This window comes from Streptomyces sp. NPDC014889 (assembly GCF_043081205.1).
Taxonomy (GTDB): domain Bacteria; phylum Actinomycetota; class Actinomycetes; order Streptomycetales; family Streptomycetaceae; genus Streptomyces.
Map to the genome: position 1 here is coordinate 1 of NZ_JBIBWH010000013.1, position 57,464 is coordinate 57,464.

General features: G+C 69.3%; 46 protein-coding genes and 10 pseudogenes (1 of these 56 running past the window's edge). 31 read left to right on the forward strand and 25 right to left on the reverse strand.

Features of this window, described 5'->3' with window-relative positions; all coding sequences use genetic code 11:
* Window positions 1-574: 574 nt before the first annotated feature.
* Window positions 575-949, reverse strand: coding sequence for a VOC family protein (locus tag ACF09J_RS25210; RefSeq protein ID WP_392307713.1), 375 nt, complete (start codon window positions 947-949; stop codon window positions 575-577).
* Window positions 950-1,137: 188 nt separating this feature from the next.
* Window positions 1,138-1,514: pseudogene (locus tag ACF09J_RS25215) on the reverse strand (LysR substrate-binding domain-containing protein); the annotation flags it as partial.
* Here ACF09J_RS25215 and ACF09J_RS25220 point away from each other — a divergent pair.
* A pseudogene (locus ACF09J_RS25220) lies at window positions 1,494-1,858 on the forward strand (DoxX family protein). The pseudogenes ACF09J_RS25215 and ACF09J_RS25220 sit on opposite strands and share 21 nt — an antisense overlap.
* Before the next feature lie 173 nt (window positions 1,859-2,031).
* Here the strand turns inward: ACF09J_RS25220 and ACF09J_RS25225 are convergent.
* The 7 genes and pseudogenes from ACF09J_RS25225 to ACF09J_RS25255 all read right to left on the reverse strand — a co-directional run bounded on the left by ACF09J_RS25225 (window position 2,032) and on the right by ACF09J_RS25255 (window position 9,807).
* Entirely contained in the window at window positions 2,032-2,832 is an 801-nt protein-coding gene (locus ACF09J_RS25225) for an alpha/beta fold hydrolase (RefSeq protein WP_392307920.1), read from the reverse strand.
* Window positions 2,833-2,861: 29 nt separating this feature from the next.
* Window positions 2,862-3,349, reverse strand: a pseudogene (locus ACF09J_RS25230) (transposase); the annotation flags it as partial.
* Between the two features lie 462 nt (window positions 3,350-3,811).
* Window positions 3,812-4,347, reverse strand: a pseudogene (locus ACF09J_RS25235) (hypothetical protein).
* Between the two features lie 1,092 nt (window positions 4,348-5,439).
* Window positions 5,440-6,072 carry a class I SAM-dependent methyltransferase gene (locus tag ACF09J_RS25240; protein WP_392307714.1) on the reverse strand — a complete coding sequence of 211 codons (633 nt, stop codon included), beginning with the start codon at window positions 6,070-6,072 and terminating at the stop codon, window positions 5,440-5,442.
* Window positions 6,073-6,300: 228 nt separating this feature from the next.
* Window positions 6,301-6,495 carry a CHAT domain-containing protein gene (locus ACF09J_RS25245; protein ID WP_392307921.1) on the reverse strand — a complete coding sequence of 65 codons (195 nt, stop codon included), beginning with the start codon at window positions 6,493-6,495 and terminating at the stop codon, window positions 6,301-6,303.
* 13 nt (window positions 6,496-6,508) lie between these two features.
* A pseudogene (locus ACF09J_RS25250) lies at window positions 6,509-9,031 on the reverse strand (tetratricopeptide repeat protein); the annotation flags it as partial.
* Between the two features lie 32 nt (window positions 9,032-9,063).
* On the reverse strand, window positions 9,064-9,807 hold the full coding sequence (locus ACF09J_RS25255; protein WP_392307715.1) for a TetR/AcrR family transcriptional regulator: 744 nt from the start codon (window positions 9,805-9,807) through the stop codon (window positions 9,064-9,066).
* Between the two features lie 203 nt (window positions 9,808-10,010).
* Here ACF09J_RS25255 and ACF09J_RS25260 point away from each other — a divergent pair, with 203 nt between their 5' ends.
* Complete coding sequence (locus tag ACF09J_RS25260) at window positions 10,011-11,345, forward strand: flavin monoamine oxidase family protein (RefSeq protein ID WP_392307716.1); 1,335 nt, start codon at window positions 10,011-10,013, stop codon at window positions 11,343-11,345.
* A gap of 253 nt (window positions 11,346-11,598) precedes the next feature.
* On the opposite strand, the gene ACF09J_RS25265 is transcribed toward ACF09J_RS25260, so the two are convergent.
* Window positions 11,599-12,624: a DUF5937 family protein gene (locus tag ACF09J_RS25265; RefSeq protein ID WP_392307717.1), complete on the reverse strand. Its 1,026-nt coding sequence runs from the start codon at window positions 12,622-12,624 to the stop codon at window positions 11,599-11,601.
* Between the two features lie 8 nt (window positions 12,625-12,632).
* Between ACF09J_RS25265 and ACF09J_RS25270 the strand changes: the two are divergent.
* A pseudogene (locus tag ACF09J_RS25270) lies at window positions 12,633-12,731 on the forward strand (DNA-binding response regulator); the annotation flags it as partial.
* 404 nt (window positions 12,732-13,135) lie between these two features.
* Entirely contained in the window at window positions 13,136-13,978 is an 843-nt protein-coding gene (locus ACF09J_RS25275) for a hypothetical protein (protein WP_392307718.1), read from the forward strand.
* 104 nt (window positions 13,979-14,082) lie between these two features.
* Here ACF09J_RS25275 and ACF09J_RS25280 read toward each other — a convergent pair.
* Window positions 14,083-14,529: pseudogene (locus ACF09J_RS25280) on the reverse strand (MFS transporter); the annotation flags it as partial.
* A 413-nt stretch (window positions 14,530-14,942) separates the two neighbouring features.
* Between ACF09J_RS25280 and ACF09J_RS25285 the strand changes: the two are divergent.
* The gene (locus ACF09J_RS25285; RefSeq protein WP_392307719.1) at window positions 14,943-15,383 is read left to right on the forward strand and encodes an Lrp/AsnC family transcriptional regulator; all 441 of its coding nucleotides are present in this window, start codon (window positions 14,943-14,945) and stop codon (window positions 15,381-15,383) included.
* A gap of 63 nt (window positions 15,384-15,446) precedes the next feature.
* On the forward strand, window positions 15,447-18,404 hold the full coding sequence (locus ACF09J_RS25290) for an aminotransferase (protein WP_392307720.1): 2,958 nt from the start codon (window positions 15,447-15,449) through the stop codon (window positions 18,402-18,404).
* A gap of 302 nt (window positions 18,405-18,706) precedes the next feature.
* Here the strand turns inward: ACF09J_RS25290 and ACF09J_RS25295 are convergent, their stop codons facing one another.
* Window positions 18,707-19,369: a class I SAM-dependent methyltransferase gene (locus ACF09J_RS25295; protein ID WP_392307721.1), complete on the reverse strand. Its 663-nt coding sequence runs from the start codon at window positions 19,367-19,369 to the stop codon at window positions 18,707-18,709.
* Between the two features lie 353 nt (window positions 19,370-19,722).
* Between ACF09J_RS25295 and ACF09J_RS25300 the strand changes: the two genes are divergently transcribed.
* From ACF09J_RS25300 to ACF09J_RS25315, 4 genes are all read left to right on the forward strand, one after another.
* The gene (locus ACF09J_RS25300; protein WP_392307722.1) at window positions 19,723-21,846 is read left to right on the forward strand and encodes a SpoIIE family protein phosphatase; all 2,124 of its coding nucleotides are present in this window, start codon (window positions 19,723-19,725) and stop codon (window positions 21,844-21,846) included.
* A 28-nt stretch (window positions 21,847-21,874) separates the two neighbouring features.
* Window positions 21,875-22,030: a hypothetical protein gene (locus ACF09J_RS25305; RefSeq protein WP_392307723.1), complete on the forward strand. Its 156-nt coding sequence runs from the start codon at window positions 21,875-21,877 to the stop codon at window positions 22,028-22,030.
* A 319-nt stretch (window positions 22,031-22,349) separates the two neighbouring features.
* Window positions 22,350-22,721 (forward strand): DUF6223 family protein, encoded by a 372-nt coding sequence (locus ACF09J_RS25310; protein ID WP_392307724.1) that lies wholly within the window; start codon window positions 22,350-22,352, stop codon window positions 22,719-22,721.
* A gap of 493 nt (window positions 22,722-23,214) precedes the next feature.
* A complete protein-coding gene (locus ACF09J_RS25315) occupies window positions 23,215-23,916 on the forward strand; it encodes a metal-dependent hydrolase (RefSeq protein ID WP_392307725.1) in 702 nt (233 codons plus the stop codon).
* Window positions 23,917-24,116: 200 nt separating this feature from the next.
* Here ACF09J_RS25315 and ACF09J_RS25320 read toward each other — a convergent pair whose 3' ends face one another.
* Window positions 24,117-25,241 carry a M20 family metallopeptidase gene (locus tag ACF09J_RS25320; protein ID WP_392307726.1) on the reverse strand — a complete coding sequence of 375 codons (1,125 nt, stop codon included), beginning with the start codon at window positions 25,239-25,241 and terminating at the stop codon, window positions 24,117-24,119.
* A 32-nt stretch (window positions 25,242-25,273) separates the two neighbouring features.
* Complete coding sequence (locus ACF09J_RS25325) at window positions 25,274-26,311, reverse strand: LacI family DNA-binding transcriptional regulator (protein ID WP_392307727.1); 1,038 nt, start codon at window positions 26,309-26,311, stop codon at window positions 25,274-25,276.
* Between the two features lie 144 nt (window positions 26,312-26,455).
* Between ACF09J_RS25325 and ACF09J_RS25330 the strand changes: the two genes are divergently transcribed.
* Genes ACF09J_RS25330 through ACF09J_RS25365 form a run of 8 tightly spaced genes read left to right on the forward strand, consistent with a single transcriptional unit; the run spans window position 26,456 to window position 33,558 of the window.
* A complete protein-coding gene (locus ACF09J_RS25330) occupies window positions 26,456-27,340 on the forward strand; it encodes a BtpA/SgcQ family protein (RefSeq protein WP_392307728.1) in 885 nt (294 codons plus the stop codon).
* A complete protein-coding gene (locus ACF09J_RS25335; protein WP_392307729.1) occupies window positions 27,337-28,275 on the forward strand; it encodes a carbohydrate kinase family protein in 939 nt (312 codons plus the stop codon). Before ACF09J_RS25330 ends, ACF09J_RS25335 begins: the two co-directional genes overlap by 4 nt.
* Before the next feature lie 13 nt (window positions 28,276-28,288).
* A complete protein-coding gene (locus ACF09J_RS25340; RefSeq protein ID WP_392307730.1) occupies window positions 28,289-29,299 on the forward strand; it encodes a substrate-binding domain-containing protein in 1,011 nt (336 codons plus the stop codon).
* On the forward strand, window positions 29,299-30,066 hold the full coding sequence (locus ACF09J_RS25345; protein ID WP_392307731.1) for an ATP-binding cassette domain-containing protein: 768 nt from the start codon (window positions 29,299-29,301) through the stop codon (window positions 30,064-30,066). The genes ACF09J_RS25340 and ACF09J_RS25345 overlap by 1 nt, the downstream gene beginning before the upstream one ends.
* Window position 30,067: 1 nt before the next feature.
* Window positions 30,068-31,087, forward strand: coding sequence for an ABC transporter permease (locus ACF09J_RS25350; protein ID WP_392307732.1), 1,020 nt, complete (start codon window positions 30,068-30,070; stop codon window positions 31,085-31,087).
* On the forward strand, window positions 31,084-32,142 hold the full coding sequence (locus ACF09J_RS25355; RefSeq protein WP_392307733.1) for a phosphotriesterase: 1,059 nt from the start codon (window positions 31,084-31,086) through the stop codon (window positions 32,140-32,142). The genes ACF09J_RS25350 and ACF09J_RS25355 overlap by 4 nt, the downstream gene beginning before the upstream one ends.
* Before the next feature lie 46 nt (window positions 32,143-32,188).
* Complete coding sequence (locus ACF09J_RS25360) at window positions 32,189-32,935, forward strand: glutamine amidotransferase (protein ID WP_392307734.1); 747 nt, start codon at window positions 32,189-32,191, stop codon at window positions 32,933-32,935.
* Complete coding sequence (locus ACF09J_RS25365) at window positions 32,932-33,558, forward strand: TenA family protein (protein WP_392307735.1); 627 nt, start codon at window positions 32,932-32,934, stop codon at window positions 33,556-33,558. Before ACF09J_RS25360 ends, ACF09J_RS25365 begins: the two co-directional genes overlap by 4 nt.
* A 174-nt stretch (window positions 33,559-33,732) precedes the next feature.
* Here ACF09J_RS25365 and ACF09J_RS25370 read toward each other — a convergent pair whose 3' ends face one another.
* Window positions 33,733-35,181, reverse strand: a complete 1,449-nt coding sequence (locus ACF09J_RS25370) for an MFS transporter (RefSeq protein ID WP_392307736.1) — start codon at window positions 35,179-35,181, stop codon at window positions 33,733-33,735.
* Between the two features lie 154 nt (window positions 35,182-35,335).
* On the opposite strand from ACF09J_RS25370, the gene ACF09J_RS25375 reads away from it, so the two are divergent.
* Entirely contained in the window at window positions 35,336-36,211 is an 876-nt protein-coding gene (locus ACF09J_RS25375) for a helix-turn-helix transcriptional regulator (RefSeq protein ID WP_392307737.1), read from the forward strand.
* A gap of 87 nt (window positions 36,212-36,298) precedes the next feature.
* Here the strand turns inward: ACF09J_RS25375 and ACF09J_RS25380 are convergent, their stop codons facing one another.
* The 4 genes from ACF09J_RS25380 to ACF09J_RS25395 form a co-directional block, all read right to left on the reverse strand.
* Window positions 36,299-36,619: a carboxymuconolactone decarboxylase family protein gene (locus ACF09J_RS25380; protein WP_392307738.1), complete on the reverse strand. Its 321-nt coding sequence runs from the start codon at window positions 36,617-36,619 to the stop codon at window positions 36,299-36,301.
* Window positions 36,620-36,677: 58 nt separating this feature from the next.
* Window positions 36,678-37,445 (reverse strand): SDR family NAD(P)-dependent oxidoreductase, encoded by a 768-nt coding sequence (locus ACF09J_RS25385; protein WP_392307739.1) that lies wholly within the window; start codon window positions 37,443-37,445, stop codon window positions 36,678-36,680.
* Window positions 37,446-37,482: 37 nt separating this feature from the next.
* Window positions 37,483-38,739, reverse strand: coding sequence for an MFS transporter (locus tag ACF09J_RS25390; RefSeq protein WP_392307740.1), 1,257 nt, complete (start codon window positions 38,737-38,739; stop codon window positions 37,483-37,485).
* A 95-nt stretch (window positions 38,740-38,834) separates the two neighbouring features.
* Complete coding sequence (locus ACF09J_RS25395; RefSeq protein WP_392307741.1) at window positions 38,835-39,851, reverse strand: zinc-dependent alcohol dehydrogenase family protein; 1,017 nt, start codon at window positions 39,849-39,851, stop codon at window positions 38,835-38,837.
* Window positions 39,852-40,075: 224 nt separating this feature from the next.
* On the opposite strand from ACF09J_RS25395, the gene ACF09J_RS25400 reads away from it, so the two are divergent.
* The 5 genes and pseudogenes from ACF09J_RS25400 to ACF09J_RS25420 all read left to right on the forward strand — a co-directional run bounded on the left by ACF09J_RS25400 (window position 40,076) and on the right by ACF09J_RS25420 (window position 45,033).
* Entirely contained in the window at window positions 40,076-40,966 is an 891-nt protein-coding gene (locus ACF09J_RS25400; RefSeq protein WP_392307742.1) for a helix-turn-helix transcriptional regulator, read from the forward strand.
* Window positions 40,967-41,040: 74 nt separating this feature from the next.
* Window positions 41,041-41,358 (forward strand): annotated as a pseudogene (locus ACF09J_RS25405) (alpha/beta fold hydrolase); the annotation flags it as partial.
* Window positions 41,359-41,690: 332 nt separating this feature from the next.
* Complete coding sequence (locus ACF09J_RS25410; protein WP_392307743.1) at window positions 41,691-42,221, forward strand: MarR family winged helix-turn-helix transcriptional regulator; 531 nt, start codon at window positions 41,691-41,693, stop codon at window positions 42,219-42,221.
* An 88-nt stretch (window positions 42,222-42,309) separates the two neighbouring features.
* Window positions 42,310-44,010: an MDR family MFS transporter gene (locus tag ACF09J_RS25415; RefSeq protein WP_392307744.1), complete on the forward strand. Its 1,701-nt coding sequence runs from the start codon at window positions 42,310-42,312 to the stop codon at window positions 44,008-44,010.
* 285 nt (window positions 44,011-44,295) lie between these two features.
* On the forward strand, window positions 44,296-45,033 hold the full coding sequence (locus ACF09J_RS25420) for a translation initiation factor IF-2 (RefSeq protein ID WP_392307745.1): 738 nt from the start codon (window positions 44,296-44,298) through the stop codon (window positions 45,031-45,033).
* A 367-nt stretch (window positions 45,034-45,400) separates the two neighbouring features.
* Here ACF09J_RS25420 and ACF09J_RS25425 read toward each other — a convergent pair whose 3' ends face one another.
* Window positions 45,401-46,585 carry a cellulose-binding domain-containing protein gene (locus tag ACF09J_RS25425; protein WP_392307746.1) on the reverse strand — a complete coding sequence of 395 codons (1,185 nt, stop codon included), beginning with the start codon at window positions 46,583-46,585 and terminating at the stop codon, window positions 45,401-45,403.
* 232 nt (window positions 46,586-46,817) lie between these two features.
* Between ACF09J_RS25425 and ACF09J_RS25430 the strand changes: the two genes are divergently transcribed.
* Window positions 46,818-47,408: a malonic semialdehyde reductase gene (locus tag ACF09J_RS25430; protein WP_392307747.1), complete on the forward strand. Its 591-nt coding sequence runs from the start codon at window positions 46,818-46,820 to the stop codon at window positions 47,406-47,408.
* A gap of 299 nt (window positions 47,409-47,707) precedes the next feature.
* On the opposite strand, the gene ACF09J_RS25435 is transcribed toward ACF09J_RS25430, so the two are convergent.
* Window positions 47,708-49,111 carry a DHA2 family efflux MFS transporter permease subunit gene (locus tag ACF09J_RS25435; RefSeq protein ID WP_392307748.1) on the reverse strand — a complete coding sequence of 468 codons (1,404 nt, stop codon included), beginning with the start codon at window positions 49,109-49,111 and terminating at the stop codon, window positions 47,708-47,710.
* 327 nt (window positions 49,112-49,438) lie between these two features.
* Here ACF09J_RS25435 and ACF09J_RS25440 point away from each other — a divergent pair, with 327 nt between their 5' ends.
* Window positions 49,439-50,047 carry a TetR/AcrR family transcriptional regulator gene (locus tag ACF09J_RS25440; protein ID WP_392307749.1) on the forward strand — a complete coding sequence of 203 codons (609 nt, stop codon included), beginning with the start codon at window positions 49,439-49,441 and terminating at the stop codon, window positions 50,045-50,047.
* Between the two features lie 93 nt (window positions 50,048-50,140).
* On the opposite strand, the gene ACF09J_RS25445 is transcribed toward ACF09J_RS25440, so the two are convergent.
* Both ACF09J_RS25445 and ACF09J_RS25450 read right to left on the reverse strand, forming a co-directional pair.
* On the reverse strand, window positions 50,141-51,958 hold the full coding sequence (locus ACF09J_RS25445) for a thiamine pyrophosphate-dependent enzyme (protein ID WP_392307750.1): 1,818 nt from the start codon (window positions 51,956-51,958) through the stop codon (window positions 50,141-50,143).
* 354 nt (window positions 51,959-52,312) lie between these two features.
* Window positions 52,313-52,816, reverse strand: a pseudogene (locus ACF09J_RS25450) (SMI1/KNR4 family protein); the annotation flags it as partial.
* Window positions 52,817-53,277: 461 nt separating this feature from the next.
* Between ACF09J_RS25450 and ACF09J_RS25455 the strand changes: the two are divergent.
* Both ACF09J_RS25455 and ACF09J_RS25460 read left to right on the forward strand, forming a co-directional pair.
* Window positions 53,278-53,688 (forward strand): RidA family protein, encoded by a 411-nt coding sequence (locus ACF09J_RS25455; RefSeq protein ID WP_392307751.1) that lies wholly within the window; start codon window positions 53,278-53,280, stop codon window positions 53,686-53,688.
* A 676-nt stretch (window positions 53,689-54,364) separates the two neighbouring features.
* On the forward strand, window positions 54,365-54,991 hold the full coding sequence (locus tag ACF09J_RS25460; protein ID WP_392307922.1) for a GyrI-like domain-containing protein: 627 nt from the start codon (window positions 54,365-54,367) through the stop codon (window positions 54,989-54,991).
* A gap of 53 nt (window positions 54,992-55,044) precedes the next feature.
* Here the strand turns inward: ACF09J_RS25460 and ACF09J_RS25465 are convergent, their stop codons facing one another.
* Together ACF09J_RS25465 and ACF09J_RS25470 are read right to left on the reverse strand one after the other, a co-directional pair.
* Window positions 55,045-55,521: a GNAT family N-acetyltransferase gene (locus ACF09J_RS25465; RefSeq protein WP_392307752.1), complete on the reverse strand. Its 477-nt coding sequence runs from the start codon at window positions 55,519-55,521 to the stop codon at window positions 55,045-55,047.
* A gap of 80 nt (window positions 55,522-55,601) precedes the next feature.
* Entirely contained in the window at window positions 55,602-55,883 is a 282-nt protein-coding gene (locus ACF09J_RS25470; protein WP_392307753.1) for a hypothetical protein, read from the reverse strand.
* A 29-nt stretch (window positions 55,884-55,912) separates the two neighbouring features.
* On the opposite strand from ACF09J_RS25470, the pseudogene ACF09J_RS25475 reads away from it, so the two are divergent.
* The 3 genes and pseudogenes from ACF09J_RS25475 to ACF09J_RS25485 form a co-directional block, all read left to right on the forward strand.
* Window positions 55,913-56,296: pseudogene (locus ACF09J_RS25475) on the forward strand (MFS transporter); the annotation flags it as partial.
* Window positions 56,297-56,333: 37 nt separating this feature from the next.
* Window positions 56,334-56,903: an MFS transporter gene (locus tag ACF09J_RS25480; RefSeq protein ID WP_392307754.1), complete on the forward strand. Its 570-nt coding sequence runs from the start codon at window positions 56,334-56,336 to the stop codon at window positions 56,901-56,903.
* 112 nt (window positions 56,904-57,015) lie between these two features.
* On the forward strand, window positions 57,016-57,464 hold the 5' end (the start) of the coding sequence (locus tag ACF09J_RS25485; protein ID WP_392307755.1) for a SpoIIE family protein phosphatase. The gene runs 2,371 nt beyond the window's last position; 449 of the gene's 2,820 nt are visible here — the first part of the coding sequence; the start codon lies at window positions 57,016-57,018; the stop codon falls past the right edge of the window.

Consider the following 57,464-nt stretch of genomic DNA (forward strand, 5'->3'; position numbering starts at 1 on the left):
GGCATCCTGCTCGCCCTCACCCCGCCCCCGTACCTGAACAACCTCATCGGAGCGTGCGCCCTGCTGCAGGCACTCACCCTGCTCCTCACCTTCCTGCGACTGCGCAACGACCCCGCCCTCCGAGCCAGAAAATCGCCACCACGCCACGAGGCCTGACGTGCCCATTCAGCCATTGCGGTCCAGCAGACAACATGGCCTGGCTCAAAGTGCGGGCCAAGCGCTCGCCGTGGGCGGTCTCGCCGCTGGTACGGGCGCCGGAGATTGCGTCGATGCGGCGTCCATTCGCCCAAGAGGCCCGGGTGACGAGACCGTCGGCCACCGCGGACACTCACGGCTGATGACACACGGGAGCGGGCAACGGAGTTCCGGCGTCACGGATGTCTTGGCGGACAAGCCAAAGCACTTGGCGATGTACCGGCTCGACAACGTCAACCTCTTGTGGAGCGGTCCTCCCGGTACAGCTCGGCCAGTGCGGCGTGCGGCAGGCCTCCCGAATCCGCCGCCGGGCCTCCATGGGTCCCGCTCCCCGGTCGGTCCTGACGCCGCCTCAGGGGCTGCGACGGGCCCGATGGGCTCAGTGAAGGCAGAGGCAGAACGGATGGCCGGCCGGATCCGCGTAGACCCGCCAATTGGCCCCCGGGCGGAGCTGGTCCGTCCGCTCCAGCACGGTCGCGCCGAGGGTGAGCGCCCGCTTCTCCTCCCCGTCGAGGTCGTCCACGTCGAAGTCCAGGTGGAGCTGCTGCGGGCGCTGCTGACCAGGCCATTCGGGTGGTCGGTAGTCGTCCACCCGCTGGCAGGCCAGTGGCGTCCCTTCGAACCCGTGCACCTCGACCCAGTCGTGATCCTCCGGGTCCGCGACCACCCGGCCGCCGAGCAAATCCGCGTAGAACTCCGCGAGCCGTACCGGATCGGCGCAGTCCAGCGCGACCGCCTGCAGCTTTCGAATCACTTGCGACACCCCTCGTTCTTCGGCCACTTCCGCGACGCCCCGTACCACAGGGGTGGTACCCGCCGCCGCGGCGGGCATGCGCGGGCCGAACCGCCGCCGGGCTTCACCCGGGAGGGAGGTGGCAGCGGGGCTTCCGTAGCATCCACACAGGCCTGCCGGTTTTCATCTGGATGAGCCGATTGCCGGACTCAACACGGAACTGGAATGGCCAAGGATCGGATCAACGGGTTGGTGTCACCTTCGCTCCACACCACCACCACTCGGCTCGGCGGCATGTCGATCAGCGGCACCACGGCCAGCTCCGCGGGCAGGTCGTGTCCGAGCGGGGCGACGCCGACCGTGCCGTTCCACAGCACGACCTGCTGGCATTCCTGGACGGCGCGCACCACTGGGCCTTGCGCGGCCTGCCGCCGTTCCAGTACGACTGCCAGATGGGGTCGGTGCCCTGCGGGAACTGGAACCAGCAGCGGTCGCTCAGCTCGGCCAGCCGCAGTCCGTCGCGGCGGCCCAGCGGATCGTCGGCGCGCAGGACCACGCCGACCGGATCGGTCCGCAGTGCACGGATTGGATCGTCGCGGGACTGCTCGCGCTCTTCTATTTCTACGCAGGCACGCTCAAGGTGCTCCGCAGCCGCGATCAACTCCGACCGATGATGGCATGGGTCGACCGCATACCGTTGCCGGCCCTCAGGGCGCTGGGAGCGGTCGAAATACTCGGCGCGACCGGCCTGATCCTGCCGCCACTGACCGGCGTCGCTCCCTCGCTGGCACCGGCCGCGGCATCGGCTTCGTCCTCCTGCAGGCCAGCGCGATCACCGTCCACCTGATTGGCGAAGACCGCCGGATCGCACTCAATGCCGGGCTCGCCGTCGCCGCGGTCGTGACCATCTGGCCGGCTACCCGGCTGTGATCGAGCACAGTCCCCGACCGGTGGATGCGACTACAGGGCCGGCCCGCCCCACGGCCGCAACGCTGAGTGAAGTTGCGGCGACTACCTGAGCTCAGTGAGTAAGTGTCAAGACCAGTGGATCGATGGCTATGTGCGTGGTCTGACTTTGGTGTCGTTGTGACCGCGCAGGAGTTTCAGGCGAGGCCCCCGAGGAAGTCCGAGAGCGCGGTGTGCAGGATCTCGGGCTGTTCCAGGTGCAGGTCGTGGCCAGTTCCGGGGATGCTCATGGCCATGGTGGCGGGTCGCTGCCGGAGCATCTCATCGGCTTCCTGCGCAGGGATGAAGCTGGATTGGGCCAGGACGACCAGGGTGGGGCACGCAACCTGCCCCCACTCGTGCCGGAAGGAACGCCGGGCGTTCTCCGCCAGCGAGCGGACCATCACGTCCGGGTCGAAGCGAGGCCACCATCCGCCCTCGCGTTCCTCCAGCCCGGCCGCCCAGCCTGCGCCGACCGGTCCGCCGCCGAGGAACGCGGCTGCCGCTTCGCGTGAGGGAAACGGTGTCGGCCATGAGTCGAGCCAGCCGCCGATGTCCGCGGGGCCGTTCGGGTTTGGACCGCCGGGGCCGGCCTCGACGAGCACGAGCGCGCGGACGCGCCCGGGATGTGCGGCGGCGGCGAGCATGGCCGTGTGCCCGCCCAGCGACTGGCCGACCAGGACGGGCCACTGTAGCGCCAGCTGATCAACAACGGCGATGACGTCGGCGACGTAGGCGGCGCGGGAGACGTCCCGCGGGTGGCGCTCGCTGGCGCCGTGCCCGCGCTGGTCGACCGCGACGACCCGATACCGAGAGCTCAAGTTCCGTGCCACCATGTCCCATTCACCCGCGTGACCGGCCAGGCCGTGCAGTAACACGATGGGCTGTCCCGGCCCGCCCCAGTCCCGGCAGGCAAGCCGGACGCCGTCTCGCACCACCACGTGTTCAGACCATGCCACGTCAACCCCAGGGAATCGGCCGGCCTCGATCATGCCGCAACCGCCTCGGGGCGTTCGACGAGCCGGCCGCGTTCGAAGCGGGCTCCGGCACGGACGAGGGAGACGAGGTGGGGTGCGTTCACCGCCCGCCACCGCTGCTGGGAGCCTTGGGGAACTTCGCGCCGTAGAGTTGGGCGAACGTCTTGCTCCCTGCCTCGACGTGGTCGCGGTCCTCGGTGTTGTAGGTGTCCTGGATGGCCTTCTTCGCGCTGGCCTGTGCGAACTTGGGCAGGGAGTCGAGCACGTTGGCCGTTTTGTGAACCCAGCACCTCTGCTCGCGGGTGGCGGGGAACACCTCGGCCAGCGCCGTCCAGAAGCCCAGGGCGCCGTCGCCGACCGCCAGGACCGGGGCGCGCATGCCCCGGCGGGCGCAGTCGCGCAGCAGGTCGGCCCAGGACTCGCCGGACTCACGGTAGCCGTCCTGGAGCGCGACCAGCTCCTTGCTGCCGCCGGCACGCACTCCCACCAGCACGATCACGTCACGGTGCGACGTGTCCGATACCTGGTCGGCGAGATACGACGCCATGTCGTCGATGCCCGCCACCGGTCGCCCCGCCTGCGCACTCACGGCCCGCGCGAGTACCGCCGTGTCCACTCCCTGACAGGGCTCCACGGTCCGCCCGCCGGGCGCCAAAACCTCTCCGTCGCATCGCGATGTCACCGCGTCCACACCAGTCCCCCGCCGTCCGCCAGCACATGGGTCACCTGCTCAACCGTCCCGGCAGCTTCGGCGCCGGGGCAAAGCACTGCTGTGTGAAGCGCTGCTGCGTGACTATGCGAGCCGGACGATGTCCACGAAGTACAGGCATCCGGTTGACGGTTGACACCAGCAGACAGTGGCCATGACTCCGTCGTCCGCAGCCAGGCCAACGGGTGAGCCTCGCCGCTCCCTGCCGACCCCGGCCCCGAGCCTCCCCACACCAGGTGCCAACGCGTCAGCTCAGTCTCCGTCCACATTGGACAGGGCTTCGGTGATCAAGCGGGTGGCGAAGTCGCGGTCGTCCGTGAGGCGGTTGATGTGCTCCGCGAGCAGGAAGGCCGTGGCTTCCAGAGGAGTCATCTCAGCCTCGGTCCAGTACCCGTACTGCTTGCGCCACAAGCTGGGGCTCAGGTCAGTGCCCGCGGCAATGACCAGACCGGCCATGGTCGGGATGGCCTCGGGACGAATGCTCTTGGGCATCATCCGCATCGTGGCCACCAGGTTGGGCACCACGTACTCGATGACATCCCTGTCGTGGTCCTCGTAGGCCATCCGCAGCCAGTTCTGAACATGAAGATGAGCGTGCACGCCCCATCCAGCATGTCATCCACTCCCCCGGGCCCCAAAGAAGCGGTGAACTGCTCCATCAGCACCTGCTGTTCGGGGTCGGCCCCGGACTTTCCGTCGTAGATGCCCTTCAGCCTGGAGTCGACCATCATGAGCGCTGCGCTCACATCGCCGACGGGGGCGTACTGGGGGTCACACGGCGACGACACAGAGATCCTCCTCAGATGGCCACGATACGTAACGCGGCCTATCCGTACCGTAGACGGACTCTGAGACGAAATCCGGCGAAATCCCACTTCCGAGTGCAGGCCACTCGTCGATGGGCCCGAGGGTCAACTCCCGTCGGCTGGTCGAGATCGCCAAGCTCGCCGGGGCCCTCGTCGAGCAGGTCGGCTGGCACGAACCGCGTGCCGGGGATCGCGAAGCTGGTCCAGGCCGACGAGGACACGTGGAAGTGGCGCCGACGACTTCCTGCGGAGGCGCTGAGGTGTTTCTGACCCGTTCTGGGGCCCAGAGTCGGGCCCCAGAACGGGATGAGTAGCGGTACTCATGCCGCCGTACCGACGCCACGCCAGGATGAGGACTCCTTCACGCTCCTGCGTCAAGGAGCGCCCTACGGCGAGGAGTCCGCCCATGTCCGCCTCACCCTGTCCGCTCGTTCCCGATCTGTCGGGGCCGGGTGCGACCGGTCAGCGCCGGGCGTCCCTCAGCGTCCGCCGAGGTGGGTGAGGGCGGAAATGGCGGTACTCGACACCTGGCCGCGAGTGCGGCCGCGCAGCAGGCGTGGCAGGAGCCGGGCGACTCCCGGCGTCCCAGTAGACCGTCTCCAGCACGAAGCCCGGAACCGCCGCCCGATGCATGACGACAGCGTGGCGCCGTCGTTGAACGGCACGACTCCATACACCGGGCCCCGGGGATGCTTTCACTCCCCGGGGCGCCCATGGTGTGTCCGAGAGGCCAGTTCTCTCCGGCCACCGTGGCGGTGAGCCAGTCGGCGGCTTCGGCGTCGGTCATGAGCAGCGCCTTCGTCGGGGGGGCGTCGCCGTCCTGGACAACGTGGACACGGCCCGGGAGCGGGCTGCTCCTCGGGGCGGGGCGTCTATCGGGGCGAGCCGCTGCCACATGCCGGCGCTGAACCGGGCGAGGATGACGGTGGCGAACTGCTCGCGGGCGCCGGGGCGAAGCCACCGGCTATGGCGGGTCCGTCGCAGATGACGAGCGACCAGTCCCCGCAAGGTCCCCACCCATCACCAGACCAACAACCAATCTGGCCAGCAGTCACGGCAAACACCGTTGCGGTACTACGGGAGGCGGGCCAGCAGGTGGGCGTCGAGGAAGCCCCGGTCGGACGCGGGATCATGGAGCAGCCGGGCGAACGTGACGAGCCCGGCCCCGGCCAGAAACTCGGCGAACCGGTCCACCGGCCAGCTATAGGCGGGCGTCACCTTGTGGTCGAAGCGGACCGGCTCCGGCCCGGGTCCGTCGGTCGCGAAGAACGAGACCAGGAGCAGACCCCCCGGTGCCAGGACACGTACCTGCTCGGCCAGCAGCGCGGGCAATTCCCCCGGCGGGGTATGAATCATCGAGTAATGGGCCAACACGCCACCGAGCACGCCATCCTCGACCGGCAGAGCCTCCATCCGCGCCTCGTCAAAGCACAGCGCCGGATGGGCCCGCCGGGCGTGGTCGACCATGCCCGGGGAGAGATCGAACCCGCAGGCGTCCAGCCCCAGGTCGCGCAGCATGGCCGTCAGATGTCCCGGCCCGCACCCGACATCGGCTACCCGCGTGTTCCCCGTCCCGCGCACCAGCTCGGCAAAGGTGCCGATCATGTTCCGCGAGAACGGGTGCGTCTCCAACCGGTCAGCGAACATCGACGCATACAGCTCGACAACCCCGTCGTAGGCCGCCCTGGTCGCTTCCTGATGCCCCATCACGGGAGGGCAAGCTACCACCCCACGCACGACCGCAGCTCCCCGGGCCCGTGCCGAACGCCCCTTACAGTCTGGAAGCCGGGGCGACCTCCGCTCACCGATGATCAACCCGGCCACCGGCACGACCGCCCGCCCCGCCTCGCATCAGGTTCTGAATGCACCCACTGGGTGCCGGTCTGAAACGTGAGGGCGATCGCGTCGATCAAGGGCGGTGAGGTGCCGGCTTCGCTACTTGGCTCCGACGATGACGAGTCCTGCCCAGGTCGCCGGGGTGGCGTACACGGCCGGGTGCGTGCGCCGGACCGATCGCTTGGCTTGGGTGAGGGCATCGGCGGGCCCATGGCCAGTTCTGAGGAACTCGTAGAACCGGCGCACCAGACGACTCGTGGGTGTGTCGACGACCGGCCAGGGCGTCAGCACCACTGTTTTCCGCTCCGGCGACCAGGAGCGCCCGGCTCATGCCGACGAGACCCTCCCCCGCGCGGATGGGCCCGAGGCCGCTCTGGGAGGCCGAGCACACCACGACTTCGGCCGACAGGCGCAGCCTGAACATCTCGTAGACCTGCAGAAGCGTCTCGGCCTCACCTTCCCGTGACGCGCCCCGCGCAGCCAACGGGGCGTCGGGCGCGACCAGGAGACCGGAGTACAGCGGCTCGTCGTCGTCCAGGAAGGCGTGCGTGGCGAAGTGGACGTAACGGTGCCCCGGTACGGTCGCCGCGATGCGGCCTTTGGTGACGTCACGGCCGGTCCAGCTCGAGCCTGCGGCTCCGAACGAGGCGGCCACCCGGCGCACCTCGGTCTGTGCCGCCGGAAGTGTGGAGGTGCCCGCGTGGTCGGAGTAGGCCGTGACCGGATCGGCGAACCCGACGAACTGGCTTTCGCGCCAGGAGGAGGGTTCCCGTCGCCTCTGTCGCCGCAGCTCGGTGAAGATGGTGGACGACGGACAGTAGCTGACCACGTAGTCGTCCACGACGAGTCGTCCCGAGGACAGCGGGAGCAGCTCGAACGGCAGGTAGGCCGTCTGTCCGCCGGGTACGACGGACAGGCGGCCCACTTCCGTCCACAGCTCTTGGGGCACCGGTTCCAGAAGCAGTCGGGCGAGCTGCCGTTGAGCGGCCTGGGCGTCCGGTCCACCACGGCCTCCTTGCCGGTAGTTCCCGACCGCCGCCTGGACGAGCGTCGCAATGCGATCGGGATGCTCGGGCAACTCGCGAAGTGTGACGGCGTCTCGTCGTACCGCCCACACGAAAGCGCGTGTTCCGGTGAGCAGATACGTCAGCATGAGTTCGTTCCGTCGCAACCGCGTCCGCACTGTCTCGAGGGCGGCCGGGGCCGGAACGCGCAGTCTGGCGTAGGCGGGGATCAGGGTGCGTGCCTCGACTCGCAGGCGGTCCAGTTCCTCCGCCTGAGTGTGCTCGACGGCGGCCAGTCGCCGCCTGGCCTCCTCGTCGCGCTCCGCCTCGGCCCGGGAGCGCTGGGCGAAGGTTGCGGCCAGGCGGTCGGCCGACTCCTGCTCACGGCACAGGACTTCGCGCTGGTGGTCGTCCGACGGACGGAGTTCGAGACGGCGTTCGGCGAAGAGGTCGAGCAGCACTCGCGCACGGAAGCGTTCGGCGACGAGGAAGGCCTGTTCATGGTCACCGGGCGCGGCCCGGTCGTAGAGCCAGTCGACCAAGTCCGTGAACACGACCTCGTGTTGGGTCAGCACCCGCTCCCTCGCCCCGTCCAGGCCGGCCCGGGAACGCAGTGACTCGGCCACCTCCATGGCCCTGGTCAATTCCTCCACGCCCGCGTCGCACCGGCCTTTGGCGTGGAGTACCCGGGCCAGACGGTGGGAGGACAATGCCATGTTGAGGGAGTCCTCACCGAACTTCCGCTCGAGGGTCAGGGCCTGCAGCAGGTTGGCGCTGTCCAGTGCTCCGGCGTCGCGGTGGACGCCCGCGATGTTGATCAGGTCCCGTGCCACATCTCGGGAACGGGGGCTGATCCGGCTGTCGATGCGCAGCGCGTGCTCGTACTCGGTGAGTGCCCGCTGCGATTCACCCAGCACGTGGTAGGCGAACCCCAGATTGTTGTGGTACCTGGCCGCGTCCGCCGATTCGCCCGCCAGGCGTGCGATCGTGTCGAGAGTCTGGCGGTAGTGATCCACCGCATCCGCCAGGTGCCCGCTGTCCAGGTGACACCCCGCGATGTTGCTGAGCACACTGGCACGGCGCAGGGCCACGGAGTTGTCGCGGGGTGGCAGTAGGGAGAGAGCTTCCCGGAAGCGGGCAAGACCGGCCGCTGCTTCGCCACGGCCGCGCAGCACCATGCCGATGTTGTTGATCGTGACGGCCAGGTCGGCGGGTGGGACCCCGGACCGGGTCTCGATCCGGTGAGCGCGTTCGTAGGCCGACAGCGCTCCGTCGAGGTCGCCGGTCTGGCGGCTCACCACGCCCAGGTTTCCCAGATCGCGGGCCACAGCCGGGGCGTCGCCGGCGGCTTCGTCCTCTGCCAGGGCCTGCAGGAAGCGGGCCTTGGCCTCGGCGTATTCCCCCGCCTGGAAGGCGGCCACGCCAAGACCGGCATGCAGTCGGGCCGCCGTGATGCCGCCTCGCTCGCCCGCCGGAGGGCACAGCGCCGCCCTGCCTGCCGGGCCGAGACCGTCGTACATCTCGAGCGCGGCCCGGAACATGGCGATCGCGTCGTCCGGGCGGCCTTCACGAAGGTGTCGGTCGCCCTGTACGGCCAGCGCCCGGACAGTCGTCGCCCGCGCTCCGTCCGGGTCCGTTGTCGTATCCATCGCTGGTGGTGGCACCTCACGGACCGATGTGCACGAACGGGGCCCATCGGCTGGGGTTCCCCGGGAACCGGTGTCGCAGGCTCTGGACGGCTCCGTGCAGTGCTCGGGCGAAGGTGTCCGGCCGGAATCGCCCTTCGGAAGAGGACGGTGGTGGAAGTCCTTGACTAGCCTGCCCATCACGGGGTCGGGGACGGACCACAACGTGCCGATCACATGACGGTAACCGGCCTCCGGACACCGCCGCACCCGGAGCAGGAATAGCCAGCAAGCTCCCCGCGCGCGGCGTCCAGGAGCATGTCCAAGGCACGAGGGTAGGCACTGGTGGCCATGCGCACGGTCAGCAGGTCGGCGGTGGCGGCAATGGCGGGATGCGTGGCTGCAGGCAGGCGGGCATACGTGTTCTCCCACATCGCCTCATCGGCTCGGCGCGCCGGCGCGGGCAGGGCGGCCTCGGCGGCGTCGAGGGCGGCGAAGGCCAGGCACTGGTCGATGAAGACCTGGTAGATCCGGACGGCCGCCGGGCGGGAGAAGCCCGCCTTCAGCAGCAGCGACAGGATGATCTCGTCCGCGGCGATCTCGTGCGGTCGCCCACTGACGCGGCTGGCGGTCAGCACCGCCGCTTGGGGGTGGTCGAGGTAGGCCTGGTGGATGCGCAGGCCCAGAGCACGCAGGTCGTTCCCCCAATCACCTTGCGGTTCCGATTGGTTGACAGCGCATGCGATGAGGGCGTCACCGACCGCCAGCGTAAGGTCGTCCATGCTGCGGAAGTAGCGGTACAGCGTGCTGGGGTCGATGTCGAGCGCGGTCGCGAGCCGGCGAGCGCTGAGCCCCTCGCGGCCGTGCACGGCGAGCATCCTCAGCGCGGTGTCGATGATCAGTTGCTCCGAGAGGACCACCCCGGCGCGGGTACGCCGCCGACGGCGGGGGGCCGCGCCGACCATCTGCTTCGCCACTGTGGACCGCCTCCGCGCCGTTGACCACGTGTAGAGGCCTCAGCTTATGCCAACATCATTGACCTTCGTTTGAGCCGGCCGGTTGGCTGATCTCACACCGCGCCGGACGTCTGTCCGTGCGGAGGACAACGGCAAGCGACTGCAAAGGACCTCCGACAGCCGACATGCAGATCCGGCCTCAAGGTCCCCGGAGAAGAGAGAAGATGATGGACACTGTCGTCGTCGGCGCGGGAATCGCCGGCGTCACCGCAGCGCGACTGCTTCACGCCGCAGGACAACGTGTGGTCGTGCTTGAGGCGCGAGACCGCGTCGGTGGGCGGATGTGGACGGACCGCACGGCCGGGTTCTCGGTCGACCATGGCGCCTCATGGATCCATGGCCTCACCGGCAACCCACTCACGGGACTTGTCACCGCGCTCGAGATGGAGACGCGCGAGTTCACGGTGGGCAGCTTCCAGGCCGGCGGGCGGCCGATCGCCGACTACGACGAAGCGCGGCGCCTGCTGGACGATCACGCGACACGGCAGTGGACCATCGACGTCGACACGGCAGATGACCTTTTCCAGCGGACCGTCGCGGCGTCCGGTCACGACGAGAGTTACGCCACTGCGGCCGAGCGCGCCCTTGCCGCGACCGGATGGGAGCCCGAACGCGCCCAACGGGTCCGCGCCTTCTATCGGCATCGCACGGAGGAGCAATGCGGCGCGGAGATCGAACAGGTCGCTGCTCACGCCCTCGACGAGGACACTATCGAAGGTGAGGAAGTGATCTTCCCTGGCGGCTATGACGTGCTTCCCCGGGCTCTCGCGGAAGACCTCGACGTACGTTTGGGAATGACCGTGACCGCCATCACCAGGTCGGCCACAAGGGTGCGAGTCGACACGGAGGACGAGTCTTTCGACGCCGCACACGTGATCGTCACGGTGCCATTGGGCGTGCTCAAAGCCGGGGCGATCAAGTTCACGCCCACTCTGCCCGACGCCGTTGCGGGACCGATCGCCCGACTCGGAATGGGCGTGTTCAACAAGGTCTTCCTTCAGTTTCCAGACCGATTCTGGCAGGACGATGTCTACGCGATCCGGCAGCACGGCCGTGCCGGCGTCCCCTGGCACTCCTGGTACGACGTCTCCGTGGTGAGCGGCAAGCCGATGCTGCTGACCTTCGCCGGCGGTGCTTGGGGGCGGGAGATCGAGCAGAAGACCGACGAAGAGGTGGTCTCGTCGGTACTCAACTCCCTCCGCAAGATCTACGGCGACTCCCTCCCCGAGCCCGTGGCGCACTGGATCACACGCTGGGGCACCGACCCTCTCGCCCTCGGCTCATACTCCTACGTCGCCGTCGGCTCCTCGCACGACGACCACGATGCGATGGCAGGACCCGTCGACGGCGATCTCCACTTCGCGGGAGAAGCAACCTGGGGGCGCGACCCGGCTACCGTCCAGGGCGCGCTCCACTCAGGGCATCGCGCGGCCGAGCGGATCCTCGGTTCACCGATCTCCCTGTCCGAGCTCACACGGGGAGTGACCCCTTCGAGATGACGTAGCCAGGTCCAGCGGTGCAGCGGAGCTTCGTCCGCCACACCACTCCAGCCCGATCCTGTCCGCCCAGTCGATCGCCGCTCACATCCGGGACTTCCTCGCATGAGCACAGACACACTTGAGAATGGTGGATAGCGCCTGTTCGTGACTTCGGGAGGCGCGTCGGCACTGTCATGTTCGATGTTCACGAGTGTGGCCGGCATCTGATGCCTGGGTGGGAAGGCGGCCGTGCTCCGGGGGCGGGGCCGTGGTGTCAGTCGTGGGGTGTGGTGAGGCCGGCGATGGCGGTGGCGATCTGGTCGAGGCGAGCGTGGTTCAGGGAGTAGAGAACGTAGTAGCCCTCGCGGCGTGTGGTGGTCAGTCCCGCCTGGGCCAGCTGCTGGAGGTGGCGGGAGATCACCGGCTGGGACAGGCCGAGGAGGGTGGCGAGTTCCTGGGTGCTGCGGCTCTGTGCGGCGAGGCAGTTGACGATTTGCAGCCGGGGGGCGGCTGCAAGGGCCCGTAGCGCGGTGAGGGTTTCGGCTTGGCTGGTGGGGCGGGCGGCCGATGCGGGCGTGAGAGGCAGGGCGGGGTAGGTAACCCGCAGGGGCCAGGGGGCGTCGCAGGTGACGCGTACGTGTGGCCAGACGTAGTGGCTGGGGGTGAAGGTCACCGGGTGGGCCGGAGTGACCGCGATGTCGCGGTGGTGGGGGCGGTCCAGGCGCAGTGTTCGCTGTGCGGGGTCGATGCGGATCTGCGGCACCAGGGTGCCGAGCATCGGGAAGACGCCGTGGTGGGCGATCCGCGCTCCGGCATGGGCGATTGCTTGGTGCAAGGTGGGTTCGACGCGTTCCCACTCGTGGGCGAAGGCAGCGCTCCAGTAGTCCTCCAGCGCGGCGAGCCCGGCCTGCAGGATGGGGAGCGGGTCGGTGAGGGTGTCGCTCAGTCGTGCGGCTCGGCCGGGGTCGGTGTGCTGGAGTTCGGCGAGGGCAGCGTCCCGGGTGACCGCGTCCTCGACGAGATCGAGCCCGTTGAAGCGGGTGGTGTCGACGAGGGTCTGGGCGAGTTCGGCGGCCAGCCGCGCAGGCGGGAGCGCGCTCACCGCCGCGAGCTGTTCGGCGAAGTCCGCTTCGTGATCGTCAGCCAGGATTTCGAAGAAGGCCGGGATGTGGTCCGCGACCATGAAACGGTGTTCGCGCAGTCGCCGGCGAAGCGCGGCAGGCAACCGACGGCAGCGCCGTACCCAGGGCACGTGCAGGGCGTGGCGTCCGGGGTCGGTGAGTACGTGCCAGGAGCGCACCGCTTCGAGTCAAATCCCACCTGGCCCGCATCTACACCAGACTCGACGTCGACTCACGCACCGCCGCCGTCGCCACCGCCACCAACCTCGGCCTCATCCGCCGCTGACCGGCAAGAAACGGGTGTTGCGACGCCACTCTCGCCCCGCGGAGAACCGACTGAACGACGGGACCCGGTCTGACACGAAAATGACGTGCAGTTCGCGGGTCAAGTGGCCGGCGCCGGGCCGCGTACTCCTCCAACGGCCCGGGCGCAGGCGGACCTGAATGGCGAGCGGTCATCCTCAGCCGCCAGCAAGGCAGTTGACTCCTACCACCGGCCTACGACCAACCCGCCCTACCGTCAACCCACGCCACCGCCGGAATTAACGGACCACCGGTAGTCAGCGGTCATCTCGCGCCAATTGGAGACGCCGGTTCCCGGCCGCATCATGCGCCTGCTTCCCGGGACGTACGGCGGGAGTCTCCGCCTGTACGACGACCGCGGCGCCCGTGGCGTCGAAGCTGGCTCCCATGGACCACCACGGAACCCGCGCCCCCGCCGTCATCGCCTCGGCGCGGTCGGCCGGCACCGCCACCAGCCTGCGCACCGGCAGCCGGACGAGCGCCCTGTGGCACGCCGCCCGGCCCTGCGAACGCCTCTGCTACGCGACCGGCGCCGTCCTCGCGTTGTCCGGCCTGGCTCACCTGGTGGTGTTCGCCGTCGACGGCGGCCCCTGGGACGGCCCCGTCTCCTGGCGCAAGCCCGTCACGTTCGGGCTCTCCTTCGGGCTGACACTGATCGCGGTCACCTGGGTGACGTCATACCTGCGCATCGGTGCGCGGGCCCGCGCCGTCCTGCTCGTCGTGTTCGCCGCGGACTGTTTCGTGGAGGTCGCCGGGATCACCCTCCAGGCGTGGCGCCATGTGCCCTCCCACCTCAACACCGAGACGCCGTTCGACACCATGGTTGCGATGACGCTCGCCGTGGGCGGCGGTGTCCTCGTCGTCGTGCTGTCGGTGTTCGCCGCCGCCGCTTTCCGGCACCGGCCGGGCGGCCCTCTGGGCATGGCGCTCGCACTGCGCTCCGGGTTCGCGATCCTGATCGTCGCGCTGCTGTCGGGCGCCGCGATGATCGCGCGCGGAGTCGTGCTGTCCCGCACCGGACACCAGCAGGCGGCGTACCACTCCACGGCGCCACTCAAGCCGCTGCACGGGGTGAGCCTGCACGCCGTGCTGGTGCTGCCCGCAGTCGCCTGGCTGCTGTCCCGCACGTCATGGCGCGACGCCGCGAAGCAGCGGATCATCTACGTCGCTGTCGGCGGCTACGCGGCCGCCGTGCTCGGCGCCGGGGTCTGGGCGACACTCACCCGGTGAGTCCCGGCAAGCCGCCCTCGTCGGAGACACTTTTCGCTTACCTGACCTCTATCGGCAGACCGTCTTGCGAGATCGAGGTTGCAGGAGAGGTCCGGTTGACGCTCTCAACGGAGCACCTGAAACTTAGCGACCATCACCCCAGGTTCGCTCGCTCCGAGGTTTCCTGCGCGCTCACCTTCGTCCGCCCGCGCCGCGATCGTCGTTCGGGAGCGCGGCTCAACCGCCGGCGCCAGGAACGCAGCGCAGCCCACACAGGCGAGGACGGCGAACATGGCGGATCGCAGACCGACGTGCTCACCGAGGAAGCCGAGTCCGGGCGGCCCGACGAGGAAGGCGATGTAGCCAATAGAGGCCACCAGACCGACTCGGGCTGTCGGGTCGGGCCCCGACTCGCCGGCGACGGAAAGCGCGAGCGGGAATCCCAGCGAAGCGCCCGGGCCCCAGAACAGCACAGCCGCACCAGCCAGGACGGCACTGTCACAGACAATAACGATGAGCAGGCCGAGTGCACCAGATACCGCACTGGCACGCACAACGGCGGCGCGGCAAAACGACGGCGGCCGCGCCGTCCTGCCCCCGCTTGCGGGCGGCCTTGGCGTACACGGGCGACGGACCCGGGAATGAGCTTGATCTTCGTGGCGCCCGTCCCGAACGGGATTCCGCGGGTGTCACGGAAGCCTGGGAGCGGGCCGGCTACGGCGCTGTTCAGCAGGGCCAGGCAACCCACGGTGTGCTCGACGGAGGGCTCAACTGCTGCGACATAGACGGAAACCGATGGCCCCCGTGTCGGCTTGGTCGGTCGGCATGGCCGGGAACCTAACAGGGCTTCGGCGCGCCCACAAGAGCCTGCGAGCCAGGATTCGCTCGATTCTGTCGTCTCCACACTTGATTCGAGCGAGTTGATCCGTCATCGTACTTGAAACGACTACACGACTTGCTGTTCATGCAGCTGAGGGGGTCCTTCATGGACGACATCGACCGGGCCATCCTGCGGGAGCTGCAGGTCGACGGTCGCATCCCCTACGCCGAGCTGGGGCCGAAGGTGGGACTGTCGCCCTCGGCCGCAAGGCACCGGCTGCAGCGCCTGATGGACACCAAGGCGGTCCAGGTCGTCGGGGTGACCGACCCGATGACCATGGGCCAGCAGACGATGGCTCTCCTGGGCCTGCGCATCGGTGGCGATTCCCGAGCAGTGGCCGACGAACTGTCCCGGCATGACGAAGTCGTGTACACAGTCCTGACTTCTGGCCGCTACGACCTGTTCGCCGAGGTCGTGTGCAGTCGCCCCAGTGATCTTCTGGACTTCATCAACGACGTCGTACGGGCCGTCGAGGGCGTCGCATCCGTGGAGAGCTTCCCCTACTTCGCGATTCACACGCACCGCTTCTTGTGGGAAGTCGACTGAGGCATCCGAGCGTCCGAGCCCGGCCTGCCCACACCACGCTCCACTCCAGCCGAGGAACCTTGCATGCCGCACGACGAGTACCGCACCATCGACTTCTTCAGCCAGGACGCGCTTCCCGTGCCACAGGTGACACCCGCTCAGGCAGAGCGCATTGCCGCCGAACGCTTCGGCATGAACGCTCGTGCGCAGGCACTGGGAAGCCAGCAGGACGCCAACTTCCTGCTGCACGGCGGCGATGGCACGGCCTTGGCCATTCTGAAGATCGCCAATCCCGCCTTCAGTCCTACGGAGATCGAAGCCCAGGACACCGCCGCCGACCTGATCGCTGCGGCTCACCCAGAACTGCGCATCGCCACCGTCCTGCGCCGCCCCGACGGTTCCCCGCAGTGCACGACGGTGGACACCGACAGCGGGCCGGCCATCGCGCGACTCCTGCAGTACCTGCCCGGCGGCGCGCTCTCGGGACCACGGCACCTGTCCCCGAGCACGGTGGCGGCCATGGGCACGATCGCCGGAAAGGTCAGCACCGCCCTGCGCGACTTCCACCACCCGGGCCTCGAGCGCGTTCTCCAGTGGGACCTGCGGCACACCGACCGCGTCGTCGCCAAGCTCGCAGAGCACATCGACGAGCCCGACCGGCGCGCCGCCGTTCAGGCCGCGACCGCCGACGCCTGGGCGCGGGTCCAGAAGCTTGCCGCCGTGCTTCCGTCGCAGGCGGTGCACCTGGACCTCACCGACGACAATCTGATCTGTTCTCCCGACGGCCGCCTGCCCATGCCCGACGGGGTCATCGACTTCGGTGACGTGACCACGAGCTGGGCGGTCGGCGAACTCGCTGTGTCGCTCTCCTCGATGCTCCACCACGACGGGGCCGAGCCCCATCACGTACTGCCCGCCGTCCGGGCCTTCCACGCCGTTCGGCCGCTCTCCCCGGAGGAGGCGGAGGCGTTGTGGCCGCTCGTGGTCCTGCGCGCGGCCGGCCTGGTCGCCAGCGGGCGGCACCAGGCCGCCGTCGACGAGGACAACGCCTACGCCAAGGCCGCGCTCGACCGCGAGTGGCACATATTCGAGCAGGCCGTCCGCCTTCCCCTTCCCGTGATGGTCCACCTCATCAAGGACGCGATCGGCCTGGCCGACGTGCCTGCCCGCGCCGATTCACCGGCGCACTTCCTGCTGCGCGGCCTCGCCGCCGACGACATCACTCTCCTCGACCTGTCCACCGGCGCCGATTCCATGGACCACGGAGCCTGGCTCGAAACCGGCACTGAGGACCGGCTGGTGGCCTCCGCACTCGCGGACGGAGCAGCCGCGGTGGCCACCCGGTACGCGCATGCACGACTCACTCAGGCTCCGGCATTGTCAGCCGTTTCCCCCGCCACGGTGCCCACCGGCATCGACCTGTGGCTCGGCCGAACCGCCCTGATGCAGGCTCCCGCCGCCGGGAAAGTGCTCGCCGCGGCACCGGGCCGTGTGGAGATCACCTTCGGCCCGCAGGTGCTGACGCTGTCCTTCCCTCACGGGGTCCACCCGATGGTCACCACCGGTGCGACGGTCCAGGCGGGCGAGGACATGGCCCACCTCCCCTCCGGAACTTCGATGCACATCGCACTGCACAACGCCGACAGCCCCAGCGCCCCTCCCCTGGTCCGCCCCGAGTACGCCGCCGGATGGCTCCCGCTCACCGCCGACCCCGCTCCGCTCCTCGGCCTCCCAGCCGCCGGCCAGACACATCACACGGACCTCCTGGACCGGCGTAACGCCGTTTTCGCGACCGTGCAGGAGCACTACTACGCCGAACCTCCCCGCATCGAGCGTGGCTGGCGCCACCATCTGCTCTCCACCGACGGCCGCTCCTACCTCGACATCGTCAACAACGTCACCCCGCTGGGCCACGCGCACCCGCGCGTCGAGCAGGCGGTCTCCCGGCAGTTGCGGCGGCTCAACACGAACTCGCGATTCCACTACGCCTCGGTGGTGGAGTTCACCGAACGCCTCGCCGCCCTCCTGCCCGAGCCCCTGGACACGGTGTTCCTGGTCAACTCCGGTTCCGAGGCGGTGGATCTGGGTCTGCGGCTGGCCATCGGTGCCTCCGGACAGCACGACGTCGTCGCACTGCGAGAGGCATACCACGGCTGGACCTACGCCTCCGACGCGGTCTCCACCTCACTCCAGGACAACCCGAACGCCCTGGCAACCCGGCCGAGTTGGGTCCACACCGTGGACTCGCCGAATTCCTATCGCGGCCTGCACCGCGGGGCAGACGCGGTGTGCTACGGGCCCGAGGCCGCCGCAGTGATCGACGAACTGGCCGCCTCCGGCAACCCGGCAGGAGCCTTCCTCAGCGAGACCTACTACGGCAACGCCGGTGGAGTGGCCCTGCCCGACGGCTACCTCGCCGAGGTGTACGCGGCGGTCCGCCGCCACGGCGGTCTGGCCGTCGCCGATGAGGTCCAGGTCGGCTACGGCCGCCTGGGCCACTGGTTCTGGGGCTTCGAGCAGCAGCAGGTCGTCCCTGACATCGTCTGTGTCGCCAAGGCCATGGGCAACGGGCACCCCCTCGGCGCCGTCATCACGTCCAAGTCGGTTGCGGACCGGTACCGCGACCAGGGCTACTTCTTCTCCTCCACCGGTGGCAGCCCGGCCTCCAGCGTCGTTGGCCTCACCGTCCTGGACACCCTGCGCGATGAGGACCTCCAGGGCAATGCGGTGCGCGTCGGCGGCCGTCTGAAGAGCCGTCTCGAGGCACTGGCCGACCGCTACGGCATCATCGGCGCCGTGCACGGCTCGGGCCTCTACCTCGGCCTCGAACTCGTCCGCGACCGCATCACCTTGGAACCCGCCACGGAAGAGACAGCCGAACTCTGCGACCGCATGCTCGACCTCGGCGTCATCGCCCAGCCCACCGGAGACCACCTCAACATCCTGAAGATCAAGCCGCCGTTGTGCATCGACACCACCGCGACCGACTTCTTCGTCGACATGCTGGACCACGCCCTCGCCCAACTCGGCCACTCCCGCTGACGTCGTACGTCCGGAAGCCGGATCTGACGCTGCCTCCGCGACGGGTGCCGGTCCGTCGGCTTAGTCGTCTCCGGCGGCTCGCACCCGCGGCGGCGGACGCGTCCACGGACGGGACTCCGAACTCATCGACCGGCTCGAGCCTCTGTGGCTCGCGCTGCACCCGCCGAGGTCGTCCACTGTGCGGACGCCGCCGAACGCGGCCAACACCGGTGCCCGCCGCCTCTATGAACGTCGGGGGCTGCAACCGGTCCTCACGTACTATGCCCGCTTCTCCGCCAGCGGGAAGCAGCCGTCGGTTTAGTTTAAAAGGCCCGGAATTTCTCGAAGGAAGGCTCGAACGACGGGTCAGGCAAGCGATATGCCTTGCACCGGGCCTCTTGTTTGCCCTGAGGTCCGACGCCGACCGCCCCGCCGGGGAAGGCATCGGGGATCATCGTCCATCCCAGATTCCGCTCGTAGTACTGCACGGCCGTGTGCACGGACGGCCACCAGTCGTCGTCGACAACAACCAGTCCACCGGGCCGGACGATCTTGCGCAAGAAGTAGAGATCGACGAAAACTTCGTGAAACCGGTGGCTCCCATCCACGAAGGCCGCGTCGGCGATGAACCCTTCGGTCAGCAACTGGGGGAGCGCGATCGACGAGGGAGCGAGCATGAGCGTGGCGATCGAGTCCAGCCCCGCAGAGCACAGCAGATCCCAGCCGACGTTGGAGTACTCGCGTTCTTGAAACGGGTCGATGATGACGTGCTGGGGAAGCGGACGGTTGACGGATACCAGTGCCTCACCGATGGCGAGGGCAGAGCCGGCGTAGGCGAGGCCGACCTCCACAACCTTCTCGACTCCCTCGGAGACCATCAGATCGCGCAGTTGATCGCAGTGCTGCTCGGGCACAGTGACGGTCTCGTAGTCCCCCTCCTGGTCTCGCGTCCGCGGCGGACCTTCCTGCGACAGACGGCGGCGCACCTCACGGACCCGAGCCGCACCTTCACCCGTGTTCGCCATTACTGACCACTACCGCTCTTGCCTCGCCCTCCGTCGCGATCGCGGCGTCATTGCTCAACCGGTGCCCCTGCCCCTTTGAGAGATGAAGGTCCGCGGCCGGGTATTCATCCCTGCCGAGGAAGATCATGTCACGAGCTCTTCGCTGATCACAGAACATGAACATGGCCAGCCTGAATCCGCGACTGAACGGTGGACATTATATGCTTTTATTTGAGGCGGTGGTCCGATAGCCCCGGGAGCTGAACGGTATGGACTCTGACGCGTGCGGGCCGGGCCAGCGAGCGGATGTACGTCCCACCAGGAGCCGCGACGATGTGCTGGTGGAAGCAGCGCGCCGTACGCTGCGTGATCTGCAGGCTTCCTCGGTGGCCGTGTTCCTTCCTGTGCGGGGGCAGCCCATGCTGGGCGCAGCAGTCGCCGCCGTCGAACCGCTCGGAATCGGGCTGATGGAGCGGTTGCCCATTGATGATGAGGTTTTCCCGTCCGCCGCCGCCTACAAAACTGGCAGGCCCAAGGTCGCGCATTCTATTGACACTCTCGGCAAGCATCCGGAATTCGCCGCGTTCGCCCCCTACCCCCTCACCGTCGCTTCGGCGCCACTGGAGTCGGCGGGTAAGCGGTTCGGCGCGATCGCTGCCTTCTGGCCTGGGATTTTCCGTAAAGTCCGTTCGGGCGAACTGGACCGACTTACGGCCGGGGGCCGGGAGGTCGCCCGTGAGCTAGTTCCTTTGGCAGCAGCGGGCATCTCGATGCAAGCCGGCGAGGTACCGTTGGTGGTGGCTCCGTTGAGTACCGTGTCTCCGAGCAGCGGTGAAGATGCTGTTTGGGACGCAGAGACAGCACCTCTTCTCTACCACGTTCAGCAATTGGCCCTGAGGCTGCCCAGCGCGCTCAGCCTTGAGGATGCCGTCCACGAAGTCAACCAGCGAGTCGTTGCTGGACTGAAGGCCCGGGCGACCGCCATTACCTCGCTGGAAAACGGACGGCTGCGGGTGGTCGGCTCCTCTGGTTGCTCGCAGGCTTTCTTGCGGAAATTGGAAGCCTCCTCATCCTGTAGCGGTATGCCCGAGGAACGCGCCATGACGGAGAGGCGGCAGCTCTTCTTCGAAACGGCTCATCTGGAGGCGAGAAGCCGAGTCGAGCCGGCAGGGGGAAACGACGGTGCTGAGGAATACATATGGATAGTAAGTCCCCTTCTGGCTGGCAGGCGAGTGCTCGGTACGTGTTCTATCGGTTTCACGGCCGACGGCCGCCACTTCGCTGCCGAGCGGGCTGCTCTTAATGCCTTGGTACCTCTTCTTGGCCAGGCGTTCGAGCGGATTCGCACCCAGGACGCCTCTCACGCGCTGGCACGACAACTGCAGCAGGCCCTCCTGCCACGGATGCTGCCGAGTATCCCCGGACTGGTCTCCACCAGCCGCTATGTACCTGCTAGTGGTGGCCTTGAGCTTGGCGGCGACTGGTACGACCTGATACCTCTCCCGGCCGGCGGTGTCACGGCCGTCATCGGAGACGTGGAAGGCCACAGCACGGCCGCGGCGGTGGTGATGGGACAGCTCCGTAGCGCCGTTCGGGCTTACGCCACCGACGGGCTCAGCCCCGGGCCGCTCCTGCGGCGTACCAATCGTTTGCTGACCGAGCTCAGGACGGAACTCTTCGCCACCTGCTGCTGTGCATTGCTGGACCCGGAAACGGGACACATGCGCGTTGCGACAGCGGGCCACCCGTTCCCGCTGATCAGGCAGATGTCCGGTCGCTATCTCGATCCCCAACCGGATGTGGGTCCGCCGCTCGGGGTCGACGCCGAATACGAATACACCGATGTCGGCGTTCATCTGGAGCCTGGAGCACTTGTGGCCTTCTACACTGACGGTTTCCTCCGCGCGGACCTTGATTGTGAGATGGGCCGCGGCGTCATTGACACGGCCTACGCCGTCTCCCATGGACAACTGGAGGCCATTGGTGACGAGGTGGTGAAACGCACGACCGTTTTTCCACGAGCCGTGGACGATGCGGCGCTGCTGCTTCTGCGCTACGAGGAGCCCTCGGCGCAGGCACGTCACTATGTGCAGCGCCTGGAGATCCCTCGACGTGATCTGCGGGGAGTGCAGCGGGCCCGCCTGTTTCTGCGCGAGTGGCTGTCTGCTTGGTACATCGAGGCGCTCGACGACGACGCGCAACTCCTGTTGTCGGAGGTCGTGACCAATGCGCTTGTGCATGCCGACAGCGACGTTGACCTCAGGGTTCGGCGGTACCCTCACCATCTGCGCGTGGAGGTCAGGGACAGCGACCCCCACCCCGCCATCAACGTCGGAAGTCCTGGCGAGGACCAGGCCGAAGGCGGTCGGGGAATGATGATCGTCTCGGCTCTCGCCTCAGCATGGGGCAACTCGCCCAGCGGCCGCGGAAAAACGGTGTGGTTCGAACTTCCTCTCTGACACCGCCCGGCCCCGCGCCGGCCGCGGCTTGGCCGAGGTCCGTGTCCTCCACGACCGCTCGTTCGAGCCGTCGACGGTGGTGTGGCCGGACGGCGGGACGTGGGTCGCCGACGTCCGGCGCAGAGCCGACGAGCTGGGCACGGAGCGCCGCAACAACCTCGACCAGTTCGGGATGCGTTGGTAAACCGCGCGCGACCTGCGACCTGGTTGAAGAGCGGCCGGCACCGTGTCCTCGCAACTCTCCGATCTGCCGATGGTCGTGGACAAGCCGATCGCGGGGACCGCGGCCGAGGATGGGGACCGCGCTCGGCGAGCGCTGTCGACTCCTACGCGTGGATGATCGGCCGGGTACCGCACACGCGGTACCTTCGTGGCTCCCGCAGCGTCCGCGGTAGGTGGATGCGGCATCGGCGGCAGCGCGAATTGCCTGCGCCCGCCGGACGACCGGTGGCGGGTCCGGCGGACATGATGGGGCGACGTCCAGTCGTAAAAGGGAGCACCTCATGCCAGTCCGATTTGTGCTTGCCGCGTCGGCATCCACGCATGGTTCGGCCCAGTTGGCCGTGGTTTACGGCGTGACCGCCGGGCGGCTCGTGGGCGGCACGGCCGCACTGGTGGCGTTGGCCGGTGTGATCGTCGGTGGGCTGGCCCTGGCCCGCTCCGTCGGTCCTGGCGGCGCCGACAAGCGGGGAAGCAGGGCCCTCGTGGCCGTGGTGGCGGGGCTGTTCGGCATGATCGTCGGCGCGCTGAATCTGGCCGTCGCCGACGGTGGTCCCGGCACCGGCAACGGAGTAGTCGGTGGCGCCCTTGCCCTGCTGCTGGGGGTGATCGCCACGGTCCTCGGTCAGCTGGCCCGCTCCCGCCGCACCGGCTGACCACCCCTGTCGAAAGGCAGGGCGGTGGCCCTGATGGCCGGCACGGCGCAGCTGGGGGTGATGCCACGACCTGAGCCTGCCGTATCGCCGCCCCTCAAAGAAGAACCGTGCCACTCATCGTCCAGAACACAGCCGTTCGGGTCGCACGCCATGCACGCCGCCACCGGATCGGCACGGACGGCCGCGCCGTTGACCTCACCGGACGGTGCCGTATCCGGCGGGAGATGCAGCCGCGCCTTCCCCGGCCGCAAAGTCGGCTGCCGACTGCTGGGGTCAGGGCTGGGCGCCGTTGCCCTGGCGGACCCGGTCCAGGAGGTCACGGTGCAGAGCGGTCGGTCCTGCGGCCCCGGTTGTTCCCCGTGCTGCCGGAGTGAGCAAGCCTCGGCCCAGTCGGATGAGTTCGTGTCGGAGCAAAGCTTTTGCCTTGCGCAAGGCCGTAATTATGATTCCGGCAGATCGATCAGCTTACGGGGCAGAGGAGAACAACCCCAGCATGATGGGACATTCGCATGCCGTCAGCGGTGCACTGCTCTTCGCGGGCACCGCGCCCTTTGTGCCACCCCTGGTGTTGCACACACATCTGGCTCCGCAGGAGATCCTCATGGGCACCGTGCTGTGCGCGGGCGCGGCGCTGCTCCCCGACCTGGACCATCATGACGGGACAATCGCCAACTTCCTCGGCCCGGTCTCCAAGGTGCTCTGCCGATTCGTCGCCTGGATCTCCGGCGGCCACCGTTACGCCACGCACTCCCTGTTCTTCGTCATCCTCATGACGGTCGGCAGCTGGGCCGGAATCGCCTATCTGGGCAGGCCGTTCACCATCGCCATGAGCTTCTTCCTGCTGGCGCTGGCCGTCCGGGCGCTCAACCTCTGTCCTCCGGGGCACGGCTTCCACGCATGGGGCACCATCGTGGCCCTGGCCGGCCTGGGAACCGCAGCCATCGACAAGTTCATTCCCTCCGCCCCCGGTTGGCTCCCCTACGCCATCGGTCTGGGGTGCGTGGCGCACCTGCTCGGTGACTCCATCACCAAGCGCGGTGCGCCCTGGCTGTGGCCGCTGAAGTCACGGTACGAGATCGCACTGATCAAGAGCAGTGGCAACAAGGTGGAGACCGAGATACTCACGCCGCTGATGGGTGTCGCCACCATCGCGCTGCTCTGGCTCACCGTCCTGTCACCGCACCCCCTCCGCTGAGGTTCCTCTTGCCGAAATCCCAGTATGGGCACGGAAGTTGGGCTATTCGGTTCGAGCGGTGACGGCCTTATCGTGCGCGAGTGGCTGATGTGGGCGTCGATGGGGGTGAGTGACCGCTTCCCGGACCCGTCGAGAAACTCCTGCGGAGGCTGACGTACGCCCTACGAGACCGCCGAATGCCGCGGCTCCCCCGCCGCCGGTCAGGCCGCGCGGGATCGCCCGAGGCGCCGCAGCAGCCGGTGCATCGCCTCCGCGGACTCGGTCATGGCCGCCAACGAGCAGGATTCATCGGTGACATGGGCCTGCTCGGGGTCGCCCGGTCCGTACACCACGACTGCCGGGTCGCCGAGGCGGCCGGTCAGCACCGAGGCGTCGGTGAAGTAGGTCGCGTACTCGGCCGGGCGGGCCGAGGAGCCGGGGGCGAGGATCTCCTGCGCTTCGGCGGCGGCTGACGGGTCGGTGGCGACGCCGGGCAGGTCCAGCAGCCGTTCGAGGCCGATGTCGTCGCCGCACAGCCAGGCGATCTCCGCGACGGCCTCGTCCCGGCCGAAGCCCGGCACGGTGCGCACGTCCAGCCGCATCTCGGCGCGGTCCGGCACCAGGTTGGGCTCCTCGCCCGCGTGGAACGTCCCGATGTTGACCGTCGCCGGGCCGTGTGTCGCGCTCACCGGCCAGCCATGGTGCCCGTGGATCCTGATCGCCGCGGCGGCAAGCGCGGCGATCGCGTTGCTGCCCAGTTCCGGACGGGAACCGTGCGCGGAGACTCCGACGGCCGTCGCGGCGAGCCACAGGACGCCCTTGTGCCCGAGGACGGTCCGGTTTCCGGTCGGCTCGGCCACGATGAGCAGGTCGGTGGGGGTGAGTGACGCCGCGTCGATCAGCTCGGCTCCCTCGCAGCCGGTCTCCTCGCCGAAGGTGAGGATCAGTTGCACCGCCAGGTCCCGCGGGCTTTCCCGGGCGGCCCGTATCGCCGCCTCGACCTGGCAGGCGACGCCCGCTTTCATGTCGCTGCTGCCGCGGCCGAGCAGACGGCCGTCGCGCAGTTCCCCGCTCATGGGGTCGAACGACCAGCCCGACGGGTCGGCGGGCACGGTGTCCAGATGCCCGGTGAAGGTGACCGGCATCCGCGGTTCCGCGGGCCCGAACCGGGCGACGACATTGGCCCGGCCCGGTATCGGCTCCTCGACACGGACCTCGAATCCCGCGCTGTCCAGCCGATTCGCGATCAGTTCCGCGGCCGGTGCCTCCCGGCCGCCCCGAGTGTCGATCCGCACCAGCCGTCGCGCGAGGTCCGTCGCGCCGGGCCATGCGTCCGTGCCGTCCATCGGGACTCTCCTCGGGTTGTGGTGAGTTGCCGTCATGCGCGGTCCTGAGGCGCTTTCGGGGCCCGGGTGCTGTCGCGTACCACCAGGGTCGGCACAAGCGCGATGTGCGCGTGCGGGCCGCGCTCGGCGCCGCCCGCCGGTCCCGTCGCGGCCAGCAGCCGTACCGCTTCCGCGGCGATCCGGTCGCGGGGCTGATGGACCGTGGTCAGGCCCGGCTCCGCCAGCCGGGAGAACTCGATGTCGTCGTAGCCGGTCACCTGCACCTGCCCGGGCACCGCGACACCGTGGGCCCGGCAGGCGCGGCTGACCCCGAGCGCGATCAGGTCATCGGCGCACACGATCGCGTCCGGAAGGCCGCCCTCCGCGATCAGCCGGGCCACGGCGGCCTCGCCCCACTCCACGCTGTAGTCCCCCAGGAGCACCTGGTCCGGCTTCACCTCGATGCCCAGCTCCTCGGCGCGCCGCCGGAACCCGGCGAACCGCTGTTCCGTGGAGGAGTGCGTCATCAGCGAGCCGACGAAGGCCGCCGACCGCGCCCCGCCGTCGTGGAGGTGATCCATGATCTGCCGCATCGCGGCGACGTCGTCGACACCCACCCAGTCGGTACTGGTGCCGTCGACGAATCGGTCGAGTTGGACGAGCGGCAGCCGGTCCGCGGTCTGCTGCACGGCAGGCCGGCTGTCGGTGCCGTGGCACGGGCTGACGATGATGCCGTCGACGTTGCGCGCGGCGAGCGAGGCCAGCCGGCGGGCCTCGATCTGCGGATCGGAGCGCGCGTCGCACAGGAACAGCTCCTTGCCCTCCTTCCCCAGGGCGTGTTCCACGCTCTCCACCAGGGAGGTGAAGAACGGGTTGGTGATGCTGGGCACGACCATCCCCACCGTGTCGGTACGGCTGTTGCGCAGTGCCCTGGCGATGACATTGATCTGGTAGCCGAGCTCATCAGCGGCGCGGCGCACCTTGCGTTCGACCGCGGCCGACACCTGGCCCCGGCGGGAGAGCACCCGCGACACGGTGGCGGTGGAAACACCGGCCCGCTCCGCGACCTGAGCGATCGTAACCCGCTGCAATCGATTACCTTCCTGCCGAGAAGCCTGGCTGTCACATACCTCCAACAGCCCGGATTGAGTGAGCATAGAGCCTTGACACGGCGCCGAACGCCTGCCTACGGTCCACCGCAACTCAACTGTAATCGATTGCATTGGGGTGCAGTGATGAAGACGTCCGGGAGCCCGAACAAGCTGGGAGTGTTCCCGCCCCGGCCGAACGCGATCGGGGAGCTGTTCGGCACTCCGAAGGTCGTCATCGGCGTGGTGCACCTGCCGCCGCTGCCCGGCAGCCCCCATTACGAGGGCGTCTCGCTGGACGAGATCTCCGCCTTCGCGGTCGAGGAGGCGCGGGCCTATCTGGAGGGCGGCTGCCACGGGCTGATCGTGGAGAACCACTGGGACCTCCCGTTCCTGAAGCCGGGAGAGCACGGCTATGAGACATCGGCCGCGATGGCCGTGGTGACCGACCGGGTACGGCACGCCACGCTGGAGGGAGCCGGCAGCCGGCTGGGGGTCAGCGTGCTGTCCAACGCCGCCGAGTGCTCGATCGCCTCCGCCTGGTCCGGCGGCGCCGGGTTCGTACGGGTCAACCAGTGGGCCAACGCCTACGTCGCCAACGAGGGCATCATCGAAGGCCAGTCGGCGCACGCCACCCGCTATCGCAGCCGGATCGGCGCCGGCCCGGTGAAGGTCTTCGCCGATGTGCACGTCAAGCACGGTTCGCACGCCATCGTCGCCGACCGCACGCTGGCCGAACAGACCGAGGACGCCGAGTTCTTCGGCGCCGACGTCCTGATCGCCACCGGCTCCCGGACCGGGGACGCCGCCTCGCTGGAGGAGGTGGAGGGCATCGCCGCCCACACCACCCTGCCGGTCGTGATCGGATCCGGTATCACCGCGGGCAACATCGGCGGCCTGCTGCCCGCCTGCAACGGTGTGATCGTCGCGTCCTCGGTGAAGGACAACGGCCGCTGGTGGGGCCGGGTCGACCAGGCCAAGGTCCGCGAGCTGACCGCCGCGGCGGCCAAGGCCGGAGTGGTGCTCCCGTGATCGTCTTCTGCGGGTACGCCAACGTCGACCTCACCGTCGGTGTTCCGGAGCTGCCCGCTCCCGGTGCCCGGGTTCAGGCGACCGCCGTCCGCCAGGGCCATGGCGGGATGGCCGCCAACGCCTCGGTGGCCGCGGCCCGCACAGGGGCGGAGGCATGGTTCGCCGGCGTGGTCGGTCCGGATCAGCAGAGCACGGCGTTCCTCGCCTCGCTCGCCGCCGACGGGGTCCGCACCGACTGGACCGCCCGCACCGGCGCTCTCACCACCGCTGTCGTGCTGCTCACCCCGGACGGCGAGCGCGCCGTCATCAGCCAGGACGACGAGCTGGACGCCCAGCACATCACCCGGACCGCGCGGGCCTCGCACAAGGCCGGGGCGAACTGGCTCTACGTCGACGGCTACCGCTTCCCCGAGGCCGCCGCCGCGCTGGCCGAGGCCGCCGCCGACGCCCCGGCCCGGAAGCCGGGCCCCGGCCTGGTGGTGGACCTCGACGGCTGCGACCGGGCGGAGGCGATGCGCGCCGCGCTGGCCGCCGCGGACCATGTCATCCTCGGCCGGCCGCTGGCCCTCGCGCTGCTGGGCGCGGATCCGGCCCTGGCCCGGGCCGCCGTCGAGCATGACGTCCATCTGGTCGTGACCGACGGTTCGCGTGGCTGGACGCTGCTGACCCCCGCCGGGGAACGCCACGACGGCGCGGCGATCCCGGTGGACGCGGTGGACGCCACCGGCGCCGGGGACTGTTTCACCGGCGCGTACTGCGCCGAACTGGACCGCGGCCGGTCCCCGCTGGAGGCGGCGCGCTTCGCCGGCGTAGCCGCCGGCCTGTCCTGCACCCGGCCCGGTGCCCGCGACGGGCTGCCCGACCGGCGGGCCGTCGAAGCCTGGCTCGAAGCCCATACCGGCCCCCGGGCCCCGGAGTCGGCCCGCCCCCAGTAGACAAGGAGAGCAGATGCGCCAGAAAGTGACGGCCGTGGTCGCGCTGGGCCTGCTGCTGACGACCGTCGGCTGCGACACCCAGGCCCGCCGCGAGATGGCGGCCGAGAAGAAGTCCACCGAGCAGGGCCCGCCCCCACCCGCGAAGGTCGCCGACTCCTGTAGCGTGCGCGGCCGCGCTCCGAAGATCGGGATCGTGCCCATCAACCTCCAGGCGCTGTTCTTCAACCAGATCAACACCGGCGCCCAGACCGTGGCCCGCAAGGCCGGTGTCAAGACCCAGATCGTCAACGGCAACGACGACTCCGCCACCCAGGCCAACGCCATCGACGACCTGGTCGCCAACCACTACGACGCCATCATCGTGGACGCGGTCGACACCGAGGGGATCAAGCCCGCCATCCGCCGCGCCGAGGCGGCCGGCGTGCCGGTCGTCGCCGTGGACGCCACCGTCGACGACCCCGCGGTCTCCGTCCAGGTGGGCACCGGCAATCTGGCGGGCGGCCGACAGATCGGCGAGGCCCTGCTCAAGACCGCCGGCAACCGCGGTGGGATCGGCGTGGTCGGCGCGCTCAACAGCACCATCCAGAACGAGCGGCAGAAAGGTTTCACCGACACCGTCACCGCCAAGGGCATGAAGATCCAGAACGTGGTCGACGGCCGCAACATCCAGGAGAACGCCCAGACCGCCGCCGAGAACCTGCTCACCCGCGACCCCGGCCTGAAGTACGCCTACGCCACCGGGGAGCCCGCTCTGATCGGCCTGGCCGCCGCCGTGGTCAGCCAGCACCGCACCAAGGACCTCAAGGTCGTCGGCTGGGACCTGTCCAGCCAGGCCGTGGACGGGCTGCGGGCCGGCTGGATCACCGGCGTCCTCCAGCAGAACACCTTCCGGTTCGGCTACGAGGCCATGAACTCCGCGATCGATCTGGCCTGCGGCCGCACCCCCCGCAAGAACGTCCCCGTTCCCACCCAGCTGGTCACCCCGGACAACGTCAAGAACTACCTCTACTACCTGGAGAAGTGATGGGCGAGAGCGCGCTGGTCTCCCTGCGGGGAATCACCAAATCCTTCGGCGCCGTCCGCTCGCTGCGGGGCGTCGACCTGACCCTGGCCCCGGGCGAGGTGCTCGGCCTGGTCGGCGACAACGGCGCCGGAAAGTCGACCCTCATGAAGGTTCTGGCCGGGGCGGTCCAGCACGACGGAGGGCAGATCTCCATCGACGGCCGCGACGTCCGCTTCACCAGCCCCGCCGACGCCCGCCGCGAGCGGGTCGGCATCGTGTACCAGGACCTCGCCCTGTGCGACACCCTCGATGTCGCCAGCAATCTGTTCCTCGGCCGCGAACCCCGCAAGGGCCCCTTCATCGACCGCGCCAGGATGCACGCCCGAGCGGCCGAAACCCTCTCCGAACTGCATGTGCGGGTGAAGTCCACCTACCAGGAGATCGGCGAGTTGTCCGGAGGCCAGCGGCAGGCCGTGGCCATCGCCCGGGCGGTGTCCTTCCGTCCGCGCGTGCTGATCCTGGACGAGCCCACCGCCGCCCTCGCCGTCGCCGAGGTCCGGCAGGTGCTGAAGATGATCCGCGACGTGGCCGCCCAGGGCGTCGGCGTCATCCTGATCACCCACCGACTGCAGGACCTGTTCGAGGTCTGCGACCGGATCACCGTGATGTACGAGGGGCGCAGCGTCGAGGACGCCCCGATCTCCGAACTCGACATCGAGCGGCTCGTCGCCATGATCACCCGATCCGGCACCACGACCGGCGGGCCCGACACCGAGGAGGTGGCCTGACATGAGCGCCGACACCGCGATGCGCACCACCGCCGTGCTGGGCCGGCCCCCGGGCCGCTGGCAGCGCGCCAACAAAGCCACCCTGGCCATGCTCGGCGTGGGCGTCGCACTCTTCCTCGGCTTCGGTATCGCCGCCCCCAACTTCCTGACCTTCGCCAACCTTGCCAACCTGGCCACCCAGGTGGCGATCACCCTGATCGTGGCGGTCGCCATGACCTTCGTGATCAGCACCGGCCAGATCGACCTGTCCGTGGGATCGATCCTCGCGTTCACCGCCACCTGTACCGCCGAGATGCTCCAGGCCGGCTGGGACTCCTCCGTGGTGATCATCGTGGCGCTGCTCGCCGGGCTCTTCTGGGGCGCCGTCAACGGATGGCTGTCGGCCTATCAGAAGATCCCCCCGTTCATCGTCACCCTTGCCACCATGTCGGTGGTACGCGGCCTGGCACAGCTGTGGACCCGGGGATTCTCCGTCCCCATCGACGCCCGGCTCTTCGTCGCCAAGCTCGGCGACGCCTCCTTCCTCGGGCTGTCCGCGCTGGCCTGGATCGCCCTGGCCACGGTCGCAGTCGGAGCGGTCCTGCTGTCGAAGCTGCCGTTCGGCTCCTATGTCAACGGCATCGGCTCCCAGGAGGAGTCCGTGCGGCGGGCCGGGGTGAACACCGCCCGGGTCAAGATGATCACCCTGACGATGACCGGTGTGGCCGCCGGTATCGCCGGGCTGCTCACCGCGGCCAGGCTGGGGTCCGGCTCCGCCAACTCGGGACAGGGCTTCGAGCTCACCGTGATCGCCGCGGTCGTGCTCGGCGGCACCAATCTGTTCGGCGGCCGGGGCACCGTGCTCGGCACCGTCATCGGCGCCCTCATCACCGGAGTCATCGCCAACGGTCTCAACCTGCTCGGTGTGAGCCCGTTCCTCACCCCCATCGTCACCGGACTGGTGCTGCTCGCCGCGATCTGGATCAACCTGCGCGGCCGGGCGATGGCCGATCTGTTCGCCCATCTGACGGGCCGGTCATGAGCGGCGGCCCCGCCTCCCGCACGGTGACCACGGTGACCGGCCCCGTGCCCAGCACCGGGCTCGGTCTCACCCTCACCCATGAGCATCTGCGCAACGACCTCCGCAAGGCCGTCCCCACGCCGGCCGCCCCCGGACTCGGCCGGCTGCGCGACGCCCGCACCACCCCTCAACTGGCCTGGCTGCTGCGCGAGCAGCCCTATGCCTGCCTCGACCACTGCGTACTCGACGACGCAGAGGGGATGCTGGCCGACCTGCGCGCGTTCGCCTCCAGCGGGGGCGGCACGATCGTCGATGTCACCCCGGGCGGACTGGGCCGCGACCCGGAGGCACTGCGCGGGTTCTCCGAGGACAGCGGAGTACGCATCGTCATGGGCTGCGGCTGGTATCTGGAGCCCTACCATCCCCGCCCGCTGTCGCCGGCGGACGAGCGCCCGCTCGCCGACGCGTTGCTGACCGAGTTCACCGAGGGTGCCGACGACACCGGCATCCGGCCGGGCGTCATCGGCGAGATCGGTGTCTCCCCGGGTTTCACCGAGAGCGAGCGCACCGCGCTGCGCGCCGCCGCACGCACCCAGCGCGAGACCGGCGTCCCGCTCTATGTCCACCTGCCGGGCTGGCAGCGCCGCGCCCACGAGGTCCTGGACCTGGTGCTGGGAGAGTACGGAGTGGCGCCGGGCGCGGTGGTGCTGTGCCACATGGACCCCTCGCACGCCGACCCGGACTATCAGCGGTCGGTCGCCGACCGCGGCGTCTGGCTCGAGTTCGACATGATCGGCATGCCGTTCCGCTACCCGGGTGAGGGGCAGTCCCCGGCACCCCACGAAACCGCGCGGGCGATCGCCGGGCTCATCGCCCGCGAACACGGGGACCGCCTGCTGCTCAGCCACGACGTGTTCCTCAAGAGCATGCTCACCGCCTACGGCGGCAACGGCTTCCGCTATGTGCCGGAGCTGTTCCTCAGCCGGCTCGTCGAGCACGGCGTCCCCCAGCGGACCGCCACGGACCTGCTGCGCACCAATCCGGCCCGGCTGTTCGAACACGCCGCCGCGTCCTGACCACGCCCCACCGTTTTCATTCACCTCTCGTTCGAAGGAGCATGCTGTGAGCCGCGTCCTGATAGCCGGTGAGAGCTGGATCTCCCAGTCCACACACATCAAGGGGGTCGACTCGTTCACCACCAGCGCCTATGTGACCGGCGTCGAACCGTTGCGCCAGGCACTGGAGGGCCGCGGGCACGAGGTCGTGCACCTGCCCGCCCATCTGGTGCCCGGTCAGTTCCCCGGCGACGCCGCGGCACTCGCCGCCTACGATGTCGTCATCCTCTCCGACATCGGCGCGAACTCCCTGCAACTCGCACCCGAGGTGTTCGAGCAGGGCAGGCCGGGCACCGACCGGATCGACGCCCTGCGCGCGTGGGTCGGCGACGGCGGTGGGCTGCTGATGGTCGGCGGCTACCTCTCCTTCACCGGTTTCGAGGGCAAGGCCGCCTACCGCAACACCGCGCTGCACGAGGTCCTGCCGGTGGAGCTGCTGCCCGAGGACGACCGCGTCGAACTCCCCGCGGGCGGGCGCCCGTCGGCCATCACCACCGGCCATCCCGCCCTCGGCGGTGTGACCGGCGAGTGGCCACTGCTGCTCGGCTACAACCGCGTCCGGCCACGTCCGGGCGCCGAGGTCCTGGCCACCCTCGGCGGCGACCCCCTGGTGGCAGTGACCGAGTACGGCTCGGGACGCTCAGCGGTGTTCACCTCCGACTGCTCCCCTCACTGGGCGCCCGCTTCGTTCTGCGAGCGGTGGGACGGCTACGCCAAGGTGTTCGGCGGCCTCGTGGAATGGCTCACCCGATGAGCCGGTCCGAGCAGATTCTCGACGACGCCGCCCCGACCATGGAACGGGCGCTGCGCATGCGCTTCGTCAGGGAGGTCACGGCCGGCACCATCAGCGACCCGGACTTCGCCGACTACCTCGAGATCGAGGCCGAGTTCGTGGAGACGGCCACCCGACTGCACGGACTGGCCGTGTGGGGCGCCCCCAACCGGACGGCGCTGGAGCGCAACGCCCGGGCGGTCCACGCGCTGACCACCAGCCAGGCGGACTACTTCCGCGATGCCCGCGCCGCCTGGCCCGTCCCCGCCCGGCCGGGCGCCGCCCAGCGGGCCGGGGTGCTGTCGCGGTACGCACTCGACGTGGCACGCGAAGGCGGCTACCCGGCGGTGATGACGATGCTGTTCGCCGCGGAGAGGCTCTACCTCACCTGGTGCACCCGCGCGCACGAGAGCGGCACCGTCCCCGACGGCGCGATCAGCGCATGGGTGTCACTCCACGCCGACCAGGCGTTCCGGGACGGGGTGCGGGCGCTGGCGGCGGAGGTCGACGCCCTGCCGGACGAGATACCCCAGGAGCGGCTGACCCGCTGGTTCACCGGCATGCTGGAGGCCGAAATCGCCTTCCATGACGCCGTGTTCGGGTAAACGGGTCTGTCCTCCACCGAGTACGGCCCGGTTCCGTGAGACCGACTTCCGCGTGCGGCGCCCGCGAGGTCCGGCGCGAGTTCAACCGGCAGGGCCACACGGTGGCCCGGCGCACCGGCGAGCGCCTCAGGCGCGAACTCGGTCTCGTCGGCGCCGTCTGGGGCGAGAAAGCGCTCACCACGTCGCTTTCGTCGCGACCGGGACGAGCTCCCGTCCCGGTCGGACTGACGCCTTGGCCCCCGCTGTTCGGCTTCCCATCGGAGTCAAGGCCGCCAGGAGTGCGATGGCGGCGGCCAGCGCGAGGCTGATCCGCAGCCCGTGCTGGAATCCGGCCGAGGCGGAGATCAGGGCGCCGAAAACGGCCACGGCCAAGGCGCCGCCGATCTGACGGCTGGTGTTGAACACTCCGCTGGCGGTGCCGGCCCGGGCAGCGGGCACGTGCTCCAGGAGCAGGGCGGTGGTCGCAGGCATCACCAACGGACCGGCCATGCCGACCGGGATCAGCAGTAGTGCCATCACCCACACCGGTGCCGAGGCCGGCAACAGCGCGAGAGTGATCGAGCCGGCCGCCATGAGGACCAGTCCGGTGCTGATCGGTATCCGGGGCCCGGTGCGCTCGGCGATCCGCGCCGAGAACGGGGTCAGGGCGGCGCTGAGCAGCATCATGGGCAAGAACGCGATCCCGGCGCCGAGCGCGGACAGGCCGTGCTGCTGCTGGAAGTCAAGGGAGAACAGGAACGGCAGCCCGTAGAAGCCGACCATGAACGCGAACCCGATGCCCGTGGCGATGACCACGACCCTGGAACGGAACAGGCTCAACGGCACCATCGGGTGCGTGCCCTTCGCCTGCGATGCCACGAACGCGGCCAGTGCCACGACGGCGACGCCGAGCGCTATGAGTACCTCGGACGCACCGAACCCGGCATCCCCGGCCTCGATCGCGCCGAAGGTCAGACCGCCCATCGCCAGGACCGCGGTGATCTGGCCCGTCCAGTCGAACGGTGCTGGCCGGGTCGGCGAGGGCAGGGTACGGCGCAGCAGAACCAGGGTCACCAGGCCGACCGGCAGGTTGAGCCAGAAGATCGTCCGCCAGGAAGCAAGGGTCAGCAGACCGCCTAGCACCGGGCCTGCGGCTGCGGCCATGGCGCCGCCCATCGCCCACACCGCCACCGCGCGCGCCCGGCGTGCCGGGTCGGGGAACGCCTGGCCGACCAGCGCCATGGAGGTCGGCATGGTGACGGCCGCGCCGATGCCCTGCACCAGCCGGGCTCCGATCAGCACCGGCAGCGTGGGAGCCAGCCCGCATGTCACCGACGCGATGATGAACAGGCCCAGGCCGGCGCCGAAGGCGCGGCGCGCCCCCACCCGGTCCGAGAGCGCCCCGGCGGACAGCAGCAGCGCGGCGAACATCAGTGTGTAGGCGTCGACCACCCACTGCAGCCCGGTGATCCCGCCGCCCAGCACATCACGGATCGAGGGCAGCGCCACGTTCACGATCGTCGCATCGAGGGTGATGACGAAGAAGCCGAGGACGGCGGTGGCCAGCGTCGCGGTGGCGTACCGGTCGGTCCCGGAGGCGTCCGCCGCACAGGAGGAACGAGGTGGCGAAACGGTGAAGGGCATGACGGTGCGTGGTCCTTCCGCGTGAGGAGAGGCGGCAGGAGCCGCCGGCCCGGCCATGCGTCCACACAACCACTCAAGCCAATGACCTGGGAGTTCTCATCAGGAGAGGTACTGGCAGGGCCCCCCGCCTCAAGCGCTGCCCTACGCTGAAGTCGTGCCAGCCAACACCGTCCGTGAGGACATCCGCACCTTCCTCACCAGCCGCCGGGCCCGCCTGACCCCGAAGGAGGCCGGCCTGCCCGAGTACGGCGGACGACGCCAGGTCAGCGGCCTGCGCCGCTCAGAAGTCGCCCAGCTCGCCGCGATCAGCGTCGAGTACTACACCCGTCTGGAGCGCGGCAACGTCCGCGGCGTTTCCGAGGAGATCCTCGACAGCCTCGCCGCCGCCCTCAAGCTCGACGACGTCGAACGCGCCCATCTGATGGCCCTGGTCCGCGCGGCCAACGCTCCGCGCCGCAGCTCCGACCGCGCCGGCGGCGCCTTCCGCGTGCGCAACAGCGTCCAGCAGATCCTCGACTCCATGACCGGCGCCGCCGCCTTCGCGCGCAACGCCCACCTCGACGTCCTCGCCACCAACCAACTCGCCCGCGCCCTGTACGAAGCCGCCCTCGACACCACCGAACAGCCGCCGAACCTGGCCCGCTTCGTCTTCCTCGACCCGCGTGCCCGACACTTCTACCGCGACTGGGATCGCATCGCCCACGACGCCGTCGGCAGCCTGCGCACCGAAGCCGCCCGCACGCCCGGCAACACCGACCTCGCTGACCTCATCGACGAACTCGCCACCCACAGCGATGAGTTCGCCATGCGCTGGAACGAGCACGAAGTCGAGTACTACCGCAGCGGCCAACAGCGCTTCCACCACTCCGCCGTCGGAGACCTCGACCTCGACTACGACGCCCTCGAAATCCCCGCCGACCCCGGCCTGACCATCGTCACCTACACCCTCGCCCCCGACTCCGCCCACGCGGCCGCATTCCTCCAGCTGCGGAAACACCGTTCGGCCTCCGCGGAACCGAGCCCGCCGTGAAACAGCTGCCCGGAGAGTGCCAGTTGGCGCGGGCGCCGGGGGTGAAGCGTACGAGAGCGGCGGCGAGGGGGGCGGGGGCGGGGTGTGTCAGGCGCCGCGCTCGTCGGCGATCTTCTTGAGCCGGTTGATGGCGGTCATGGCGTTCGGCCAGCCTGCGTAGAAGGCGAGATGAGTGATGGCCTCGGACAACTCCTCCACGGCCAGGCCGTTGTCGAGGGCGACACCCAGGTGGTAGTCCAGTTGCTCGTTGCGGTAGAGGGCGGCCAGGACGCTGACGGTGACCAGGCTCCGGTCCCGCGGTGAGAGACCGGGGCGTTTCCAGACGTCGCCGAAGAGGACGTCGTTCGTGACGTCGACGAGCTTGGGGGCGATCGCCCTGAGTTCTTCGGGGGCGGACTGCTCGGGCATGGTGGTTCTCCCGTGTTCTACGAGTTCTGCGAAGCAGGGGGTACTGGAGGCGGCGTGGTCACTGGGCGGTGTAGCCGCCGTCGACCGGGAGGGCGATGCCGGTGACGTAGCCGGCTCCGTCACTGCACAGCCACAGGACGGCCTGGGCGATCTCCTCGGCGGTGCCGAGCCGGGCGATGGCCTGGCCGGACTCGGCCTGGCCGCGGTCGAGTTCTCCGCCGTCGACCATGGCGTCGACCATCGGGGTGCTGATGGTGCCGGGGCACACGGCGTTGATGCGGACGCCTCGGGAGCCGTATTCGAGGGCGGCGCTCTTGGTCAGGCCGATCACGCCGTGTTTGGTGGCGTGGTAGGCGGCGCGGCCGGGGTTGCCGACGAGGCCGCCGAGGGAGGAGCAGTTGACGATCGCTCCGCTCCCCTGGTCGCGCATGTGGCGCAGTTCGTGCTTCATGCTCGCCCAGATGCCGCGCAGGTTGATGGCCTGGACCCGGTCGAACTGGTCGGCGCTTTCGTCGGCGGCGTCGGTGGGCGGGGGCATGATGCCGGCGTTGTTGTAGGCCATGTCGAGGCGTCCGAAGACTTCGACGGTGCGGTCGACGGCGGCGGCGACCTGGTCCTCGTCGGAGACGTCGCAGACCAGCGCGAGGACCTGGTGGCCGTCGTCGGCGAGCTGTTGGGCGGCGGCTTTCACAGCGTCCTCGTTGATGTCGGCGAGCGCGACGGCGGCCCCCGAGGCGGCGAAGGTGCGGGCGGTGGCCAGGCCCATGCTGGAACTGGCGCCGGTGACGAAGGCGACCTGTCCGGTGAAGTCGTAGGTGGGGTTCATGACGGTTGCTCCCAAGGAAGGTGTACGGGCGAGGAGTTCATCCCGAGGTCGTCACGGCAGCGTCGGCTGCCTGCAGCTCGCCGGCATCGGCGGTGTGCTGGGCAACCGTCCGCGAAGGGCGGGTGGAGCCGCGGAGGGCCAGGGCGATCAGCGGCAGCAGGGTGAGCGCGGCGAAGATCGCGCCGACCAGGGCCGGACCGGTCAGCCCGAGCGAGGAGTCCAGGGCCTGGCCCGCGAGAGCCGAACCCGCGGCGATGCCGGTGTTGTACGCGGAGGTGGTCAGTGCCGAGGTGAGGGTGGGGGCGTCGCCGGCGAAGCGGAGGGCGAGGGAGGTGACGACCGGGTTGACGGTGAACGCGGTCAGTGCCATCAGGAAGACCAGGACGACCGCGGCCGCCGGGCTGTTCGACGCCGGGACAAGGAGCAACAGCGTCAGGGCGGTGGCGGCCGCCGCGGCGATCGTCGTGACCATCGGACGGCGGTCACCCAGCCGGCCGCCGATGGCAGTACCGCCCAGCGCACCGATACCGAAGGCGATCAGCACCAGCGGCACGGAGCCTTCGGCGATCCCTGCCTGCTCGGTCAGCAGCGGCGTGATGTACGTGTATGTCGCCAGGACCCCGCCCATGATCAGCACGGCCGCGGCGAGCGCCAGCCACAGCCGTCCCTGCCCGAGGGCCCGTACCTCCGCCCGTACGGACACCTCGGCTCGTTGCTCGGTGCGGGGGATGAATCGGCCGACGAGGGCGGCGGCCAGAGCGGCGAAGACGGCCAGCGCCCAGAAGGGGCCGCGCCAGCCGGTGTGGTGGCCGACGAACGAGCCGATCGGTACGCCGACGACGTTGGCCAGGGTGAGGCCGCCCATCATCACGCCTACGGCCCGGGTGGCGTTGTTCTTGCCCGCGGCGGTAGTGGCGATGACGAAGCCGACGGCCCAGAACGCTCCGGTGGCCAGCGCGGTCACCACACGGGCCGCCAGGGCAACCGTGAAGGACGTGCTGAGCGCGGCGGCGACATGACCGAGTGCGAAGACGGCGAGTGCGCCGATGAGGGTGTGGCGCCGGGGCAGGCGCAGGGTGGCCATGGCCATCGTTGGCCCGCCGACGATCATGCCGATGGCGAACGCGGTGATCAGCAGCCCGGCGTGGGACACGCTGACCGTCAGGCCGGCGGCCATCTCCGGCAGCAGTCCGGCGATGACGAATTCGGTGGTGCCCATCAGAAAGGTGCCGGCGGCGAGTACCCAGACGATGTAGGGCAGTCGGCCCGGGGCGGACCCGGTGGCGGAGGGCATGCGCGAACTTCTTCCCGTACGAGGAGGATTGGGCGAGGTCACGAGGCGGCTTCGACGGTGATGCGGCCGGCCCCGCTCGGCCGGGCCGGGGCGGGTCAGGGGGTGAGGAGAGCCTTGATGGCGCGGCGTTCGTCCATGGCCCGGTAGCCCTCGGCGACCTGCTCCAGGGGCAGGGTGAGGTCGAAGACCTTGCCCGGGTCGATCGCGCCGGTCAGGACACGGTCGATGAGGTCGGGCAGGTAGCGGCGCACGGGCGCCGGGCCGCCACGCAGGCCGACGTGGGAGAAGAACAGCTCCTGCCCGTCGATGGCGACCTCGTGGGGGACGCCTACGAAGCCGACGTTGCCGCCAGGCCGGGTGGAGTGCAGGGCCTGCTGCATGGCCTGGGCGGTGCCGACACACTCCAGCACACTGTCCGCGCCGATCCCACCGGTCATCTCCTTGATCCGGGCCACGCCCTCCTCGCCGCGCTCGGCGACGATGTCGGTCGCGCCGAACTCGCGGGCGAGCTTCTGCCGGGGCTCGTGGCGGGACATGGCGATGATCCGCTCCGCGCCCATCTCCTTCGCAGCGATCACGGCGCACAGGCCGACCGCACCGTCACCGACGACCACGGCGGTCGAGCCGGGCTTGACCTCGGCGGCCTCCGCGGCCCACCAGCCGGTGCCCATCACGTCCGAGACGGCCAGCAGTCCGGGCCAGAACCGTTCGTCCGGCACGCCGTCGGTGGCGACGAGGGTGCCCTGCGCGTTCGGGATGCGCACGTAGTCGGCCTGGCAGGTGGACATGAACTCGCGGTTCAGACAGTTCGACTGGAACCCGTTGCGGCAGTTCGCACAGACATTGTCCGAGGTCGCGAACGAGCCGACGACGAACTGGCCCGGCTTGACGGCGGTGACCTCGGACCCGACCTCTTCGACGAAGCCGACGTACTCGTGACCCATCGGGTGCGGGTGCCCGGTCGGCTCCGCACCCCGGTACGGCCACAGGTCCGAGCCGCACACGCACGTCACGGCTGTGCGGATGATCGTGTCGGTCGGCTTGAGGATCTTCGGGTCCTCCAGCGTCTCGAAGCGGACATCGCCGGGAGCGTGGATCACTGCGCCGCGCATGAGAGGTTCCTTTACGTACCGGGTACAGGGTGGAGACCCGAAGCACGGGCGGCGCACCGCCCGAGCCGGGTGCGGGGCTTCATCACGTACACCGCCCGCATACCTGCAGGGGGAAGCACCACGCCTTCCAGGAGACGCCCACTTCACGCGCGGAGCGAGTCACTGACAAGGGGTGTACTGGCAGTACATCCCTACGGCCGCGCGCGGGACGTACCGTCGAAGGCATGGACAACCGCGAGGAGGTCCGCGAGTTCCTCACCTCGCGGCGCGCAAAGATCACCCCGAACCAGGCCGGACTGCCGTCCGGTACCCGGCGCCGCGTGCCCGGCCTGCGCCGCAGCGAGGTCGCGGCCCTCGCCGACATGAGCGTCGAGTACTACGCGAAACTCGAACGCGGCAACCTCACCGGCGTCTCCCCGGCCGTTCTCGAAGCCCTCGCCCGCGCCCTCCGGCTCGACGACGCCGAACGCGCCCACCTGCTGCACCTGGCCCAGGCCGCCGACGGCACCGACGCCCTCACCCGGCCCCGCCGCCGGCACACCAAGGACCAGTGGAGGCCGCACCGCAGCCTGCAGTGGACCCTGGACGCCATCACCGCCGGACCTGCCTTCGTCCGCAACGGCCGCATGGACATCCTCGCCGCCAACGCACTCGCCCGAGCCTTCTACACCGACGTGTACGCCGCACCGCACAACCAGGCGAACCTGGCACGCTTCAATTTCCTCGACCCTGCCTCGCGCCGCTTCTACCCCGACTGGGACCAGGCCGCCGATGTCGCCGTCGCCATCCTGCGCACCGAAGCCGGCCGCAACCCCCACGACAAGGACCTGCACGACCTCGTGGGTGAGCTCTCCACCCGCAGCGACGACTTCCGCACCCGCTGGGGCGCCCACAACGTCCGCCACCACGGCACCGGGACCAAACGCTTCCACCACCAGACGGTCGGTGACCTCACGCTCGCCTACGAAGGCCTGGAGATGGCCGCCGAACCGGGCCTCACCCTCACCATTTACACCGCCGAACCCTGCTCGCCCTCCGAAGAGGGCCTGCGCCTCCTCGCGACGTGGGCTGCCACCCGGGAGGCCGACCCTGCGGAAACCTCCCCAGCGGGCTGATCACGGCTGAGAAGCTCGATTGGGGCCAAGAGCCGCAAGGATGTCGTTGACGGGGCCGAAAGTGATCACGGCGCGCGATCCCGGCGGAAGCGCGCGCCGAGTACCTTCGCGCATGCCGGAACGCCGTTGCGTCGATCGTCGCCGACTATCGCGCCACCACGACCGTCGACATCGCACATGACCAGGCCGACCTCGACGCCGGCAACCGGCTCACCATGCCGGTGACGGTCGTCCAGCAGGACTGGGGCCGGCAGTTGGGGTTCGACGCCACCGCGACCTGGCGGCCGTGGGCCACCGACCTTCAGCATTTCACCATCCAGGCAGGCCACTTCATGGCCGAGGAGGCCCCAGAGGACATCGCCACGCTGATCCTGAACCTGGTGAGGCGGTGATCGCCCTGGACTGACCGGTGCCGGCCGAACTCACCGGAGGCCCTGACGCGCTCGGCGCGAGGGGGCCGCAGTGACCCATTCCCCGGACACCGCGATCACCGTCGTGGCGTCAACCGCTGGACGCTCCTGGCGAGTCGGCAAGTGGCGCTGGGGCGACCGGCCTTGAGGCTCCACCGTGGCGATGCATGACCTACGCGACGACGCCCGCCTCGGCTAGGTGTCCGCGCTCGAACCAAAGTTGCATGAGGTTCAGAACCCAACCTATGGTTGCCTCAGGCAACAAGCGGTCGGGGGGATCTGGCCGCACCGGAGCAAGGTGTAGGCGGGGATCCATGAGCGGTAGCGGGCAGGAAGAGCCTCTCGGTGACGTCGTCCGACAGCTCGCGGCGATCGCCGCGATACGACGGCGGCTGGTGCGCCAACTGCCGCAAGGGCTGGGGAACGGCTCCGCCGTACTTGCCGCTCTCGCCCACTGCGGAGAGACGCGACTGCAAGAACTGGCCCGCCACCTCGATTGCACCCTGTCGGTGGTCAGCCGGCAAGTGGCACATCTGGAGCAGCAGGGCGCGGTGACACGCCGCACCAACCCGGAGGACCGCCGCTCCAGTCTGGTCAGTATCACTCCCCGTGGCCGGGCCCTGGTCGACGCCCTCGTCCGGATCCACATCGACCTGATCGGCGCTGCCACCGCCGACTGGACGCCGCAGGAACTGACCACGCTCAGGACCCTGCTCGAACGCCTGCAAGGTGGTCTCTCCCGCCGTATGCACCACACGGAATCGCGCGAGGCGCCCGGCAGCACCACACCCCGCCGTTCACCGAGCACGCTTCCGCATGCGCCTCGGAGTGGGACGCACGCCTGACCGGCGAATCGATTCGACCACCACGCCGAAGAACTACTCTCCCGCGACGACGCGGGAGCACGGGACGATTCTCAGGGGAAGACAGCACGTGTCACAGCAAGGGAGTACGGACGTCGCCGAGGCCCACGCCGGCGACGCTCCGATGACACACCGGCAGATCATGGAGGCCCTCTCCGGCCTCCTGCTCGGCCTGTTCGTGGCAATCCTTTCCAGCACGGTCGTATCCAACGCCCTGCCACGGATCATCGCGGACCTTGACGGCGGTCAGTCCGCCTACACCTGGGTGGTGACCAGCACCCTGCTGGCAACCACGGTCTCCACTCCGATCTGGGGCAAGCTTGCCGACCTGACCAGCAAGAAGCTGCTCGTGCAGCTCTCCTTGGTCATCTTCATCGTGGGTTCGGCCGCAGCCGGCCTGTCGCAGAACCCCGGCATGCTCATCGCCTTCCGCGTGGTGCAGGGCCTCGGCGCAGGCGGCCTCACCGCCCTTGCCCAGGTCATCCTCGCCTCGATCATTCCCCCGCGTGAGCGCGGCCGTTACAACGGCTACCTCGGCGCGGTCATGGCGCTGGGCACCATCGGCGGCCCGTTGCTCGGCGGCGTCATCGTGGACACATCCTGGCTGGGCTGGCGCTGGTGCTTCTACGTCGGCGTTCCCTTCGCCCTCGCGGCTCTGGTCGTCCTGCAGCGCACCCTGCGGCTGCCGTTGGCCACTCGTGACGTCAGAGTCGACTACCTGGGCGCCGCCCTCGTGGCCGCCTCGGTCTCCCTGCTGCTGATCTGGGTTTCCCTGGCAGGTGACAACTTCGACTGGTGGTCCTGGCAGACCGTGACCATGGTGCTCGCCGCGGTCGCCCTGGCCATATGCTTCGTGCTGGTGGAGCTGAGGGCTTCCGAGCCGATCATCCCGATGCATCTGTTCCGCAACACCACCCTGACCCTCTCCGTCGTCGCGAGCCTCGCGGTCGGCACCGCGATGTTCGGTGCGACGGTGTTCCTCAGCCAGTACTTCCAGATCAGCCGTGGTGACTCCCCCACCCGCGCCGGTGTGATGACCCTGCCCATGATCCTCGGCCTGGTGGTCTCGTCCACCGTCGTAGGCCGGCTCATCACTGCTTACGGCAAGTGGAAGAGGTACCTCGTCATAGGCGGTGTTCTGCTCATCGCCGGCCTGGCCCTGATGGGGTCCGCCCGTGCCGACACGGCCTACGGTCTGCTGGCCGTCCACATGTTCCTGATCGGCTGTGGCGTCGGCATGACGATGCAGAACCTGGTTCTCGCGGTGCAGAACACAGTGCCGATGCACCAACTCGGGGCGGCCAGCTCCGTTGTGGCCTTCTTCCGCACGCTCGGAGGTGCCATAGGCGTCTCGGTGCTGGGAGCCGTGCTCGCCTCCAGAGTCGGCACCTACATGGCCGACGGCCTGGCCGAGTTGGGGGTCAAGCCCTCGGGCGGAGGGTCTCTGCCGGACGTCAGGACCCTGCCTGCCCCGATCGCCGCGGTCGTCGAGGACTCCTACGGCCACGCCACCGGCGTCATCTTCCTCATCGCCGCACCGATCGCCCTCGTTGCTCTGATCGCCATCCTCTTCATCAAGGAAGTCCCCTTGCGGACCGCCGTCGACGACACCGCCGAGGTGCAGGCTGCGGGAGGTCCCCACCACTCCGCGCCCCTTCCGGCCGGAGCAGCCGCAACGCACGCCGACGCCACGGCACTCGGCTCAGGCACCGTCGGCCAGGACCAACTCGGCGACGACTCGGCCGACCCTGGAGCACGCAACCCCCGCTGAGCGCTGCCGCTGCCGGACGATCGCAGTGAGGCGGTCGGCAGTGGCGCCGAAGCGACAGCGCCAAGCCCGCATCAGTCAAGGCCCGTCAGCAGCCGCTGACGGGCCTCCATCATGCAGACGGTTCCCGCTGGCGGGTGCCAACCTCCGTCGTCGGGCGCCACCGCTGACGTCCGCTTCATGCGCAACCGCCACCCGCGCAGCAAAGGGTGGCTGGGTACGATCACCTATGCCGGTCTGAGTACGCGAGCGGTTGCCCGCCGCGCGCGGCGCCGGAAGGGTGGACGCATGCGTCGACTGCTGCTGCTCGCCCCGCTGTTGCTGTTCACCGCCGGCTGCGGGGTGGTGCAGTCCTCCGATGACAAGGCGACGGACGCCGCACGGGAGGTGGCCAGGACGGCGGGCGAGCGGCTCTACGGCCAGCGTCCGCGCACGGCGGAGGAGGTGGGGCGCTCCGCTTCCGACATCGACGGGGTGGAGGTACTGCGGGTGACGGGTACCTCGACACACGATGGCGACGGCGTCGAGGTGGTCGTCCGCACGTCCGGCACGGCGTACAACAGTTGGGTCGACATTGACCAGGTCTCCGTACGGCGCTGTTTCGCGGTGCGGGTGTCGCCGAAGTCAAAGTGGCGTGAGACTCCCCGTGCCGTGGACTGCCCGGATGGCCTTCCGCTGACCTTCGCCCCGCCACCCGAACCACCCCGGCTGCCGTCCGAGGAGGAGCTCCGCGCGAAACTCCCCCAGGTACCGGCGGGCGGCCGGGTGGACGAGGCCGAGGTGCGCCGTACGCTCGCCGCCCTGGACCTGGATTCGGCGATCCGTACTGAGGTGAAGGTGGACGGCGAACGGGTCGGCGTTCTCCTGTCTGTGAAGGGCAATGGCTTCGACGCGCAGGACTGCCTTCTTGTCCGCGTGAGCCCCGGCGCCATGAAGGTGTGGGAGCCGCCCCGGATCCAGCGGATGCCCGGAGAGGGCGGCTGCAGCGTCGGCAACGCCCTGAACCCGGCACCGGCACCGCACTGAGAGGTGGCGTTCGACGGCCGACGTGGCCGTGGGCGGCACGCATCACCGCCGTCCACTTCGACGGCAGGCGCGGTGCCCTCGCCCCCTGCGATCGCCGCGCTGCCGCGCGTGCGCGAGCCACAAGGTCCGCAGCATGCGGCCTGGGCGAGTGGCAGCCGCGCATGCCTGGGCGCCGATCTGCCCTGAGTGTCGTGGTGCTGGACGGCGCCAGGGACAGGTCCGCAAAGCCCTGCGCAACATCGTCGCGCACAGCATGTACCTCGACCATCGCCGCAGTGATCGGGCCTCCCCCCGCAAGGCGCTGACGGCGCGCCGGGGGGAGGGGGTTCCGCCCGGCGCGCCGTCAGCGCTCGTGGTCTCGCGCAGGTCAGCAGCCGATGGGGGAAGAGCCGACGGCCACATCGTCGAACCAGAGTGTGTCGTCGCCCGTCCCATAGCTCTCCCAGCCCAGGCGCAGGGCGGTGGGCCGGGGCGGGGTGGTGCGGGCGAGCCACTGCTGGTCGATGTCCTGGGTGGGGACGCCGTCCGCGTGCAGGCCCGGGATCTGTTCGTTGCCGAGCCAGGTGTCGAGCTTGGGCGCCGTCGTGTCGATCGCGAAGCGCAGGCACTGCCAACTCCCGGTCGGCAACGGCCTGCTCTGCGCCACGCCCGCCGGGCTCTGCGCGGGCAGGGTGGCGTCGTCGGTCTCCCGGTTCCACTGGAGGGCGCCGTTCTGGCCGCCGACGCGCAGCGCCCGGCCGCCCTGGGAGCTGTCGGGCATGGAGACGAAGGTGACATGGGCCGCGGGGAGCGCGGTGGTGTGCCGCACCCACATGCGCACGTACATCACGGGCCCCACCGAGGCCAGGTTCGCGGTGGAGGCGACGAAGGCGTGGTTGCAGTATCCGGCTCTGCCGTCGATCCGCAGCGACCTGCTGCCGCTGTGTGCGACCGAGGTGTCGACGGCCGCGGTCCCGGCGCCCTGGCAGTCGGGCGCGGCGAACTGCCAGGCGCCGGAGGGAGTGGTGCCGGTCTGGTCCTCGAAGCCCGAGCAGATCACGGCGCTTCCGCAGTCGGCGGAGGGCGGCGGGGTCGTGGGCGGCGGAGAGGTCGGCGGTGGGGTGGTCGGCGGCGGAGTGGTGCCGGTTCCGCCGCAGGCCACACCGTTGAGGGCGAAGTCGGTCGGGGCGGGATTGGCCGAACCCCAGGTGCCCTGGACACCGAACTCGGCGGAGCCGTTGGTGGCCAGCGAGCCGTTCCAGTCCGCGTTGGCGGCGACGACGGAGGCGCCGGTCTGGGTGACGGTCGCGTTCCATGCCGATGTCACTCGCTGGCCGTCGGCGTAAGTCCAGTTCAGACGCCAGCCGTTGACCGCCGGGCCGAGGTTGGTGACCTTGACCTGGGCCGTGTAGCCGCCGGCCCACTGGTTCACGGTGTAGTCGACCCGGCAGCCGGCCTCCGCGGCACTGGTGGGTGTCGCGATGAATCCGGACACCAGCAGGGCGACGGACCCGGCAGCCGCGAGGGCCGCCGTCCAGGACCGGCGCAGTAATCGCAAGTGGGGGGTGCGCACGTACGCCTCCGAGGGACGGGTGCGAGTTGTGGGAGCGCTCCCATTCATGACAGCGACCAGGGCCCCACAGTGTCAATACATGGGACGGCCAAGGCGGCCACGACACGCCGTCGCCCTGTGAAGCTGATCACCGCGAGCCCCGTTGTGGTTGAACCTTGAACTTTCAACGCATAGTGTCGGTGCCGCAAGTCGATCCCCCGGGATCCACCACCCGTTGTGAGGAAGTTCCCCCATGTCGCTCGCTCTTGACCCCGCCGCCCAGGACCTTCTCTTCCGTGAGGCCCGCACCGCGAACACCTTCACCGCCGAACCGGTGTCCGAGGAGCAGGTCCAGGCGATCTACGACCTGGTCAAGTACGGCCCGACGTCCATGAACCAGTCGCCGCTGCGCATCACCCTGGTCCGTTCCGCCGAGGCCCGCGAGCGTCTCGTCCAGCACATGGCGGAGGGCAACCAGGCGAAGACCGCCGCCGCCCCCCTGGTCGCCATCCTCTCCGCGGACAACGAGTTCCACGAGGAGCTGCCCCACCTCTTCCCGCACTTCCCCCAGGCCAAGGACGCCGTCTTCGGCGACCGTGGGGTGCGGGAGAGCCAGGCCGCCCTCAACGCCGCCCTCCAGGCCGCGTACTTCATCATCGGCGTCCGGGCCGCGGGCCTCGCCGCCGGTCCGATGACCGGCCTGGACTTCGAGGGCGTCCGCAAGGAGTTCCTGGACGACGACCACACCCCGCTGATGGTCGTCAACATCGGCAAGCCGGGCGAGGACGCCTGGTACCCACGCTCCCCCCGTCTGGAGTTCGACCAGGTCGTCACCACGGTCTGAGCCGGCCAGGCGACGGGGATCCGGACCGAGTCCGGCCGCCCGCCGCAGGCCGGTGCTCCGGGGGCGCCCACGGTCGGTAACGGGCGCCCCCTGCCTGTACTTCACCGGTTTCAGCGACTCGATCAGCGGGATGTGCCATGAACCGGCCATCACGCGGAGAAGATCCGTGCGCCGCGGAAACGCGGTGACCGGCCCGGCCCGGCGCAGGGGCCGAAGTGCGCACTCACCGGCAGCCGTTGGCACTCGCCGTGCGACCGCCGGTCCTGCGGGGGCGGCGGGAGGGCGCCGTCACCGGAGGCTCAGTGGCCCACCATCACCGTGGGGTCGGCGGCCTTGACCTTCCTGCGAGGCAGCAGGGCGGCGGGGACCAGGCAGACGGCGACGAGGACGGCCGCCACCAGGAACACCGTGGCGAACGCGTCACCCATCTGGGAGCGCACCTCGGCGGGGGAGGTCGCGGTGATGTCCTTGAGGCCATTGGTGAGGAGCACCGAGAACAGGGCGGTGCCGATCGAGGCCGCCACCTGCTGGACGATGTTCATCAGGGTCGAGCCTCGGGCGACGTTGTGGTCCGTCAGGGTGGCCAGCGCCGATGCCATGATCGGCATCATCGAAGCGCCCATCCCGAGTCCCATCACGAAGAGCGCGGCAATGATGTAGGTGTAGGAGGTACCGGCACCCAATTGCGTGAACATGCCCATGCCCACGGTGATCACTGCGATGCCGGTCATCACGATCTTGCCGGGGCCGATCTTGTCGGCGAGCATCCCGGCGATCGGCATGGTGATCATCGCGCCTATGCCCTGCGGGGCGAGGAGAACACCGGAGTGGAGCGCCGACTCACCGCGCACCTGCTGGAAGTAAAGCGGGAACAGCAGGCTGGCGCCGAAGAACGCGATAGCGAACAGCGACAGTGCGATCACCGCGATGCTCATGTCCCGGTTGCGGAACAGGCGCAGGTCGACCAGCGGGTGGGCGTTGCGTCGGTGCAATGCCCACGGCACGAACGCCGCGATCAGAACCAGCCCGATGATTGCGGGCACGAGCACCTTGGCATTCCAGACCGTGCCGGTCTCGGGGATGGTCGAGACGCCGTACAGGAACGTCGCCAGTCCGGGCGAGAGCATCACCATTCCCAGCCAGTCGAAGGACTCCGACGGCTGTACGTGGTCCTTGGGCAGGACTTTCGCGGCGTAGACCAGCGCGATCACACCGACCGGCACGTTGATCAGGAAGATCCAGTGCCATGAGGCGGCGTCGATCAGCCAACCGCCGAGGATGGGGCCGAAGATCGGGCCGAGCAGCATGGGGATACCGAGCACCGCCATCACCCGGCCGACCCGCTCAGGACCGGCGGCACGGGTCAGGATCGTCATGCCGAGCGGCATCAGCATGCCGCCGCCCAGGCCCTGGACGACCCGGAACGCGACCAGCATCTGGAGGGAGGTGGCCGTCGCGCACAGCGCGGAGCCGGCGGCGAACAAGGTGATCGCGAGCAGGTAGAGCCGTTTGGTGCCGAACCTGTCGGCGGCCCAGCCCGTGAGCGGGATGACACTTGCCAGAGCGAGCGTATAGCCCGTCATCGTCCAGGCCACCTGGGCCGAGGTCGCGCTGAACTGCTTCTGGAACGTCTCCAGCGCGACCGACACCACCGTGATGTCGAGGATCGACATGATCCCGCCGAGCACGACCACACCGGCCACGAGGAGAACCCCGCCGTCCAGTCTGTCGCGGGACTTGCCCACAGGAGGGCTGCTCTCACTCCGTTGTGACGTGGTCACTACTCAACCTTTCGAAGGAAAGACAGAACCACCCGAGCCGCGTGGCCCGTCCACCGCCTGCGACTGCCGGACAGCGGCGAGCGTCCTGGACCCCCTCGCCGAGGCACAGGCCTCCGACTCGTTCAGGGCAGCCTGAACTCGACCGACGTGCCCAGCCCCCACAACGGACGACTTGATGGCTCGGTATATCGATGATCCGTTCTGGAACAGGACTGTACCAGCGCCGGTGGGCCAGTATGGTTTCGATCGATGACAAGAAACACGCGCCTCCGCGATCGCGTCGCGGCGGCGATTCTCGATGCCGCGGCAGCGGTGCTCGCCCAGCGAGGGGAAAGCGCCAGCATGACCGAGGTCGCGGCGGCGGCGGGCGTCGGCCGGACCACCTTGTACCGCTACTTCCCCAGTCGCGAGGCTCTGCTGGACACCCTGGCCGAGGAAGCGTTCGACGAGCTGATCGGTGAACTCGTGGACGCCGACCTGGACAGCGTTCCGGTGTCCGAGGGGGTGGCGCGGGTGAGCAGGATCGCGTTGGGCCAAGCCGCCAAGTACCAGGCGCTGATGTGCGTGCAGGGCAAGCCTGACGTCTCCGACGAGACGGTCCGTCAACTCATGGCGCCCCTCACTTCGCTGTTCGCCCGCGGAGCGGCCGACGGCACGTGGCGCACCGACCTCAGCGCCGGCACGCTCCTGGGTGTCTACACGGCGCTTCTGGAAGGAGCGCTCAACCAGGCACTGCACTGCAAGCTTGGCGTGGAACCCGCCGCTGCCGCCATCACCTCGGTCTTCATCCACGGGGCAAAAGCGCGCCGTCCGGTGTTCAACGCCGACGCGACCAGCTCTTTCCCCGCGGAGCCCTGAGGGTGACACGGCCCGTCGGACCGTCCTGGCGGGGCCGCAAACCGTCAAGTCGGCACCGTGGGTTGCTGTCAGGGGGCCGCCAGGCTGCCTTGATCACTGGTAGGGAGCAAGGTCGTCGTGGTGCTGCTGCAGGGCCGGGGAGAGGGCGACGCGGTCGGGTTCGAGGAGACTGCGGGCCATGGCGGACGCGGCGGGTTCGCCCCTGCCGAAGGCTTCGGCGATGTGCTGGGCGTGGGTAGGCTGCAGGGACTCGCCGAAGGGCGCCTCGTAGGGGTCGGTGACCGCTTCGATCAGGCACGGCCCGTCGAAGGCCATCGCCTCGGCGAAAACCGTCTCCGCCCGGGAAGGGTCCTCGATGCGGTAGGAGCGCAGGCCGCAGGCGCGGGCCACGGCCGCGAAGTCGATGGGGTGCAGTTCGCAGCCCATCTGCGGATTTCCCAGCAGCGCCGTCTGTTCCCACACCTCCAGGGCGAGGGAGTTGTTGCGCAGCACGACCACCTTGACGGGCAGGTCGTACTGGGCGAGGGTGGCCAGCTCACCCATGCCCATGCTCATCGAGCCGTCACCGGTGAAGGCGATCACCGGTCGGTCCGGGTGGGCACACTGGGCGCCGATGGCGTAGGGCAGGGCGGAGCCCATGGTGCACAGAGTGCCGGAGAAGGAGTACTGCATTCCCTTGCGCAGTCGCAGCCGGCCTCCCCAGGCGGTCACGGTGCCCGCGTCCCCGGTGACGATCGCCCCCTCCGGCAGTGCCTTGGACAGCTCCCAGGTCACCACCTGCGGACGCATCGGGGTACCCGAGCTCGAAGCCTGCTCGCCGATCAGCTCCCACCACCGCCGGTAGGTGTCCTGGGCGCGCTGAAGGAAGGAGCGGTCGCTCTTGCGCTCCAGCAGCGGCAGCAGGTGTTCCAGCACCGCGGTGGCGTGGCCGACAAGGCCGACCTCGACGGGGTAGCGCATGCCGATGCGGTCGGCGTTCAGATCGATCTGCACCCCGCGTGCCTGCCCCGGCTTGGGCCAGAACTCGTAGTACGGCGTGGCTGAGCCCACGATCAGGAAGCCGTCGCAGTTCTCGAACGCCTCGTGCGAGGCGCGGGTGCCGATCAGTCCCATCCCGCCGGTGGTGTAGGGGCTGTCGTCCGGCACGCAGTCCTTGCCCAGGCCGGCCTTGACGATGGGCGCGCCCAGCAGTTCGGCCACCTGTTCCAGCAGATCACCGGCTCCCCGGGCGCCCGCGCCGGCACAGATCGCGATGCGCTCACAGGCGTTGAGCACCTCGGCGGCGGACCGCAGTTGCTCCTCGGGCGGGACCACGATGAACGGCTGGGCGGCCAGGGACAGGTGTCCGGGGACGTTCTTGGGCGAGGCGGTGTCCTGGTCGAGGGTGAGGGACTGGACATCGATGGGGATGGCCAGGTGCGAAGGAGTGCGGTTCATCAGGGCGCTGCGAACAGCGAGGTCGGTTGCCGGCAGCGCGTGCGTCGGGCCCATGATCCGTTCGGAGAACAGGCAGGCGTGCTCAAACAGCCGGTCGGAGGGAAGGTCCTGCAGGAAGTGAGCGCCGATCGTGTCGTGGTAGGACAGGCCGGTGATCGCGACCACGGGGGCGCCGTCGATCCGGGCGTCGTACAGGCCGTTGAGCAGGTGCACTGCCCCGGGCCCGGCCGTGGCCACGCACGCCGCGGGACGGCCGGTGAACTTGGCGTAGCCGACGCAGGCCAGCGCCGCGTTCTCCTCGTGCCGGACATGGACGAACCGCATCTGCGGATGCGTGCGCAGCGCTTCGAAGAACCCGTTGACCTGATCGCCGCAGATCCCGAAGCAGGTGTCGATCCCCCACTCCAGCAGTCGTTCGACGACCAGGTCCGATGTCGTCCTGGCACCCGAGTCGTCAGCCGACTGCCCGCTCATGGAAAACCCCGCTCTCCGGAGGCTGCGCGGCAAGGGGCCCTCCCGCCGGCGCATGGCTCTCCCGGGCGAGATGCCACGGTCGGCACAGGCGTACACACCGGCTGACGGGGATCCACTGGATTGGCTGAGTCCACCGTGCGGAAACCGTCAGGAACCCATCCGGCACGCACCCCACCTTGTCGCCTTCGCCCCCCGCCGGCGCCCGCTTCGCACGCGGTCAGTTCGTCGGGCGACCCGAGAACGGGCGGCATGACCGTCATCGGCCTGCGGCCGCCCACCGGCTTCACAGCGGCTGAGCGCCCTACTTGGCCCGTTTGGCCAACTGCAACGCTCGGGAGCAACAGGGCGACGGCCCTACGGTGCCGACAGGGCTGTGCGCTCGGCTTCCTCCAGCCAGTCGGTGTACCAGCGGGCGAAGGTCACCGGCGTACCGTCGTCGCCGAGGAGCGGTGCGAGGTCGATGTCGTCCGCCCGGTAGTCGGACCAGATCGTGCCGCGGTGGCTGCCGCTGACGATCAGCCACTCCCTCTGGGCACAGCCCAGGTGGGAGATGACGATGGCGCCGGCGGTGCGCTCCGGGGCGAACATGACAGCCTCCCACCGCTCGTCCCACGCCTCGATGGCGTCGTCGAAGTCCTCGATGTCGTCGAAGTGCTCTTCCTCTGGGCGTTGGGCAATGAGGTCGTCGAGCAGCTTGGGGTCCGGGCCCTGGTCGGGAAACGGTTCGGCGAGCCTCGACAGATCGGCCGGATCCGCGCCGTCGCCTTCCCAACGCCAGCGGCCCTGCACACGCCGAACCAGGAACAGGCCGTACGCGGGGCCGGCGCCGCCCGCGCCTACGTGGAGCAGGAAGGCCCGGGCGGCAGCCCAGCGAGGCGCGAACGGGCACCCTGTCGGACACGCCGGCAGGCTGCCGTAGCGAGGAGTCAGGGCCACCCGTTCGGCTCGGCTCCGGGCCGGTCCATGCCACGGCTGAGTGAGTTGACGGACGTGGCGTGGCGTCGGATAGCACCGTCGCGTTGCCGGGTGTTGACGGGCGGGGTCCTCCGCGGCGGGATCAACGGGGTGTTGTGGCGGTTGCGGACGGTGCCCCCTGGCGTGACCGGCCGGAACGCTGTGGGCCGTGGCTGGCTTGGTTGATCTCCAGGAACAGCCTTTCTCGACGGGTTCAGGAGTCAGTTGGTGATCACTGGGTCCACGGGAGTCGACCAGAAATGACGGCGTTGCCGTGGGCGCGGCGGGAAAAAGGAAGGCGGGTGCCGACGGATCGTTGGCAGGATGTCCACGCTCAACACTCGATGGGAAAGGACCCGACGACCGTGGCTCATGCCATCACTCTGATCCGCTCCGCCTCCCTGTCCAACGTCGCCGAGTACGCCTACGCAGCTACGGCGCCCGCCGACTCCCGCCTGATCTTCCTCGCCGGGGCGTGTCCCCTCAACGACGACGGCTCGACGGCAGCGGTCGGGGACTACGCGGGTCAGGCGCTGAAAGCCGTCGAAAACATGCGGGCTGCTCTCGCTGCCGCGGGCGCGTCGCTCCAGGACGTCATCAGTACAAGGGTTCTCGTCGCATCGGCCCGGCAGGAAGACCTGGTGTCTGCCTGGAAAGTAGTCCGGGACTCGTTCGCCGACCATGACGTCCCCAGCACCTTGATGGGCGTCACGGTCCTCGGCTATAAGGACCAGCTCGTCGAGATTGAGGCCGTCGCCGCCGTGCTCGACTCTTGAGGTCCATTGACACAACGCGGCGGCCGGGCGCGGCCTGGACCGGCAGTGCCTGGCGGTAGCGCTGCGAATCCTTGCCGGACTCGACCAGGATCTCGGCTTCCGCCCGGCGAGGTAGTAGCGCGCCATCCCGTAGGAGACATCCGCCCCGTGCTCCTCGACCAGCCGGTTGAAAGATCCGGGTGACCGTGTACCGCTGCTTGCACGGAGCGTCCGGATCCGCCCGCAAGATCTCATCGATCACGTACTTGAACGGGTCCAGAGAACTCGTCCGGGGCGGGAGCTTCTTACGAGGCTCCCGCCAGGACGAGTCCAACGCCTTCCGCACCGTCCGCCACGTCACGCCGTGCCTGCGCTCAAGCTCGTGGCCCGACTCCGTCCCCGCGACCGTCATCGTGTCGGAGAGGACCCCGTTCGACGGATCGCCCGAGGACGCCCAGCGCTGGCGGGACGCCGCCGCGTCGTTCGTACGACAGGGGCCGGACCGGACCCTGGTCACCGCGAAGGGAAGCTCGCACGACGTTCCGGCTGACACGGCGACCTCTGCTCAGTTTCAGGTGGGGCGCAGACACGAAGGACTAGGGTGACCGGCTGGTGGACGAGCCGCTGGAGAGGAAGTCTCAGCACCGTGAAACCCACGACGAAGGTCACCCGCGGGGCCGGCAGCGCGACCGCGGCCATGACTGCCAAGTACGACGTCAAGCGCGAGCTCAAGAAGTGCTACTCGCCCAAGAACACCGACTGGGAGCTCGTCGACGTCCCCGAACTCCGTTTCCTCGCCGTCGACGGGCACGGCGACCCGAACACCAGCGCCGCGTACCGCCAAGCGGTCGAGGCGCTCTACGCGGTCGCCTATACCGCCAAGTTCGCCAGCAAGGGCGACCTCGGCAAGGACTACGTCGTGGGGCCGCTCGAGGGACTGTGGTGGGCGGACGACATGAACGACTTCCTGGCCAGGCTCAAGGACAACTGGCGATGGAGACTGCTCATCAACGTACCCGGCTGGATCACTGACGCCATGATCGAGGACGCCAAGCACACCGCCCTGGTCAAGAAGAACCATCCGGCCATTCCGGACGTTCGGTCAGAGACGCTGCACGAGGGCCCCAGCGCCCAGGTCCTCCACATCGGCTCCTACGACGACGAGACACCGATCCTGACCCGGCTGCACCGCGATTACCTCCCCGCCAACAACTTGCGGGAGGCGGGTTTGCATCACGAGATCTACCTCAGTGACCCACGCAGGACCAGTCCTGCCAAGCTCAGGACAATTCTGCGGCAACCCGTCGAAGTGCAGTCTGGTTGAGGGACGTCGGCGTGTCAGGGGAGGCCGGTTCCCGCGAGCGAGGTTGGAGCGCGTCAAGATCTGTGGATCGGCTCGCTCCGAGGTGGCCGGCTGGACATCCTGATCTTGATGTTGTTCTCGCCGTGCCGGGTGACTTCGTGCAGACCCATGCGCAAGTAGAGGGCGTGCGCCCGTTGGTTGACCGCGAGGACGTCCAAGGTGAGGTCCTGGCCTTGCCGGCGGGCCTGCTGCAGGAGGTCGCGGATGAGTCGGCTGCCGATGCCGCGCCCCTGGTGGCCGGGGTGGAGTTCGATCCGGGCAAGGTAGATCTCCACGGGCCGGTACTCGATGTGGACCATGCCGGCATCACTGCCGTCGACGGTGACGATCTGCCATCGACCGGGGCTGAACGCGCGGGTGTGGAAGCCGCGTTGGGCGTGTTCGTCCCAGCCCCAGATCTGGGTGATGTAGGCGCCCATGGCGGCCTTGTGCAGTTGGAAGCAGTACTCGCCGTCGTCAGCGGTGGCCGGCCGCAGGCCGATGACGGTCATGCCGCCCACCCCTGGGGTCGCTCGACGAGCTTGGAGACCATCCGACACTTCCATGGCACCAGCCTCCATCGACGGCACACTCAGCCGAGCCACTGCTTCCAGCGGGCACGGGGCGGATCGCAGCGACCCGAGTCAACGGCCTGCTTGTATGCGCGATCGGCGAGTTCCTCGTCCGACCACACTTGGCCGTTCACATCGGGAAGTGTGCTCCCGTTGCCGTCGGTGAGCTTGGAGATGCCGACGACACAGTCCGGCCGCACGGTTTGTCCTGCATACCAGCCCAGGAACACAACGGCCAGGGCAGCAACCATGCAGGCGATGACGAGCAACTGCCGCGGGCCGCGGGCTCTGGGCGAGATCACCGACGCATCGTACTCAGTGGAACTGCCCCGTGACTCACGAGCCTTCGGGAACGGCTTGCAGGGGCAGCGCACGTTCTCAGGCTTCTTGTGCCGGGACTTCGCGGTGGCCGGCTGCTGCTCGGCCCGGCTACGCCCTGGCCCTCGGCTCCTCCCTGGTGCTGGGGGCCCGGCGCGGAGACCGGTACGGAACGCGGCGGCTCTTTCTCATCGGGCTGCTTGGCTTCACCGTGGCTTCTCTGGGCTGCGCCGTGGCCACAGGTGCGGTCACGATCGTCTTGGCCCGCATTCTCCAGGGCGCCTTCGGAGCCCTGCTCATCCCGCAGGGCTTCAGTATCCTGCTCGCCGCCTTCCCCCGCGATGAACTGGGCAAGGTCTTCGGCTTGTTCGAACCCCTGATGGGCGTCAGCTCCATCAGCGGTCCAGTGCCGCAGCTTCGTCGCCGGTCTCCTGGTGGGGTCGGTCTTCTTCGCCGCGACAGCGGGCCTGCTCTACGTCAGCTCGCTCTACCTGCAGGAAGGGCGAGGGCTCGGGGCGTTTCCGACGGCTGCGATCATGGCACCGATGTCCCTGGGCATCATCGTCGCCTCCTTCACCGCTCGCGGCTTGATCGAGTCCCTGGGGCGTCGACTCGTCGAGACGGGCCTCGCGCTGGTCGGTGCCGGAGCGCTGGCGTTCATGCTCACCGTGCACGGCGAGCCGAACAGGTCCTGGCTCCTGTGCTTCCCCTTGTTCGTCTGCGGGCTCGGGATGGGCTGCTGTTTCGGCTCCGTGTTCGCGGTCACTCTCGGCGATGTCACCCTGGAACAGGCAGGCAGCGCGTCCGGGACTCTCAACGCGGTACAGCAACTCGCCAACTCCGCCGGCTCAGCCCTGATCTCGACCCTGTATCTCGCACGCGCCACGGGCGACAGCCCCGGCGACGCCGTCACCACGAGTCTCGTTGCGGTGCCGGCCATCATCGCCGTCCGCCTGGCGTGCCTGCCGCTGCTGCCGCCCAGGGCGGCTCCGGACAGTAACTGACCTTCGAGGTCCAGGTCGCGCGACAGACGCGCGGCCTGGACCCGTGCCCCGCGCGGACGCCCCTGGGGGCCGGAATCCGGGCTCCGAAGCCACGCGATGCTAAAAAAGAAGCATGGTGGGACTTTCGAGGCATTTGCCGGTCTCATGGTCGCAGCGTCGGCGGCACGCCCGTTCCTCAGCCCCCGGTCCTGCGATCGCCCATCACGAGCGCTCCCAGGAGTCTCCTCGCCGCGCCCCGTCCCGGTGGTCGCGTGTCCGGGGGCTCGGGCGCAGCGTCGCCGGGCAGGTGTTCCTGCTGCAGGCGGCGGTCGTGGTCGCCCTGGTCATTGCCGTGGTCGTGGCCCTGGTGCTGCAGGCCCGGCGCGACAGCACGCAGGACGCGCGTGCTCGCACACTGGCGGTGGCCCACACGTTCGCGAACGCACCGGGGACGGCGCGGGCGCTGACCAGCCGCAATCCCACCGCGATTCTGCAGCCGCGTGCCGAGGCGCTTCGTAGGCAGACCGGCGTCGACTTCGTCGTCGTCTTCGACCGCAACGGGATCCGTGTCACCCACCCCGA

Coding starts and splice junctions, on each gene's coding strand:
- ACF09J_RS25445 (WP_392307750.1), bottom strand. CDS start 51,958: ATGAGCGGGCAGTCGGCTGACGACTCGGGTGCCAGGACGACATCGGAC.
- ACF09J_RS25340 (WP_392307730.1), top strand. CDS start 28,289: ATGCGCCAGAAAGTGACGGCCGTGGTCGCGCTGGGCCTGCTGCTGACG.
- ACF09J_RS25460 (WP_392307922.1), top strand. CDS start 54,365: ATGACTGCCAAGTACGACGTCAAGCGCGAGCTCAAGAAGTGCTACTCG.
- ACF09J_RS25240 (WP_392307714.1), bottom strand. CDS start 6,072: ATGGGGCATCAGGAAGCGACCAGGGCGGCCTACGACGGGGTTGTCGAG.
- ACF09J_RS25390 (WP_392307740.1), bottom strand. CDS start 38,739: ATGCCCTCCGCCACCGGGTCCGCCCCGGGCCGACTGCCCTACATCGTC.
- ACF09J_RS25410 (WP_392307743.1), top strand. CDS start 41,691: ATGAGCGGTAGCGGGCAGGAAGAGCCTCTCGGTGACGTCGTCCGACAG.
- ACF09J_RS25465 (WP_392307752.1), bottom strand. CDS start 55,521: ATGACCGTCATCGGCCTGCGGCCGGCCACCGCTGACGACGGCGAGTAC.
- ACF09J_RS25420 (WP_392307745.1), top strand. CDS start 44,296: ATGCGTCGACTGCTGCTGCTCGCCCCGCTGTTGCTGTTCACCGCCGGC.
- ACF09J_RS25380 (WP_392307738.1), bottom strand. CDS start 36,619: ATGCCCGAGCAGTCCGCCCCCGAAGAACTCAGGGCGATCGCCCCCAAG.
- ACF09J_RS25310 (WP_392307724.1), top strand. CDS start 22,350: ATGCCAGTCCGATTTGTGCTTGCCGCGTCGGCATCCACGCATGGTTCG.
- ACF09J_RS25320 (WP_392307726.1), bottom strand. CDS start 25,241: ATGGACGGCACGGACGCATGGCCCGGCGCGACGGACCTCGCGCGACGG.
- ACF09J_RS25355 (WP_392307733.1), top strand. CDS start 31,084: ATGAGCGGCGGCCCCGCCTCCCGCACGGTGACCACGGTGACCGGCCCC.
- ACF09J_RS25275 (WP_392307718.1), top strand. CDS start 13,136: ATGGACCACCACGGAACCCGCGCCCCCGCCGTCATCGCCTCGGCGCGG.
- ACF09J_RS25290 (WP_392307720.1), top strand. CDS start 15,447: ATGCCGCACGACGAGTACCGCACCATCGACTTCTTCAGCCAGGACGCG.
- ACF09J_RS25365 (WP_392307735.1), top strand. CDS start 32,932: ATGAGCCGGTCCGAGCAGATTCTCGACGACGCCGCCCCGACCATGGAA.
- ACF09J_RS25370 (WP_392307736.1), bottom strand. CDS start 35,181: ATGCCCTTCACCGTTTCGCCACCTCGTTCCTCCTGTGCGGCGGACGCC.
- ACF09J_RS25345 (WP_392307731.1), top strand. CDS start 29,299: ATGGGCGAGAGCGCGCTGGTCTCCCTGCGGGGAATCACCAAATCCTTC.
- ACF09J_RS25395 (WP_392307741.1), bottom strand. CDS start 39,851: ATGCGCGGCGCAGTGATCCACGCTCCCGGCGATGTCCGCTTCGAGACG.
- ACF09J_RS25430 (WP_392307747.1), top strand. CDS start 46,818: ATGTCGCTCGCTCTTGACCCCGCCGCCCAGGACCTTCTCTTCCGTGAG.
- ACF09J_RS25315 (WP_392307725.1), top strand. CDS start 23,215: ATGATGGGACATTCGCATGCCGTCAGCGGTGCACTGCTCTTCGCGGGC.
- ACF09J_RS25350 (WP_392307732.1), top strand. CDS start 30,068: ATGAGCGCCGACACCGCGATGCGCACCACCGCCGTGCTGGGCCGGCCC.
- ACF09J_RS25260 (WP_392307716.1), top strand. CDS start 10,011: ATGATGGACACTGTCGTCGTCGGCGCGGGAATCGCCGGCGTCACCGCA.
- ACF09J_RS25440 (WP_392307749.1), top strand. CDS start 49,439: ATGACAAGAAACACGCGCCTCCGCGATCGCGTCGCGGCGGCGATTCTC.
- ACF09J_RS25385 (WP_392307739.1), bottom strand. CDS start 37,445: ATGAACCCCACCTACGACTTCACCGGACAGGTCGCCTTCGTCACCGGC.
- ACF09J_RS25285 (WP_392307719.1), top strand. CDS start 14,943: ATGGACGACATCGACCGGGCCATCCTGCGGGAGCTGCAGGTCGACGGT.
- ACF09J_RS25330 (WP_392307728.1), top strand. CDS start 26,456: ATGAAGACGTCCGGGAGCCCGAACAAGCTGGGAGTGTTCCCGCCCCGG.
- ACF09J_RS25400 (WP_392307742.1), top strand. CDS start 40,076: ATGGACAACCGCGAGGAGGTCCGCGAGTTCCTCACCTCGCGGCGCGCA.